This is a genomic window from Mycobacterium sp. SMC-14 (assembly GCF_046250075.1).
Taxonomy (GTDB): Bacteria; Actinomycetota; Actinomycetes; order Mycobacteriales; family Mycobacteriaceae; genus Mycobacterium.
Genome location: NZ_CP176429.1, coordinates 4,089,069 through 4,146,457, shown reverse-complemented (window position 1 = coordinate 4,146,457; position 57,389 = coordinate 4,089,069). Strand labels below are relative to the sequence as shown.

Below are 57,389 nucleotides of genomic sequence, written 5' to 3'. Positions count from 1 at the left end.
AACAGCTGGTGAAATTCGATGCTCGCCGCGCGCTGCGATTGATTCACAGGCAGAATATCGGGCATGCCTAATTCCAACCCGATCTCAGCGTGGAAAGCACTCAAAGAGGGTAACGAGCGCTTCGTCGCAGGCGAGCCCAGCCATCCCAGCCAGGACGTCGCGCGCCGCGCTGCCCTGGCCGCCGGCCAGAAGCCGACCGCGGTGGTGTTCGGCTGCGGTGACAGTCGGGTGGCCGCCGAGCTGATCTTCGACCAGGGGCTGGGCGACATGTTCGTGGTCCGCACCGCCGGCCACGTCGTCGACGCGGCGGTGCTGGGCTCGATCGAATTCGCGGTTGAGGTGCTCAACGTTCCGTTGATCGTCGTGCTCGGCCACGACAGCTGTGGGGCGATCTCGGCGACCCTGGGTGCGTTGGACGGCGGGGCCGTGCCGGGCGGTTATCTGCGGGACATCGTCGAGCGGGTTATGCCGTCGATCCTGCTGGGCCGCCGCGACGGGCTGAGCGCCGTCGACGAGTTCGAAGCCCGGCACGTCACCGAGACGGTGGCCCAGCTGGCAACGCGGTCCGCGGCGATCGCCGAACGGATCGTGGCCGGTTCGTTGGCGATCGTCGGCGCCACCTATCACCTGGCCGACGGACGGGTATCGGCGCGCAATCACCTGGGCGACATCGGCGATTACGGCGCCGAATAGTCGCCGAAGGTCACAACGCGGCTACGACACGCCGGGACGGGTCGAACAACTCTCGGTGAGGTCGTCCTACCGTGAGAACGTGCTCGATTTGGAACCGCAGGGTCCGCTGCCTTCGCAGATCTATTGGCGACGACGTGGCCTCGCGCTGGGCATTGCGCTCATCGTGATTGCAGTCGTGTCGGCCATCATCTTCGGTGTCGTTCATGGCAGCGCTGGTGCCGACAACGCCGACGGGAAGAAGTCTTCCGCCGCGCAGCACGCCAAGCCGCAGAACCCCTCGCCTGAAGAGGTCAAGACGCCAGTGGTGGCTCCCGCAGAGCAGGTGCCACCACAAGCGCCGACGCCTACCGCTGCGGTGACCCCGCCACCGGTGCTCAAGGAGGGTGACGACTGCCCCGACTCGACGCTGGCGGTCAAGGGTCTGACCGGTCCGCAGTACACGGTGGGTGAACAGCCCCAGTTCACCATGGTCGTCACCAACATCGGGTTGGTGGCCTGCAAGCGGGACGTGGGTGCCGCGGTACTGGCTGCCTACGTCTACTCGCTGGACAACCAGCGGCTGTGGTCGAACTTGGACTGCGCGCCGTCGAACGAAACCCTGGTGAAGACCTTCGATCCCGGCGAGCAGGTGACCACCACGGTGACCTGGACCGGAATGGGTTCGGCGCCGCAGTGCCCACTGCCGCGGCAGCCGATAGGTCCCGGTACCTACAACCTCGTCGTCCAACTGGGCAATCTGCGATCAGCGACGGTGCCGTTCATGCTTACCGAGCCTTCGCCGGACATGCCGCCGCCGGCGCAGGACGTGCCCCCGCCGGACGCTCCGCCACCGGGCAACTGATCGTCGGATTGGGTTTAGCTTCGGTCCAGTAGTTTCGGTGGGGCCAGCTGGCCCACGCGCCGGTCGGCGATCTCGACCAGGTGGTGTAGCGCGGCAACGATATTGGCGGCCGGCACCGTACGCAGGGCGCCCACGCTGGCCGGGGCGCCCGGGGGAGTCAGTGCGGTGGTGAATCCGAGCCGGGCCGCCTCAGCGAGCCTGCGGTCCATCCCGCTGACCGGACGCAGGTCACCGGCCAGACCTACTTCGCCCACCACGACGGTGGTCGCCGGTAGCGGCAGATCCGAATAGGCCGATGCCAGCGCGATGGCGACAGCCAGATCCGTGGACGGATCGGTCAACCGCATACCGCCCACCGTGGACAGGTAGATGTCGCCGGCCGCGATCGGAAGCTCGGCGTGCTTGTCCAGCACCGCGGTGATCATGGCCGCCCGGGCGTGGTCGATGCCGCTGACCGCGCGGCGCGGCGAGCCGCCCGCCGGCTTGGCCAGCAGCGCCTGCACTTCGCCGATCAGCGGCCGCTTGCCATCGAGTGCGATGGTGATCGCGGTGCCCGGCACCGGCTCGCTGCGCTGTTCCAGGAACAGGCCGGACGGGTCGGCGATCGGTTCGATGCCGTTGTCACGGAGCAGGAAACAGCCCACCTCGTCGGTGGCACCGAATCGATTCTTGACCGCTCGCACCATTCGCAGCACCGAGTTGCGGTCTCCCTCGAAGTGCAGCACCACGTCGACGAGGTGCTCCAGTGAACGCGGGCCGGCGATAGCACCGTCCTTGGTCACGTGTCCGACCAGGATCAGTGCCACATCGGCGGTCTTGGCGGCCGCGGTCAGGGCGGCCGTGACGGCCCGCACCTGGGTGACACCGCCGGCCACCCCGTCGGTGTCGGCAGCGGCCAGCGTCTGCACCGAATCCACCACCACCAGGGTGGGCCGCACCGCCTCGATGTGGCCCAGCACGGTCTGCAGGTCAGCCTCGGACGCCAGGTAGATCTCGTCGTGGCTGCATCCGGTGCGTTCGGCGCGCAGCCGGATCTGCCCCGCGGACTCCTCTCCGGACACGTACAGCGCCCGGCGCCCGGCTAGCGCCCAACGGTGAGCGACCTCGAGCAGCAGCGTCGATTTGCCGACCCCGGGATCGCCGGCCAACAGGGTGACCGAGCCGGGGACCACCCCGCCGCCCAACACCCGGTCGAGTTCGGTGACCCCGGTGGGCGCCGGCTGTGCGCGCCCCACCTCGATGGAGCTGATCGGGACCGCGGGCCGTGCCGGTGCCGCCGGCCGCAGCCCACCCGCCGGTGCAGCCGCTTCGCCTACCGGGTCGATACCACCCCAGCTGCCGCAATCCGGGCAACGGCCCAGCCACTTCGCGGTGGTGTTCCCGCATTCCGAACAGCGATAGAGCGAACGCGCTTTGGCCACTGGGCGACCGTATCGGGTAGGTCCGACAGTGACGGCGGCGACGGATGCGTCAGTGGTGCGAAAGCGGGCCGGCCGAGATCGGGACGTCCACGCGCACCTCGCCGGCCTTCTTGAAGTTGAAGGTGAAGTCGTAGGTGAGCCCGTTGCGGATCGCCTTGTCCAGGGTCACCGTCGCCGTGGCGGTGTTGGCGTTGGCGACCTCGGGCAGCGCCTTGGCCGCGGGAGCCGTCGGCAGGTCGGGGCCGGCCGGCGCGCTCACGACCAGGACACCGCCGACCGGCACGGTCTTGCTGCCGGTCGGTGACACCTTGCCGATGGAAGTCTTGATGTCGGTCAGCTCGTCGTCGGCGTCGGTCGACTGGTTGCTGACCACGAACACCAGGTCGACGGTCTGGCCGGGCTCCAACGCGTCGCCGGTCTGAGTCGCCTGGATGCGCACGTCGCGCAGTGCCAGGTCGCCGACGGTGGCCGAGGAGCCGTTGACCGCGGACGCCTGGTCCGCGGTCTGAGAGATCTGACCGGTACCGCAGCCGGCCAGCGCCGCTGCAGCAATCAGCGCGATCGCAGCCTTGTTGAAGGCCCTGCTGAACGAGTTCACGTATGGTCTCCTGCTCGGCCGTGGCGACTTGTGACTATGCACTGTAGTAGCAACCATCTGCTGGCGGTAGCGCAGGGTTACCGGTCGTCCACCACCCCCATCGACCAGCCCGGATCAGGCTCCAATCAGGATCGACCCAGCACGCTTCCGTCGTGGTGTCAACCCCCCTTCTGGGGTCGCGGTGCCCCTGACCTGCACCGTTGGTGGTCGCGTGTTGTGGCGGCGTGTTAGCATGGGGTAGCGAAAGGGGCTCAAATCAGATGATCTTTAAGGTCGGAGACACCGTCGTATATCCACACCACGGTGCAGCGTTGATCGAGGCGATTGAAACCCGGACCATCAAAGGCGAGCAAAAGGACTATCTGGTCCTTAAGGTGGCGCAGGGCGACCTCACCGTTCGAGTTCCCGCTGATAATGCCGAATATGTCGGTGTGCGTGACGTTGTCGGCCAGGAAGGCCTGGACAAGGTCTTCCAGGTGTTGCGTGCCCCGCACACCGAAGAACCGACCAACTGGTCGCGTCGTTACAAGGCCAACCTGGAGAAGCTCGCCTCCGGTGATGTGCACAAGGTAGCCGAGGTTGTTCGTGACCTGTGGCGGCGTGACCAGGAGCGCGGTCTGTCCGCCGGTGAGAAGCGCATGCTGGCCAAGGCACGTCAGATCCTGGTCGGTGAGCTGGCCCTGGCCGAGAACACCGATGACGCCAAGGCGGAGATCATCCTCGACGAGGTGCTGGCCGCGGCGTCCTGACCGCGACGTTCTCTGAGCGACCGGGGATCCGGTGCCAAGCACAGTAGCCGTGGTACCGGCTGCCGGTTCGGGTGTGCGGCTGGGCGCCGGCATACCGAAGGCGTTCTTTCTGCTGGGCGGCGTGACGCTTGTTGAGCGCGCCGTGGCCGGCCTGCGGGAGTCCGGGGTCGTCGACCAGGTCGTGGTCGCGGTGCCGCCGGACCGCACCGATGAGGCCAAATTGATCCTCGGTGGGGCCGCCACCATCGTCGCCGGCGGCGCCGACCGCGTCGATTCCGTTCGATTGGCGCTGGCCGGCGCTGGAGACCCCGATTTCGTGCTGGTCCACGACGCCGCACGACCGTTGACTCCGCCCGCACTGGTGGCCCGGGTGGTCGAGGCATTGCACGCCGGGTACCGCGCCGTCGTTCCGGTGCTTCCGGTGGCCGACACCATCAAGGCGGTCGACGCCAACGGCACGGTGCTGGGCACACCTGAGCGGGCCGGACTGCGGGCCGTACAGACACCGCAGGGCTTCGCCGCCGACCTGCTGTTGCGGGCCTACCAGCAGGCCGGTGCGGGCACGCAGTTCACCGACGACGCTTCGATGGTCGAGCATGTCGGCGGCCAGGTCCAGACCGTCGAAGGCGATCCGTTGGCCTTCAAGATCACCACCGCGCTGGATGCGGTACTCGCCGAGGCGGTGGTCAACCGGTGAGCGCACTGCCGCGGGTCGGACTGGGCACCGACGTGCACCCGATCGAGCCGGGGCGGCCCTGCTGGTTGTTGGGATTGCTGTTTCCCGACGCCGATGGCTGCGCCGGACACTCCGACGGCGATGTGGCCGCACACGCCCTGTGTGACGCGCTGTTGTCGGCGGCAGGGTTGGGGGACCTCGGGACGGTATTCGGCGTCGACGAGCCTCGCTGGGCACGAGTAACCGGTGCTGTGATGCTCGGCCACGTGCGTGAGCTGCTCGCCGAGAACGGGTTTGTGATCGGGAATGCCGCGGTGCAGGTCATCGGCAACCGGCCGAAGGTGGGGCCCCGCCGCGCCGAAGCGCAGCAGTTGCTGTCGGAATTGTTGGGCGCACCGGTCTCGGTGTCGGCGACAACCACCGACGGCCTAGGGCTCACCGGTCGTGGCGAGGGACTGGCCGCGGTGGCTACCGCGTTGGTAGTGCCGGGGTAGTTGCTTCGGCGGGATCTAGCAGCCGAAGCCGAAGATAGCCCCGACGATGCCGCACGGAACCTCGGTGGCCACCGCAGTGCCAATCTGCACGCCAGCGTCCGCGCCGGCGTCGGTGAGGCTCTGGGTGAGCGACTCGGTGAGGCCCTGGGTGACGGAGTCGGTGACGCCCTGGGTGACAGAGTCGCCGAGGCCCTGGGTCAGGGTGTCGCCGACGCCGCCTGCGGCGTCGGCCCCTACGCCGCTAACGAGGTCCGCGGTGCCACCCGTCAAAAGGTCAGGGGCGATGTCGAGGTTCGGGGTCAGGTCCGCACCCAGACCGAAGGGTAGCGATGCCGCGGCCGAACCGACGTCCGGTGCGCCCAAGTTCAACGCGTCGGTCGCCGCGGCCGAACCGGCGTCGCCAAGCGCGTTCGCGCCCGTGTTCGAGCCCGACTGGGCCAGACCGGTCAGCCCCGAGGTCAACAGGGGCGTCACCAGGGGCAAGCCCATCATTCCGACCATCGGCGCCATCATTGCCATCGACATACCGATCTGGGGACCCATCGCAGCCATACTGGCGCTGCTCGCGCCGGCGCCAGCACCAGCAGCGGCACCCGCCGCCTGGTCGGCCTGCGCCTCGGCCTGCTGCCGCTGCTGCTCGGCCTGGGCGTCTTGCATCGCCTCGTGCTGGGACTGCATGTCCGGATCGACCTGCTGCTGGGCCTGCTGGGCCTGGAGGTCTGGCGTCGGCTGGTGCTCGGCTGGCACCGGAGTAACCGCAGCGACAACTTCTGCGGGCTGGGGCTGCGGCTGGTTGTTGTTCGGCTCATCGGCGTAGGCGGTCGCGCTACCTGCGAATGCGACCGCAGCCAAGACTGCTCCCGAGACTGCCACCAGACGTTTACTCACTGCCGCAATATATGCCACGTCACACCCCCTGTCCACCGATACGGCAGGTGGTGGCCGTTCCTGGCAAGGCCCTGGTAGCGGCGGGCGTGGCGGTCGTGGGCTCGGCGCCCGGTAAGCTGGCCCGTCGTGACCGATCGCCCCAGCCTGCGGCTGCACGACACGGCAACCGGCGCCGTGCGTGAATTCATCCCGCTGCGGCCGGGTCATGCCTCTATCTATCTGTGCGGTGCCACCGTCCAGGCCGCGCCCCACATCGGCCACGTCCGCAGCGGCGTGGCGTTCGACGTATTACGCCGGTGGCTCACCGCCCGAGGCTACGACGTCGCCTTTGTGCGCAACGTGACGGACATCGACGACAAGATCCTCACCAAGGCCGCCGCGGCGGGCCGGCCGTGGTGGGAGTGGGCCGCCACCCATGAGCGTGAGTTCACCGCCGCCTACGAAGCGCTGGGCGTGCTGCCGCCGTCGGCCGAACCGCGCGCCACCGGACACATCACCCAGATGGTGGAGCTGATCGAGCGGTTGATCGAGCGGGGCCACGCCTATCCCGGCGGCGGCGATGTGTACTTCGACGTGCTCAGCTACCCCGACTACGGCCAGTTGTCCGGTCATCGGATCGACGATGTGCACCAGGGCGAGGGGGTCGCCACCGGTAAGCGCGATCCGCGCGACTTCACGCTGTGGAAAGGCGCCAAGCCCGGTGAGCCCAGCTGGCCCACGCCGTGGGGTCCGGGCCGTCCGGGCTGGCACCTGGAGTGTTCGGCGATGGCCCGCTCCTACCTCGGCGCCGAATTCGACATCCACTGCGGCGGGATGGACCTGGTCTTCCCGCACCATGAGAACGAGATCGCTCAGAGCCGCGCCGCCGGAGACGGATTCGCGAACTATTGGCTGCACAACGGCTGGGTCACCCTGGGCGGCGAGAAGATGAGCAAGTCGCTGGGCAATGTGCTCTCGATGTCGGCGGTGCTGCAGCGGGTCCGGCCCGCCGAACTGCGGTACTACCTGGGCAGCGCGCACTACCGGTCGATGCTCGAATTCTCCGAGACCGCGTTGCGCGACGCCGTCAACGCCTACGTCGGCATCGAGGACTTCCTGCACCGAGTGCGCAGTCGGGTGGGCGCGGTGGTTCCCAGCACCTGGACGGACCGTTTCGCCGCAGCGCTCGACGACGACCTGGCGGTGCCGATCGCGCTGGCCGAGGTGCACCGCACGCGCGCGGAGGGCAACCGGGCCCTGGACTCCGGTGACCACGAGGGTGCGCTGGCTGCCGCCGGTGCCATTCGGGCGATGATGGAAGTGCTGGGTTGTGACCCGCTCAACGAGCGCTGGGAATCGCGCGATGAGACCTCGGCGGCACTGGCCGCGGTCGACGTGCTGGTCCGAGCCGAACTGGAACGCAGGGAAACGGCTCGCGCGGAACGGGATTGGCAACTGGCCGATGAGATCCGCTGCAGGCTCAAGGATGCCGGTATCGACGTCACCGACACCGGAGACGGTCCGCAATGGTCACTACTGGTGGAGGGGTCTGAGTAGATGGCCGGAAATTCCAAGCGCAAGGGTGCGGTGCGCAAACCCGGCACCAAGAAGGGGCCCACCGTCGGCTCTGGAGGTCAGCGCCGCCGTGGGCTCGAAGGCCGCGGCGCCACCCCGCCGGCGCACCAGCGGGAATACCACCCGGCGGCCAAGGCGGCCAAGCGCGCGGCGAAGCAGCGCGCGTACCGGACCACCAAGCGCACCGACGAGAACGAGACCGTGCTGGGCCGCAACCCGGTCCTGGAGTGCCTGCGTGCCGGAATCCCGGCCAACGCGCTGTATGTGGCGCTGGGGGCCGAAGCCGATGAGCGCCTGACTGAATCAGTCACTCGGGCAGCCGATTCCGGATTGCCAATCCTGGAGGTCCCGCGGTCCGACCTGGACAAGATGACCACCAACGGTCTGCATCAGGGCATCGCGCTACAGGTCCCGCCCTACAACTACGCGCATCCCGACGACCTGATCGCCGCCGCGCGGCGCGATGTCGCACCGCCGTTGCTGGTCGCACTGGACAACATCTCCGATCCACGCAATCTCGGCGCCATTGTGCGCTCGGTCGCGGCGTTCGGCGGGCACGGCGTGGTCATTCCGCAGCGTCGGTCGGCGTCGGTGACCGCGGTGGCCTGGCGCACCAGTGCCGGTGCGGCAGCTCGGGTTCCCATTGCGCGTGCGCCCAACCTGAACCAAACGCTGAAAGCGTGGGCAGATCGCGGCCTGCAGATCGTCGGCTTGGACGCCGGCGGCGACACCGTGGTCGATGAGTTGGACGGCACCACGCCGATGGTGCTGGTCGTCGGTTCCGAGGGCAAGGGGCTGTCCCGGCTGGTCCGGCAGAACTGCGACGCCATCGTGTCGATTCCGATGTCCGGGCCCACCGAGTCGCTCAACGCATCGGTGGCTGCCGGGGTGGTGCTGGCCGAGATCGCCCGTCAGCGACGGTGATTCGCCGCGCGTTGATTGCTGCGGTGCTGATGGCTTCGGTGGTGAATCCTTCGTCAACGGCCGCCGCGCAACCACCGGCGTTCGATCTGCAGGCGCATCGCGGGGGCCGGGGCGAGACCACCGAGGAATCGCTGCGAGCCTTCGCCAAGTCGCTCGAGTTGGGGGTCAGCACGCTGGAGTTGGACATCGTGCTGACTCGTGATGGCCAGCCGCTGGTGTGGCATGACCCGGTCATCGAGCCGGCGAAGTGCGCCGACACCGGACCGGCCTTTGTCGGCGACCCCGATTACCCGTACGTCGGCAAGCGGGTAGCCGATCTCACCCTCGCCCAGATCAGAACCTTGGACTGTGGACAGCTGCTGCCGGAATTCCCCGACGCGGAAGTCGTGCAGCACAACGTGATCGCAACCCTGCCGGAGGTTTTCGCGCTCGCCGGCCACACGGGCGTCCGCTATAACATAGAGACCAAGGTCGACGCGGCCAACCAGCAGCAGCTCGTCGACGTGATCCTGGCGGCGGTGCGCGCCGCCGGCAAGCTGGATTCCGTCGAGATCCAGAGTTTCGACTGGCGCACTCTGCCGATGGTCCGCGCCGCCGAACCGGCCATTGCGCTGGTGGCGCTGGCCGAGCAGGGGCCCGACCCGATCTCCGGGGCGGTGGGGGTCGGTGCCGACGTCGTGTCCCCGGACTACTCGATGGTGGATCGAGCATTCACCGAACGCGCGCATGCCGCTGGGCTGCGGGTGATTCCGTGGACGGTCAACGACGCCGACGCCATGCGCGAGCAGATCGCTGCCGGCGTCGACGGGCTCATCACCGACTACCCGGCGCGCCTGCGTGCCGTCATGGCCGAACTCGGCATGCCCCTGCCGCCGTCGTTTCCCCGGTCCTAGACGCCCAGCAGTCGAGCGCCGGCCCACAGGGCCAGCACCGCCACTCCCAGCGTGGCCGGAACCGTGCACAGCCCCAGACGGGTGTATTCGCCGACCCCGGCCGCAACACGGTAGCGGCGCAATACCCGGCGCCACAGCAGATTCGACAACGAGCCGGTGTAGCTGAGGTTGGGCCCGATGTTGACCCCGATCAACACCGCCAGCACTGCCAGCGGGCCGCTCGGTGCCACCAACGGCACCAGTACCAGGGTCGCCGGCAGATTGTTGACCACGTTGGCCAGCACCGCGGCCACCGCCGCGATACCCAGCAGCGCCGGCAGACCCGACCCGGTCGGCAAGACCGTGGTCATCCGCTCGCCCAGCCCGTTGTCCACGACGGCACGCACCACCACGCCGAGCGCCAGCACGAACACCAGGAAGCCCGGGTGGGCGGCCCGCGCGATACCGGCGGGGGTGCTGCGCCGCTGTGCCAGACCACGGACGGCGAGTACGGCCGCACCGGCGACGGCCGCCCACGCCGCCGGCACGCCGAATGTCTCGGCGACCACGAAACCGGCCAAGGTCAGGCCCAGTACCACCAGCACGAACACCGGGACCGGGGGCGGCGGGCCGGCGTGCTGGTGCACCGGTGTGGCCCGCAGATCGGCGCGGAAAAACCAGCGGAAGATCAGATAGACAACGGCCGTGGTGGCCAGCCACGGCGCTGCCATCAGCGCGGTGAACTTCACGAACGACAGCCCAGCTTGGTTGAACGCCAACAGATTCGTCAGGTTGGACACCGGCAGCAGCAGGGACGCCGTGTTGGCCAGGTGCGCGGTGGCATAGGCGTGTGGACGGATCGGGGCGTGGCGGCGGCGGGCCATCATCAGTACCACCGGAGTCAGCAGCACCACCGTCGCGTCCAGGCTCAGCACCGCGGTCAGGCCGGCAGCGATGACGAAGACACGGCGCAGCAGATGTTGCGGCGGGCCGACATCGCCTCGTGCCATCGCCGCGCCGGCCGCTTCGAACAGGCCCTCATCGTCACAGAGCTGAGCCAGCACCAGTACCGCGCCCAGAAACGCGACGACGTGCAGCAGCGTGGCGGCTTCGGTGAGTGCGTCGTGCATCGAGATCGCGCCGGTGGCAACAAGGATGCCGGCGGCCGGCACCGCCGCGAACATCTCCGGCCAGCCCCGCGGGCGAACCACCGCGAAGCCCAGCACCGCGGCAAGCAGCAGCAGCGCAAGAGCCAGGTTCAGGCCCACGGATCCTCACGACGCCACACGGTGGGCAGGTGTAGTCCGACTCCATCGGATTCGGCCAACTCGGACAGCACCCGCATCGTGACGTCGAGGTCATCGCCGGCGTAGGGCAAGGCACGCAACGGTTTCGACAGGGGTTGGAAGAAGTCGTCCCAGTGGGTCAACACCACCGTCGAGGCTCCGACGGCGCGGACCGTCTCGTTCCAGTAGTCGACCAGATATTGCCGCGGCTGAACGCCGAGCTGGCCGATGCCCAGGTAGACCACGTCGGCGCTGCGGCCGGCCAACGCCCCCGGGATGAACCCCGCGCTGCCCATGATCAGCAGGCTGCGCCCCGAGCAGCGGTGGGCCACCAACGCCGACCATGCCTCACCGCATTTGTACGCAGACGCCCGCACCGGCGGAACCACCGCGGTGGTGATGGTGCCGGGGAAGCGGTCCGGCGGGCAATGCCGCGACTCGATCAGGGTGACGTCGTAGCCGCCCAACGTAAGGGACGCTCCGGTGGTGGCCACGATCAGGCGGTTGTCCGAGAGTCCATGGCCCCGGCCGACATTGGCTGTCGACTCACCGCCCACCAGCGCCGCACCGGTACGTTCGGCCACCACAGCCGAGTCCAGCGCGTGGTCGATGTGTGAGTGCAGGGGAATCACCGCAGCCAGCTCATGCACGCCGGCCCGGGCCAGGCAGCCGTCGATGCGGGCGGCCGACGGCGACACCTTGCGCAGTGCCACCCGCGCCAGACTGGGCCGGGAGAAATAACCGTCGGTCATCAGCGCCGACGACCCGTCGTCGATCAGCATGCTGGTCACGCCGAGCCACGTCACCGTCAATGGTGCACCCGGCGCCGCGGGTGTGACGTCGAACCGGTCGGCGTACCGGCCGATGTCGGGGCGGCCGAGCTTGAGGCGCATCCGCTTAGGCTAACGGGGGTGCGGTGGCGCCGCTGAGTCTGGCCGTTTCGGGCATCGCGGTCAGGTAGAGCATGAAGCCCGCGCCGGCCACCGCGGCCAGGGTGATGAACGCCGCGTTGTAGCCCGCGGCCGAGACGATGTGGCCGGCGACGAAGTTCGACAATGCGGCGCCGACGCCGCAGGCCGCGGTGATGGCCCCCAGGCTGACGTTGAAGCGGCCGGTGCCGTGCGTGACGTCCTGGACCACCAGCGGGAACAGCGCCCCGAAGATCCCCGCTCCCACCCCGTCGAGCAGCTGCACTCCGACCAGCCAGTAGGAGTTGTCCCAGACCGGGTAGAGCAGTCCGCGGATGGTCAGCACCGCGAACCCCACCAGGAAGATCGGCTTGCGACCCCAGACATCGGCTTTGGAGCCGGTCAGATAGGCCACCGGCACCATCACCAGTTGGGCGGCCACGATGCACGCCGCCATCAGAGCCGTGCCGACCTCGGTGTTGACCAGTGCCAGCTCCTGGCCGACCAACGGCAGCATCGCCGCGTTGGCGAAGTGGAACATCACCACGGTCGCGGCGAACACCAGCAGTCGCCGGTTGCGCAGCAGCACCGCGTATCCCGACGGCTGCGGATGGGGCTGGCCGGCCAGATGGTCCATGCCCCGGGCCACGTCGTGATCGATCGCGGACTCGGGGACCCGCAGCGTGGCCACGACGCTCAGCGCGGCCATAGCGGCCAGCATCCAGAACACCACGATCGGGCCGTAGAAGTAGGCCAGGGCCCCGGTGGCGGCCGCGGTCGCGGCATTGCCGGCATGGTTGAACGATTCGTTGCGGCCGAGCCGTTTTGCGAACATGCGGGGGCCGACCACGCCGAGGGTGATCGCGGCCAGCGCCGGCGCGAACACCGAACCCGCGATTCCGGTGAGCAACTGCAACGCGGCGACGCTGTAGAAGCCGGGGAACAGTGGCATCGCCAACGCCGCCGCCGTGACCGCCAGCGCACCGACGACCAGCAGCGCGCGCTTGGCGGTGGTTCGATCGACCAGCGCTCCCACCGGGGTCTGCGCCACGACCGCGGCGATCCCGCCGATCGCCATCACGAGGCCGATCGACGCCTGGTCCCAATGGTGGGTCACCAACAGGTAGACCGACAGATAGGGGCCCAGCCCGTCCCGTACGTCGGCCAGGGTGAAGTTCAACAGATCCAGCGCGTGCGCCAGCCGGCGTGAACTTGGATCCGTCACCGGTTCTGAATCTCGCAAACCGGTCCGCATCTTCTGGAGAAGCGGGGTTAGACCTTGGGGCTGTCGTCGTCGCCGATCAGCAACCGGACCGCCAAGTCCAGTCGGGTGCTGAAATCGGTGGCCGACGCCCGCCGGGTCAGCCAGGCGAGCAGGTTCGACAGCCACACATCCGAGATCACCCGGGAGATGTGGTACTGCTCCTCGGTCGGCTCGCCGTCGCTCATGGCCCCGGCGAACATCGAGTCGATCAGCTTCTGCACGTGGTCGACTTCGCCGGCCGCCGAGGCGTCGGCGAAGACATAGGCCCGGGTCATCGCCTCGGTGAGCAGCGGGTTGCGCTGCATGGCGCGGTTGAGCTTGTTGACCACCAGGTTGAGTCGCTGGTGCCGGGTGGTTGCGGCGAACGTTGCCGGGTCGGTCTTGGTGTCCACCCGCGCGATCTCGCGGCCCATCGCCGAGACCAGTAGGTGAACCTTCGACGGGAAGTAGCGGTACAGGGTCCCGACGGCCACATCCGCACGATCGGCTACCGCACGCATCTGCACGGCGTCGTAGCCGCCCTTGGAGGCGATCGCCAGCGTCGCGTCGAGGATGCGCTTTCGCCGCTCGCGCTGCGCTTCGGAGCCCAGGTCGGATTCGGTCAGCACGGCGACGCTGACCACCTCGCGCGGTTGGCTCGACGATCCGCGGCCTGCGGTGCCCCCAGCTGGTGACGACATGTGCTGCGCGGCTCCCTCCGTCGATCTATTGGCCCATAACGATACGCACCGCGTAGTTGAATTTCGCACTCCCGACATCGGCCGGACCCAACGTGTCCAGCCATTACGGTTCGACTTGACGCTCGGACGCTGGCACTATTAGAACACGTTCTAGTGGTTGGTGGGGGCGTTCGTGACCCGCCTCTCTCAAGCCCATCTCGACCCCGAGGAGCCCAGCGTGTCCGTGACCATCAACGACGAACAGCTCGCTGCCCGCGAGCTGGTCCGCGACTGGGCCGCCGCCGCGGGCACCGCCGAGGCGATTCGTGCCGCGGAGTTGGGTGAAACCGATTCCTGGCGAGCCGTTTTCGCGCGCCTGGCCGATTTGGGCCTGTTCGGAGTGGCTGTGCCCGAGGAGTCCGGCGGAGCCGGTGGGCGACTCGAAGACCTGTGCGCGATGGTCGATGAGGCCGCCAAGGCTCTGGTCCCCGGGCCGGTGGCGACCACCGCGCTGGCCACCTTGGTAGTCACCGATCCGACGCTGGTCGAAGCTCTGGCAGCCGGCGAACGGGTGGCCGGCGTGGTCACCGACCCTTCCTCGGCGGCGGTGAGCTTCGACGCCGCGGCTGGACAGGCCTCCGGCACCGCTGAGCGGGTGCTCGGTGCCACCGCCGACGGTCTGCTGCTGCTGCCGGCCGGTCAAGAAGGTCAGGCCTGGGTGCTCGTGGACGCCCGAGCGGACGGCGTGGAGGTCGAACCGCTGGCCGCCACCGACTTCTCCCGGCCGCTGGCCAAGGTGACGCTCTCGGGCGCGCCGGCGGTGCTGGTGGATGCGGGCAACCGGGTGGAGAACCTGGTGGTCACGGTGCTGGCCGCCGAGGCCGCCGGGGTCGCCCGCTGGGCGTTGGACACCGCCGTCGAATACGCCAAGGTGCGTGAACAGTTCGGCAAGCCGATCGGTAGCTTCCAGGCCATCAAGCACCTGTGTGCGGAGATGCTGTGCCGGGCAGACCAGGCCGCGGTGGCGGCCAGCGACGTGGCGAGTGCCGCGTCGGACCCCGATGACCAGCAGTTCACGATCGCGGCCGCGGTCGCCGCCGCGATCTGCATCGATGCTGCCAAGTCCAACGCCAAGGACTGCATCCAGGTGCTCGGCGGCATCGGCATCACCTGGGAGCACGACGCGCACCTGTACCTGCGCCGGGCCTACGGCATCGGGCAGGCACTGGGCGGTCCCGAGCGTTGGCTGCGCCGTACCGCCGCACTGACCCGCGACGGCCTGCGACGTCGACTGGAGGTCGACCTGGGTGAAGCCACCGAGGTCCGGCCCGAGATCGCCGCGGAGGTGGCCCGCATCGCGGCGTTGCCGACCGACCAGCGCCAGGTGGCGCTGGCCGAATCCGGGCTGCTGGCGCCGCACTGGCCGGTTCCCTACGGGCGCGCGGCCGGCCCCGCCGAACAGCTGGTGATCGACCAGGAACTGGCCGCGGCCGGTGTCGGACGTCCTGACCTGGTGGTCGGCTGGTGGGCGGCGCCGACGATTCTCGAGCACGGCACCCCCGAGCAGATCGAGCGCTTCATCCCGGCCACCCTGACCGGCGAGGTGTTCTGGTGCCAGTTGTTCTCCGAGCCCGGCGCCGGCTCGGACCTGGCGGCACTGCGCACCAAGGCCGTGAAGGTCGACGGCGGCTGGCGGCTGACCGGTCAAAAGGTCTGGACGTCGCGGGCCCATGACTCGCAGTGGGGCGTCTGCCTGGCCCGAACCGATGCCGAGGCGCCGAAACACAAGGGCATCACCTACTTCCTGGTCGACATGGCCGCAGAGGGCATCGACATCCGGCCACTGCGGGAGATCACCGGCGAGGCCTTGTTCAACGAGGTCTTCCTCGATGACGTATTCGTCCCCGACGAGCACGTGGTCGGCGGCGTCAACGACGGCTGGCGGCTGGCCCGTACCACGCTGGCCAACGAGCGCGTTGCGATCGCCGGGGGAACCGCGCTGGGCAACCCGATGGAGGAGCTGCTGAAGACCCTGGCGGATCGGGAACCCGACACCGCCACCGCCGAGCGGTTGGCCCGGCTGATCATCGCCGCGCAGGCGGGCTCACTGCTGGATCAACGCATCGCCCAGCTTGCCGTCGGTGGACAAGACCCCGGCTCGGAGTCCTCGGTACGCAAGCTCATCGGCGTGCGCTATCGCCAAGAGCTGGCCGAGTTCCGGATGGACGTGGCCGATGGCGCCGGTGCGGTGGCCGGGCGCGAGGTGCACGACTTCCTCAACACCCGGTGCCTGTCGATCGCCGGGGGCACCGAGCAGATCCTGTTGACGCTCGCCGCCGAACGGCTGTTGGGGCTGCCGCGCGGGTAGACCCGCCGTTCGCATAGCTTCGGCCAGCCGCGGGTATCCCAGTCGGAAAGACGCAAGTCGATCCGACGAACAGGGAGCTCGGTGCTGAACCGAATCGAGATCGACCGGCTGTTGTCCGGTGCCCATCACGATCCACACGCGATCCTCGGCGCCCACGACAACGGTGAATGCACGGTGATCCGCGCCCTGCGCCCGGGGGCGGCAGCCGTGACGATCCTGGTGGGTGACGACCGGGTGCCCATGGATTACCTGGGTGAGGGGTTGTTCGCCGCGACGCTGCCGTTCGCCGACCTGATCGACTATCGGCTGCAGATCGACTATCCCGGCGCCGCGGAACCGCAGATTGTGGCCGACGGGTATCGCTTCCTGCCGACACTGGGCGAGATCGACTTGCATCTGTTCGGCGAGGGGCGACACGAACGGCTGTGGGAGGTCCTTGGGGCCCATCCACGCACGTTCACCACCCCGGACGGGTCGGTGACGGGTGTGTCGTTCGCGGTGTGGGCGCCCAACGCCAAGGGAATCGGGTTGATCAGTGACAGCACCGGCTGGGACGGTATCGGAGCGCCCATGCGGGTACTCGGCTCTTCCGGTGTGTGGGAGCTGTTCTGGCCAGGATTTCCGATCGACGGCCTGTACAAGTTTCGGGTCCACGGCGTAGACGACGTCGTCACCGAGCGGGCTGACCCGATGGCGTTCGCCGCTGAAACTGCGCCGCACACCGCTTCGCGCGTCACCACCAGTCGCTACACCTGGGGTGACGGCGACTGGATGAGACGGCGGGCCAACGCAGATCCCGCATTCGAAGCGATGAGCATCTACGAGGTGCACCTCGGCTCCTGGCGGCCGGGGTTGAACTACCGTCAGCTTGCCACCGAATTGACGGACTACGTTGTGGAGCAAGGGTTCACCCATGTCGAACTGCTGCCGGTCGCCGAGCACCCGTTCGGCGGATCGTGGGGCTATCAGGTCACCTCGTACTACGCGCCGACCGCGCGCTTCGGCACGCCCGACGACTTCCGTGCCTTGGTCGACGCGCTGCACCGTGCCGGCATCGGAGTCATTGTGGACTGGGTGCCGGCGCATTTCCCGAAAGATGCCTGGGCATTGGGCCGGTTCGACGGCACCGCGCTGTATGAGCACGCCGATCCGCGACGCGGCGAGCAACTCGACTGGGGAACCTATGTTTTCGACTTCGGCCGCCCTGAAGTACGCAATTTCTTGGTGGCCAATGCGCTGTACTGGCTGCTCGAGTTCCACATCGACGGACTGCGAGTGGACGCCGTGGCATCGATGCTCTACCTGGACTATTCGCGACCCCAGGGCGGCTGGACGCCCAACGTCCACGGCGGTCGAGAGAACCTCGAGGCGGTGCAGTTCCTGCAGGAGATGAACGCCACCGCACACAAGTCGGTGCCCGGCATCGTCACCATCGCCGAAGAATCGACTTCGTGGCCCGGGGTGTCGAGGTCGACCGGCCTTGGCGGGCTGGGCTTCTCGATGAAGTGGAACATGGGCTGGATGCACGACACCCTCGCCTTTCTCGGTCACGATCCAGTGCACCGCTCCTACCATCACCACGAGATGACCTTCTCGATGCTCTACGCCTACAGCGAGAACTTCGTGCTGCCGATCAGCCATGACGAAGTGGTGCACGGCAAGGGCACGCTGTGGAGCCGCATGCCCGGCGACGACCATGCCAAGGCGGCCGGCGTGCGCAGCCTGCTGGCCTATCAGTGGGCACACCCCGGCAAGCAGCTGCTGTTCATGGGCCAGGAGTTCGGTCAGCGCGCCGAGTGGTCGCAGGAGCGTGGGTTGGACTGGTTCCAGCTCGACCCGCAATGTGCGGAGTCCGGATTCTCCGCCGGAATACAGCGCTTGGCACGCGATCTCAACTCCGTTTACCGCAGTCATCCCGCGCTGTGGAGCGAAGACTTCAACCCGAACGGCTATTCCTGGATCGACGCCAACGACTCCGCCAACAATGTGCTGAGCTTCTTGCGGTACGCGTCGGACGGGTCAGTGCTGGCGGCGGTGTTCAACTTCTCCGGTGTGGCGCACACCGACTACCATCTGGGCCTGCCGTTCTCGGGCCGGTGGCGCGAGATACTCAACACCGATGCCGTCGACTACAACGGCGGCGGCGCGGGCAATTTCGGTGGCGTGGACGCCGTCGACGAGCCCCGTCACGGCCGCCCGGCCTCTGCGGTGCTGGTACTGCCCCCGCTGTCGGCGCTGTGGCTGGAGCCCCAAGAGGCTGTTGTCACGCCGGACTGATGAGTCGATTCAGCGCGCGCAGCGGAATGGGCAGCCAGGCGGGGCGGTGCCGGGCCTCGTAGCCGGCCTCATAGACCGCCTTGTCCACTTCGTAGGCGGCCAGCAGTGCGGCGCAGTCGCGCGGATCGGTGCCCGATTCCGCGCCATAGCCGTCACAGAATGCGCTGCGACAACGGTCCAGCCACTCGCGCGCCCGAGTGGCCAGTTGCCGGTCTTGGCCATCACGCGCCACGTCGGCCAGCTTCCCGTACGCGGCGTACTCGTAGGACCGCAGCACGCCGGCGACGTCTCGCAGCGGCGAGTCCGGCCTCCGGCGCTCCGACAACGGCGCGCCGGGCTCGCCTTCGAAGTCGATCAGCAGCCATCCGTTCGGGGTGCGAAGCACCTGGCCCAGATGCAAGTCGCCGTGGATTCGCTGGACCGTGATGGTCTCACCGGCCAGCGCCGCAAACCGTTGTTCGATAGCGGCCATGTGGGGGCGTACCTCGGGCACCGTCGCCGCCGTCGCCGACAACCGTGACAGCAGCGCCTCAGCGGGGAAGACCGACTGCGACGTCCCCAAGCTGTCGGCAAGTGCCCGATGTACCGATGCGACAGCCTCGCCGAGACGGTAGGACTCACCGGCAAAGTCGCCGCCCACTTCATAGGCGTACAGATCGGCTTCGGCGAACAGGTCGCGCACACTGGCGGTCGCCATCGCCCAACCCTCGGCCGAGTTCATCGCGTATTCGCTGACCATGCCCAACGCGTAGGGCAGCGTGCCAGAGTCGCTCGGCAACTCGATCTGGTAGGAGCCCAGCAGGCGCGGCACGTGTGGGTTGGCGGCCCGACCCAGCGCCGCGTTGAGCTCGATATCCGGATTGATGCCAGCCCTGATCCGCCGGAAAACCTTGAGGACCACCTTTTCCTCAACGATGACGCTGGTGTTGCTCTGCTCGGCTTCCGATACGCGAGAATCGGCCCGGACCGGCAGCGGCACTCCCGGCTCCGGTGTGAACGTGACCCCGCCGCGTCGGGCCGAAGAATCGATCAGCGACAACAAGACTCGGGTTGCCGCAGCGTCATACAGCGCGTCGTAGGCGGTATGCCCGTCGTGGGTTCCGATCGTCGCGATCTGGGCGTACTCCGGTGCCATGTCCACGTCCCAGCTGACGAGCACCTGGTAGCGATCGGCGGTTCCGTCGGCGTAGCCGGCATCGATCAGCACCAGCTGCAGCCCGCCACCCAGCTGCACCACCAGGGCGGGATCTGCGCTCGCCAGTTGCCGATTGCGTCCCGCGTACCAGCGTCGGGTCAGTAGCCATTCCGCCCACGGCAGGCCCGCTGGTTCGCCGATGCCACCGGTCATGACATGTCCTCCCTCGGCTCGCATGGCTCGCTCAGCTGAAACCAGTAGAAGCCGTGGCCGGGCAGCGTGAGTAGGTAGGGGAGCTTTCCGATTCGCGGAAACTCCACGGACCCGGTGAGTTCCACCGGCGTGTGGCCGTCCCAGTGCTGCAGATTCAATTCGATCGGCTGCGGAAACCGGGACAGGTTGTTGACGCACAAGACGGTGTGACCCTGGAGGCGCCCATCGCCGCCGGAGGTCTCCCGCACCATCTCCCGCACAAAGGCCAGCACCGACGGATTGGACCCGCCCAATTCACGGAATCCGCCGAGGGCGAAAGCCTCGTATCGGCGTCGAATGGCGAGCATGGTGCGGGTCCAGTTGAGCAGCGACGTGGAGGTGTCGCGTTGCGATTCGACATTGACCGACTGATGGCCGTACACCGCGTCTTGAATGGGCGGCAGGTAAAGACGGCCGGGGTTCGCAGTGGAGAAGCCCGCATTGCGGTCGGGTGTCCACTGCATCGGGGTACGTACCGCGTCGCGGTCACCCAGCCAGATGATATCGCCCATTCCTATCTCGTCACCGTAGTAGAGGATCGGGGATCCGGGTAACGACAGCAGCAGTGCGGTGAACAGTTCGATCTGGTTTCGGTCTTTGTCCAGCAGCGGGGCCAACCGGCGCCGGATCCCCACATTCGCCTTCATCCGCGGATCTTTCGCGTATTCGGCGTACATGTAGTCGCGCTCGTCGTCGGTGACCATCTCCAAGGTCAATTCGTCGTGGTTGCGCAGGAAGATTCCCCATTGCGCCAGGTGAGGGATCGGTGGCGTCTGCGCCATGATCTCGGAAATCGGGAAGCGCGACTCGCGACGCACCGCCATGAAAATACGTGGCATCAAAGGGAAGTGGAATGCCATGTGGCATTCATCGCCGCCGGTGTCGGGGTTGCCGAAATATTCGACTACATCTGTGGGCCATTGATTGGCCTCGGCCAGCAGAACCCTGCCGGGGAACTCGTCGTCGACCACCTTGCGGCAGCGCTTCAGGAAATCATGTGTCTCGGGCAGGTTTTCGCAATTGGTTCCCTCCCTCTCGAACAGGTACGGCACCGCGTCCAAACGAAAACCGTCGATACCCAGGTTCAGCCAGAACCGCAGCACGTCGATCATGGCCTCCTGCACCGCGGGGTTGTCATAGTTCAGGTCGGGCTGGTGGGAGAAGAACCGGTGCCAATAGAACTGCTTGCGCACCGCGTCGAACGTCCAGTTGGATTCCTCGGTGTCGACGAAGATGATCCGGGCATCGGCATACCGTTCGCTGGTGTCGCTCCACACGTAGTAGTCGCCATGCGGGCCGTCCGGGTCTTGCCGCGACTGCTGAAACCAGGGGTGGCTGTCGGAGGTGTGGTTCATCACCAGGTCGGTGATGACCCGAATGCCGCGACGGTGCGCAGCGTCGAGCAGTTCGACGAAATCGTCGACCGTGCCGAACTCCGGCAGAACCTTGTAGAAGTCCCGGATGTCGTAGCCACCGTCGCGCAACGGCGAGTCGTAGAACGGCGGCAGCCACAGGCAGTCGACGCCGAGCCACTGCAGGTAGTCCAGTCGCTCGGTCAGGCCCCGCAGGTCGCCGATGCCGTCCCCGTTGGAGTCGTAGAACGCCCGGACCAGCACCTCGTAGAACACCGCTCGCTTGAACCAGACGGGATCCGCCGGCAGGGCCGCGGCATCGCCGAAGTCGTCCGCGCTCGGGTGCTCGACGATGCCGTCCTCGACATGGCTACCCGCCATGGGGTCCGCTAGGTCCTGACCAAATTCGTCGTCAGCGTCTGTGGCCATATCTCGACATGTACCCCATTCCGGAACTGATTACCTGGCGGAGGTTTGGTGACCGTGATCGTGCGAGAACAACGCGGCAGTGCGGGCGATCCTCGGATCGGTCTGCAACAGCTCAAGAGGCTCGGACAGCGGCAGGCGCCAGTTCGGATACTGATCGACGGTGCCGGGCAGGTTGGGCTGACGGGGCTCGGCCAGCACGTCGTAAGGGGAGATGAGTTTCAGCCGGCTCGGCGTGGCTGCCAAGAAGCGGTGCATGGCGTCGATGATCCGTGGCTCATCCGGGGCCATGTCGTCATGCTCGAGGAACCCTTCGGAACGCAGCAGCGCGAGCCATTCGGCGCGTTCTTTCTCGGCGGCGTCCTGCGCGGCCGCCACGTCGTCAAGCAGACCCCGCTCGGCGCGTGCCCGCACATGCTCGGCGCGGAAGAATCCGGCCGCGGTGGGCAGGTCGTGGGTGGAGATGCTGGCGGCCACCCGCGAGGGCCACTTCGCCGGCGGAAGCAACGGCTGACCGGGGGACGATTCGTCGCGGGTGAACCAGGAGACCGCGCACCCCAGCATTCCATTGTCGGCCAGTGCACGGGTGACTTCGGGTTCGACGGTTCCCAGGTCCTCGCCGACGACGACAGCGCTGGCGCGATGCGCCTCCAGTGCCAGCACCGCGATCATGACGTCGGCGTCGTAGTGGACGTAGGTGCCGCGATCGGGGCTTTCGCCAGGCGGGATCCACCACAGCCGCCACAAGCCGGCGACGTGATCGATGCGCACACCGTCCGCGTGGGCCAGGACGGCCCGCAGCATGTCGCGCACCGCGCGGTAGCCGGTGGCCGCCAAGCGGTCCGGCCGCCAGGGCGGTAGACACCAGTCCTGTCCGCGGGGGCTGAACGTATCCGGGGGCGCGCCGACACTGGCCTCAACGGCCAGTACGTCGGCCAGGGCCCACGCATCGGCGCCATCGCCGTCGACGCCGACGGCCAGGTCGTGCAGCACGCCCACGGCCATGCCCGAGTCCCTGGCGGCGCGCTGCGCCGCCAGCAGCTGCTCGGTGCAGCGCTGCTGCACCCACGCATGAAACGCGACCCTCGGCGCGAGCTCCCGCCGCGCGGCTGCCACCGCGGCGCCGGTTACGTCCTGCAGCGGCGCAGGCCAACCGGACCACCGACCGCCATGGCGTTCGGCCAGCGCGCAGTAGGTGGCCCAGTCACGCAGCGCCCGGGATTCCGACGACTCGTCAAGCCCGCCGGGACGCCCTTCAGCACGCCAGAGCAACTCCAGGGCCGCGCGTTTGGCCGCCCAGACCAGGTCGTAGTCGATTCGTGCGGTGTCCGCAGCGACCCGCAGCGCGTCGACCTCCGCCCGGGTGTCCGGGTCGGCGCGGCGGTAGGCGGCCAGGTCAACGACGCACAGTGCCAACGGGTTGGCGAACCGCCGGCTCGACGGCGTATACGGTGACGGCTGCACCGGATGCGTCGGTCCCGGCGCGTGCAGCGGATTGAGCAGCACCGCCCCGGCGCCGTGGTCGGCGGCGGTCCAGGCCACCCAATCCCGCAGGTCTGACAGGTCGCCGATTCCCCAGGAGCGCGCGGACCGCAACGCGTACAGCTGCAGCATCCATCCCCACGCATCCGGCGCCTGCGGCACCCGCGTCGGAGCCGCCACCAGCGTCACCTCTTGGCCGTTGCGCAGCTCAACCTGATACCAGCCCGGCGACAGCTCGGCGGGCAGTTCATCGCGCACCACCGTGCGCTCGCCGTGCTCGCTCACCAGTGCGGCGGCCCCGGGAAACGGTAGGGCAGTGCCGGTCACCCGCACGGCGGCCGTCGGAGGCGAACCGCCGGCCCGCTCGCGTTCGTCCAGCCTGATCAGCTCATGACGACGGGCGGCTTGGTTGCCGGCCTCGACTTCCATCAGCCGAAGAACCCGGACAACGACGTCGGCATCCACCTGCACCAACTCGCGCCGTTCGTTGCGATAGGCGGTGGCTACGCCGTGCGCCGCCGCCAGCCGGCGTAGGTCATCGGGTGCCACGAACAACGCCTATACCCACCCGGGGTGCATTTCAACAGTCTGCACCGTGAACCGGACCGTGGTGTCCTAGCAGGCGATAGTTTGACCGCCTGGCGGGCGGGTAGCCCCCGTCGGCAAAGGCGGGTGGAATCGAAAGTGCTGACGAAATTGGGTGAGGACGGGCATCGCCCGAGGTCCGGCGGGGTGGTTGACCCGTTCCCGCTGTGCTTCAATGCGCACGAGGGGACGGGCGAGTTCGCTGTTCCCGGCAAGGATTACGCCCCAGAATGGACCGTCGAATTGGACACCGCAGAGCCGGCATCGCGCGCTGAGCAGGCCGTGCGCCCCGGGGGCGCGCTGCGCGTTTCGGGGCGTTCGCTGCTCGTCTTGAGGAAAGTGCGCTAACGCATGGCCCGCCCAGTGCTGTCCACCTACCGGTTACAGCTGCGGGGCGCGGAAAGCGGCTTCGCGTTCACCTTCGCCGACGTCGAGAAACTTCTCGACTATTTCGATGCGCTGGGGATTTCGCACCTCTACCTCTCGCCAATCATGACCGCGGTGCGCGGATCGAGCCATGGTTACGACGTCGTCGATCCGACCACGGTCTCCGCCGAGCTGGGCGGCGCGCAGGGTTTGGCACAGCTCTCGGCGGCCGCGCATGCCCGCGGGATCGGGCTGATCATCGACATCGTGCCCAATCATGTCGGCGTGCAAAGACCCGAGCAGAACCCGTGGTGGTGGGACGTGCTCAAGCACGGCCGATCCTCGCGGTATGCCGCGTTCTTCGACATCGATTGGGACCTTGGTGACGGACGAATCATTCTGCCGGTACTGGGCTCCGACGACGACGTCGCGGACCTGGCCGTCGACGGCGAGTCGCTACGTCTGGGTGATCTGGTGTTTCCGATCGCGCCCGGAACCGGCGCCGGCAGCGGAGCTCGAGTCCACGATCGCCAGCACTATCGGCTGGTCGGCTGGCGCAGCGGCGGCTGTGGATACCGCCGCTTCTTCTCGATCACGTCGCTGGCCGGCCTGCGTCAAGAGGACCGGGCGGTCTTCGACGCCTGGCACGCCGAGCTGGCGCGCTGGTTCGACACGGGCCTTGTCGATGGCGTGCGGGTCGACCACCCGGATGGGCTGGCGGATCCGCAGGGGTATCTGCGATGGCTGCGGGCGCTGGTCGGACCTGACGCCTGGATCGTCGTGGAAAAGATTCTGGCCGTTGACGAGTCGCTCGACGTCAACCTGCCGGTGGCCGGGTCCACCGGTTACGACGTCCTACGGGAGATCGGCGGGGTGTTCATCGACCCCAACGGTGAACCGGCGCTGACCGAGTTGTGTGAAACCGCCGGCGTTGACTATCGCGCGATGCCGATCCTGCTGGCCGAGCAGAAGGAGATCGCGGCTGCCGAGACGCTGGGCAGCGAGCTGGCGCGGCTGTGTCGTTGTGTGGTGAGTGCCACCGGCGCCGATCATCCGCGGTTGGCCGACGCCATCGTGGCGGTGCTCGGTCAGATAGGCGTCTATCGCAGCGATTATCCCGGGTTGACGGCGATATTGCCGGTGGCGCTGGCACACACGCATGCGCGGCGGCCCGAACTCGACGATCCGCTTGCACTCCTCGCAGCTGCGATCGCCGGCGGTGGGGAAGCAGCGGTGCGGCTGCAACAGCTGTGCGGAGCGGTGACCGCCAAGGCAACCGAAGACTGCCTGTTCTACCGGGATGCCAGGCTGGTGTCGCTCAACGAAGTCGGCGGGAACCCGCAGTATTTCGGTGTGGGCTCGGCCGAGTTTCATCACCGGGCCGCCACCAGGGCCCAGCATTGGCCGCAGACCATGACGACGCTGTCCACCCACGACACCAAACGCGGCGAGGATGTACGGGCGCGCATCGGCGTGCTGTCGCAGGTGCCGTCGTTATGGGCGGAGTTCGTCGCTCGTTGGGAATCCAGGACGCCCTCACCCGATCCGTCTACCGGACTTTTCCTGTGGCAGAACATTTTCGGTGTGTGGCCAGCCGACGGCCGGGTGACCACCGCACTGCGCGAGCGGCTGCACGCCTATGCCGAAAAGGCGGTTCGCGAGGCGGACTGCCGGACATCGTGGCACGACCCCGACACAGAGTTCGAGGGTGCGCTGCACCGATGGCTCGACGACATACTGCACGGCCCCATCGCTCAGGAGCTGACGGAGTTCGTCGCCGAACTCGCTCCGCATATCGACAGTGACATCCTCGGCCAGAAGCTCTTGGCCCTGACCGTCCCCGGCATCCCGGACGTCTATCAGGGCACCGAACTCTGCGATGACAGTTTGGTCGACCCGGACAACCGACGACCGGTCGACTACGTGGCGTGCCGCGAAGCGCTGGAGTCTTCGCAGCACCGGAAGATGCGGGTGGTCGCCGCCGCGCTGCAGATGAGACGAGCACGTCCCGACACCTTCCTGCACGGCGGCTATCGGCCCCTGCCGGCGTCGGGCGCGGCTGGAGAACAGGTCGTGGCTTTTCGCCGGGGCGATGACGTGGTGGTGGCGGTCAGCCGTTGGACGGTGCGCCTGCAGGGCGCTGGGTGGGGCGATACGGTGGTCGCGCTGCCTCCCGGCACGTGGTCCGACGCGCTCTCCGGCATCAGACACCGCGGGTCGGTGCGGGCCGTCGAGTTGTTCGCCGATCTACCGGTTGTTCTGCTGGAGCGTGTCGATGACTGAGTTCGCCGTCTGGGCACCAACTTCGGCAGTCGTCGGCCTCGATGTCGATGGGGTGCCGCACCCGATGGTCCGTTCGGATGACGGGTGGTGGCGGACGACGCTCGACGTCGCGCCGGACGCGCGCTACGGCTACCTGCTCGATGACGACCCGCAGGTGCTCCCGGATCCGCGGTCGGCCCGCCAGCCCGACGGAGTGCACGCGCGCTCGGCCTTGTGGGATGAGTCCAGCCCGAAATGGACCGATGACGACTGGACGGGAAGGCCAGTCGAAGGTGTGCTGATCTACGAACTGCACATCGGAACATTCACGCCTGTCGGCACATTCGATTCCGCGATCGCCAAGCTGGATCACCTGGTCGATCTGGGCGTCGACTTCGTGGAACTGATGCCGGTCAACGCCTTCTCCGGTGAGCACGGCTGGGGATACGACGGTGTGCTGTGGTACGCCGTGCATGAGCCCTACGGCGGCCCGGATGGGTTGGCGCGCTTTGTCGACGCCTGCCACAGCCGTGGCCTGGGGGTACTGATCGATGCCGTCTTCAATCACCTTGGGCCGTCCGGGAATTTCCTTCCCCGTTTCGGGCCGTACCTGTCGCAAGCACGTAACCCGTGGGGCAATGCCATCAACATCGACGGCGCCGACTCCGACGAAGTGCGCCGCTACATCATCGACTGCGCGCTGCGCTGGATGCGCGTCTTCCACGTCGACGGCCTCCGGCTGGACGCCGTGCACGCGTTGGTGGACACCACAGCGATCAATATTCTTGAGGAGCTGGCTGCCGAAACCGACGCGCTTGCCGCACAGCTGGGGCGGCCGCTGTCACTGGTCGCGGAAAGCGATCGCAACGATCCACGGACCATCACCCGGCGCGATGACGGTGGTTACGGGATCACCGCGCAATGGGATGACGACATCCACCACGCCATCCACACCGCGGTATCCGGCGAGCGGCAAGGCTATTACGCCGACTTCGGCAGCATGGCCACCCTGGCGACCACGTTGCGCAACGGCTTCTTCCATGCGGCCACCTACTCGTCGTTTCGCCGCCGGCGCCATGGCCGGCCGCTGCCGATCTCGCAGATCCCGGCTACCCGTCTCTTGGCCTACACGTGCACCCACGACCAGATCGGCAACCGAGCGCTCGGTGACCGCCCATCGCAGAACCTGACCGCCGGGCAACTGGCGATAAAAGCCGCATTGGTACTGCTGTCGCCCTACACCGCAATGCTTTTCATGGGAGAGGAATGGGGTGCGCTCACCCCGTTTCAATTCTTCAGTTCGCATGAGGACCCACAGGTGGCGCGTGCCACCGCCGAAGGCCGCAAGGCCGAGTTCGCCGAGCACGGCTGGAACGCCGACGAGATCCCCGACCCGCAGGATCCCGAAACCTTTCACCGGTCCAAGCTGGCGTGGGGCGAGCTCGAAGATCAACGCCACGTGCAGCTGCTCCGCCTCTACAAGGCGCTGATCGGGCTGCGCGCGGAGATCGATCCGGCCGGCCCCTGGTTGAGCCAGCTCGTGATCGACTACGACGAGGACAGGCGATGGATCGCCATGCGCCGCGGTCCGCTGCTGCTCGTCTGCAATCTCGGCGAGGACACGGTGAGTGCGCCGGTCTGTGGCGATCTGGTACTGGCCTGGGGGGCGCCAGAGTGTGAGACCGACGCCACACGGTTGCCGGGTCATTCGTTCGCGGTACTGCGTCTGACCCAGAAGCCCTTGGCCCCGGAGTGATTCACGCAACATTCCTCCCGCGATGACGTGGGCATCACCCCCGGTCGGCAACTCTGCAGGAATATCGCAACGCGTGGTAATGGTCCCGAAATGATCTTGAAACCTGGGCGCGGCAGGGTGGCGGCAAGGCCCGCAACCGCAGGAGGTGAGCTTCCGTGCCCACGTCAGACGACTCCCAGCGCGCACAGGCCGTCTCCAGTCTCTGCGCCTACTGCGGGGTCGGCTGCGGCATGGTGCTGCAGGTCGAAACAGATCCCGCCACCGGGCGCCGCCGGGTGGCCAAATCCACCGGCGACCAATCCCACCCGACCAACTTCGGCCGACTGTGTACCAAGGGCGCCACAACCGCCGACCTGCTCGCCGCACCCGGCCGCATGGAGTCGGCCTACCTGCGGCCCGAACGCGACGAGCCCGTCGAGCCGACCGACATCGATGCCGCCATCACCCACTGCGCCGGCCGGCTGCGGGCGATCATCGACCAGCACGGGCCCGATGCGGTAGCTCTCTACGTCTCCGGCCAGATGTCCACCGAGGCCCAATACCTGGCGAACAAACTCGCCAAAGGTTTCATCGGCACCAATCAGATCGAGTCCAACTCGCGGCTGTGTATGGCCAGCGCGGGCAGCGGCTACAAGCAGTCACTCGGCGCCGACGGTCCGCCCGGGTCCTATCAGGACTTCGATCACGCCGACGTGTTCTTCGTGATCGGCGCGAATATGGCCGACTGCCACCCGATTCTGTTCCTGCGGATGATGGATCGCGTCAAGGCCGGCGCCAAGCTGATCGTCGTCGACCCGCGCCGCACCGCCACCGCGCAGAAGGCCGACCTGTTCTTGCAGATCGCTCCCGGAACCGATCTGGCGCTGCTCAACGGGCTGCTGCACCTGATCGTCGCGAATGGCCACACCGATGACGAATTCATCGCCGAGTACACGCAGGGCTGGGAGGTCATGCCCAGCTTCCTCGAACAGTTCACGCCGGAGGTGGTGGCCGAGCTCACCGGAATCCCCGAGGCCGACATCCGCACCGCCGCAGCGTGGATCGGCGAAGCGGGCAACTGGATGAGCTGCTGGACGATGGGACTCAACCAGAGCACCCACGGAACCTGGAACACCAACGCCATCTGCAATCTGCACCTGGCCACCGGAGCCATCTGCAAGACCGGCAGCGGGCCTTTCTCCCTGACCGGTCAGCCCAATGCGATGGGTGGCCGGGAGATGGGTTACATGGGCCCGGGCCTGCCCGGTCAGCGCAGCGTCGTCTGCGCCGACGATCGCGAATTCGTCGAGGACATCTGGAGTATCCCGCGCGGCTCGCTGCGCACCGAGGTGGGCGCCGGCACCATCGACATGTTCTCGCGGATGGCCGATGGCCAGATCAAGGCGTGCTGGATCATCTGCACCAATCCGGTTGCCACAGTGGCCAATCGCAAGACGGTGCTGGAAGGACTGGAACGGGCCGAGCTGGTGATCGCCCAGGACGCGTTCGCCGAGACCGAGACCAACTCCTACGCCGACGTGCTGCTACCGGCGGCACTGTGGAGCGAGTGCGACGGGGTGATGGTCAACTCCGAGCGCAATCTCACACTCTTTCAGCAGGCGGTGGACCCGGTCGGGCAATCGCTGCCGGACTGGCAGATCATCGCCCGCGTCGCAGCAGAAATGGGCTACGCCAAGGCGTTCGACTACTCGAGCGCCGAGGACGTGTTCGAAGAGATCAAGCGATTCGCCAATCCCAAGACCGGCTACGACCTACGCGGCATCAGTTACGAGCGATTGCGTCAGAAGCCGATCCAGTGGCCCTGCCCGCCGGACAGCGCGCAAGACCGCCACCCGATCCGTTACCTCAACGACGGGGTCAGTCAGGCACAGCTGGTACGCGAGGACGGCGGCGTGCCGCGGTTGGCGTTCGCGACCGAGTCCGGCCGAGCGGTCTTCTACCCCCGCCCGCACCTGCTGCCCGACGAGATGCCCGATGACGACTATCCGTTCCTGCTCAACACCGGACGGCTGCCGCATCAGTGGCACACCATGACCAAGACCGGAAAGGTTGCCAAGCTCAACAAGCTCAACCCCGGCCCGTTCGTGGAGATCCACCCCGACGACGCCGTCCGGCTGGGCATCGTCGACGACGATGCGGTGGAGATCGCCTCGCGCCGGGGCCGGGCCGTGCTGCCGGCGGTGGTCACCGATCGGGTGCGGCAGGGGAACTGTTTCGCCCCGTTCCACTGGAACGACGCGTTCGGTGAATACCTGTCGATCAACGCCGTCACCAATGACGCCGTCGACCCGACGTCGCAACAGCCGGAGTACAAGGCGTGTGCGGTCACCTTGGCCAAGGTTCTGGTCGATTCGCCGCCCATACTGGAAACGCCCGAGACGCCGAAGGCCGGCCAGGTCAGCTTGGACCGGGTGGACACCCTCATCGAATTATTCGGGCTCAGTGGAGAATCCGTGACCACGGTGCCCTCATTCGCTCCCATGGAGCGCATCTATCTGAGTGGATTGCTGGCCGCGCTCCGCACCGAGGCGGGACGCAGCGCCGGCGGTGTGCCGACGGTACCGGCCAATGCGCCGCTGGAGCCGGCCACCCGGATGTGGGTAGACGGCCTGCTGGCCGGGTTGTTCTCCCGGTGCCCAACGCCGGCGGCGTCCCCACCCCAGGAAGTCGGGTCTCGGCATGAGTCGATCGTGGTGTTGTGGGCCTCGCAGACCGGCAATGCCGAAGAGGTGGCCGCCCGTTGCGCGGCACACCTCGGCGAGGCCGGACTTCCGGTCGCGTTGCACACGATGAACGACTTCCCGGTGACCGACCTGTCCGCAACCCGACAGTTGATCCTGGTCTCCAGCACCACCGGCGACGGTGAGCCGCCCGACAACGGCGCTGTCCTATGGGACGAGTTATCCGCCGAGGGGACACTACAACTCACCGACACGCGCTACGCCGTGCTGGCGCTGGGCGACTCCAACTACGACGACTTCTGTGGCTACGGGCGCAAACTCGACACCCGGCTGGCAGAACTCGGCGCCACCCGCATGCTGGACCGTGTCGACTGCGAGCCCGATTACGACGACGCCGTGGACGAGTGGTTCAGTACGCTCCGCGGGGCACTGGGCGCCGCACCGCCTGCAGCCGCGACGGTTGTTGCGGCTCCCGTCGCTGCCCGCTCGTCGCGGGAACCGGGGCGGTACAGCAGGAAGAACCCGCTGCTCACCAGGCTGATGCGTAACACCGTGCTGAGCGGACCGGGTTCGACGAAAGAGGTGCGGCAGCTGGTGTTCGCGCTCCCGGAAAAGTCTCTGAGCTATCAGGCCGGTGATGCACTCGGGGTGTGGCCACGCAACTGCGCCGCACTGGTAGACGAATGGCTGACGGTGACCGGCCTCGATGGTGGGCACGTCGTCGACCTCGCCGACTACGGATCGATGTCATTGCGACAAGCCCTGGTCGAGCGATTCGAGATCGCCCGTGTCACCGGTGAGTTACTACGGTTCGTGGCGCAGCGCAGTCAAGACCGCGAGCTGCTCGAGTTGTTGCGGCCGGAGAACAAGGCCGCGCTGACGGACTGGATGTGGGGTCGCCAGTCGGTGGATGTGCTGGCCGCAACCCCGGTCCATGCCACCGTCGACGACTGGCTTGCCGTGCTCAAACCGCTGACGCCGCGGATGTATTCGATCTCGTCGGCATGCGTGGATAACCCCGGCGAGGTGCACGTGACGGTCGGCGCGGTGCGCTATGAATGTCAGGGGATGCCGCGCGGAGGCGTGTGCTCAACGTATCTGGCTGATCGAAGCGACGACGCCGAGGTCGGGATATTCGTGCAGCCCACCAATCATTTCCGGCCGCCGGCGGATCCCAACGCCCCGATGATCATGATTGGGCCGGGGACCGGCGTCGCACCGTTCCGTGGTTTCCTGCAGCAGCGCCGTGCGCTCGGGCACCGAGGCCGGAACTGGTTGTTCTTCGGCGAACGCAATGCCGCTACCGATTTCTATTACCGCGACGAGCTCAAGGACATGCACGCCAGCGGTTTCCTCACCGAACTCGATCTGGCGTTCTCCCGCGATCAGCCGGAGAAGGTCTACGTACAAGACCTGCTTCGCGCGCGCGGCGCCCAAGTGTGGGAGTGGTTGCAGGACGGCGCACACCTCTACGTGTGCGGCGATGCCAGCCAGATGGCCAAGGAGGTCGACCGCGCGATCTGCGATATCGCCGCGCGCCATGGGCTGCTCGCCCGCGACGCCGCCAAGGCCCATGTGCGGGCGCTGTCGTCCGCCGGTCGCTACCAGCGCGACGTGTACTGAGTGCGCCGCTAAAAAACCGTCTGGGCGCAGGTGGACGGCGTGGTCAGGTTGACTCCGGCGTAGACCACCTGCACGTGGGTGCAGACGATCACGTTGGCGTCGGTCTTGGGCCGGCCGGTGGAGTATTCCAGGACGTCGATGCTGCCGTTGGTCTGGTATTTCTCCGGTGGACCCTCGCCGTAGTACATCGATTGGATCACCGCGCCGGTGCCGTCCTTGAACACCTTGGTTCCCGGGCCGCCGCGGTCCTTGAACCAGCCCTCACCGCCGTCGGTGTGCACGTCCAGATAGGCGGTGCGCTTGGACGAGCGGATCTCGGTGCTTTGGCGGGCCCACAGGTCCGGCGGGAACCCGGCCATCCCCGCGGGCGTCTGCAGTTGCACCCCGACGGTGAATCGGCACAGCGGCGGTGCGCTGCAGTCGACCCAGCTGTGAGTCTGCAGCTGATCGGCGTCGTTCACCGGGAACAACGTGGTCTTGGTGTCACTGGCCGCCGACGCGATCGCGGACGGGATCAGCGCCGCCAACAGCGTCAAGGCCGCTGGGATCATCAGCAACCGCTTCATGTCGCACCAACCTAGACCGGACATCACTCGTCGTAGGTCACTTCCACCGAATCGGTCTCGGGATGGGCTTGGCAGGCCAGGATCAGCCCTTCGGCAAGGTCCTGGGGTTCGAGCACGTCGTTGATCTCCATGGAGACCTTGCCCTTCTTCAGCTCGCAGGCGCACGCACCGCAGTGGCCCTCCCGGCAGGAGAACGGGGCGTCGAGGCCCTTGTCGAGCAGCAGATCGAGCAGTTTGACGTGCCGGGGCCACACCAATTCGTGCTTCTCGCCGTCCAGCTCGACGATGACGGTGGCCGGCGCCGCGGCCTGCTCGCCTTCGGGAGCTTCGGTGATCTTGACCGCGGCGAACGGGTCGCTGTCCAGCGACTTGAACACCTCCAGATGGACCTGCTCGGCCGGGACGTTGCAGGCATCCAGGGCCTCGCGAGCGGCCTGCATGAACGGGCCCGGACCGCAGATGAAGACCTGGCGATCGGTGTACGGGGCGGCCAGCTGCGCCAACGCCGCGCGACTCGGCAGGCCCTGGACCGACTCCAGCCAGTGCAGGACCGTCAGCCGGTCGGGGTACTTGTCGGCCAGCTCGCGCAGCGCGGCACCGAAGATCACGGACCGCTCGTCACGGTTGGCGTAGACCAGCACCACCTTGCCGCTGCCCTGCGACAGCGCCGACTTGCAGATCGCCATCATCGGGGTGATCCCGCTGCCGGCGGCCAGCAGCAGAAAGTCGCTGTCCAGTGACTTGGGCACGAAGGTTCCCGAGGGTGCCAGCACATGAACGCGCATCCCGGGCCGGGCGTTGTCGCACAGCCAGTTCGATGCGTAGCCGTCGGCGGTCCGCTTGACGGTGACCGCCAGCGAGTCGTCGGTGAAGGGCGAGCTGCACAGCGAGTAGCAGCGGGCCACCGAGCCGGTCTGATCGCTGGGGATTCGCAGCGTCAGGAACTGGCCCGGCGAGTACTTCAAGCGCTGCTCAGGGATCTCCGGGTCGTCTGGCCCGTCCGGCACGCCGAATACCAGCGACCGCGCATCGTCGGTCTCGGTGACGACTTGCGTGATCTGCAGTTCCAGCACGTGAGCACCGAGTGGTTCGTCCGGAATGGTCTCCGTCACGGGCCGCCCTTCATCTTCGGTCATAACTAGAACAGGTTACAGAAAAGTGGTCCGGTATTGCTACCAGCTGCAGGAACACCCCGCTCGACACAAATCGGAACGTGTTCTAATCTCACTCTAGGCCGGTTGGAAAACGCCGCCGATGAACCTGTTCACTTCTGGGAGGCAATCTAGTGACGTCCATTCAACAGCGTGACGCGCAGTCGGTGTTGGCCGCCATCGACGACCTTCTGCCGCAGTTGCGTGAGCGCGCCCAGGAGACCGAAGACCTGCGCAAGCTGCCCGACGCCAACGTCAAGGCGCTCGAGGACGCCGGTTTCTTCCGGCTGCTGCAGCCCGAGCAGTGGGGCGGCTTGCAGTGCGACCCGACCCTCTTCTACGAGGCGGTACGCCGGCTGGCCAGTGCCTGCGGCTCCACCGGTTGGGTCGCCGGAATCATCGGCGTGCACAACTGGCACCTGGCGCTGTTCGACCAGCAGGCGCAGGAAGACGTCTGGGGCGAGGACACCAATGTCCGGATCTCGTCGTCGTACGCGCCGATGGGCGCCGGTGTGGTCACCGAGACCGCCGACGGCTACATCGTCAACGGTTCGTGGAACTGGTCGTCGGGCTGTGACCACGCCACCTGGGCGTTCCTGGGCGGCCCGGTGATCAAGGACGGCAAGCCGGTGGACTTCGGCAGCTTCCTGATCCCGATCTCCGACTACCGCATCGACGACGTGTGGCACGTGGTCGGCCTGCGCGGCACCGGCAGCAACACCGTCGTGGTCAAGGACGCGTTCGTGCCGCGGCACCGCTTCCTGTCCTACCGGGCCATGAACGACGGCACCGCCGGCGGCTACCAGACCAACACCGCGCCGGTCTACAAGATGCCGTGGGGCACCATCCACCCGACCACCATCTCGACGCCGATCATGGGCATGGCCTTCGGCGCCTACGACGCTCACGTCGAGCACCAGGGCAAGCGGGTGCGCGCGGCGTTCGCCGGCGAGAAGGCCAAGGACGACCCGTTCGCCAAGGTCCGGATCGCCGAGGCAGCCAGTGACATCGACGCCGGCTGGCGTCAGCTGATCGGCAACGTCGGCGACGAGTACGCGCTGCTGTCCGCCGGCCAGGAGATCCCGTTCGAGCTGCGGGCCCGGGCCCGGCGCGACCAGGTCCGTGCCACCGGCCGGGCCATCGCCTCCATCGACCGGCTCTTCGAGGCGGCCGGCGCCACCGCGCTGTCCAACGACGCTCCGGTGCAGCGGTTCTGGCGCGACGCGCATGCGGGTCGGGTGCACGCGGCCAATGACCCGGAGCGCGCATACATGATCTTCGGCAACCACGAGTTCGGGTTGCCGCCCGGCGACACCATGGTCTGATCGAACTGGACCTGGCTGGGACATAGAAGAGCTTGCTGGAGGTATCACCGATGAGTATCCGTTCGCTGGGCTACCTGAGGATCCAGGCCACCGACATGGCGGCCTGGCGGGACTTCGGACTGAAGGTCCTCGGCATGGTCGAAGGATCCGGTACCACCGAGGGTGCGCTGTACCTGCGGATGGACGAGTTCCCCGCCCGCCTGGTGATCGTGCCGGGGGACACCGACCGGTTGCTGGTGTCCGGGTGGGAATGCGCCAACGCCGCTGGGCTGGCCGAGATTCGGCAGCGCCTGGACGCCGAGGGCACGCCCTACAAGGAAGCCACCGCCGCGGAGCTGGCCGAGCGCAGCGTCCAGGAGATGATCGCGTTCGACGACCCGTCGGGCAATCACCTGGAGGTCTTCCACGGGGTAGCGCTGCAGCACCGCCGCGTGGTCAGCCCCTACGGGCACCGGTTCGTCACCGAAGAGCAGGGCCTGGGCCACGTGGTGCTGTCGACCACCGATGACGCCGAGGCGCTGCACTTCTACCGCGACGTGCTCGGTTTCCGGCTCCGTGACTCGATGCGGCTGCCCCCGCAGATGGTCGGCCGCCCCGCTGACGGCGACCCGGCCTGGCTGCGGTTCTTCGGCTGCAACCCGCGCCACCACAGCCTGGCCTTCCTGCCGATGCCGACTCCGACCGGAATCGTGCACCTGATGGTCGAAGTGGAGAGCGCCGACGACGTCGGGCTCTGCCTGGACCGCGCCTACCGCCGCAAGGTGCCGATGGCCGCCACCCTGGGACGGCACGTCAACGACAAGATGCTGTCGTTCTACATGAAGGCGCCCAGCGGTTTTCAGATCGAGTTCGGCTGCGAAGGCCTGGAGGTCGACGACGATGACTGGGTGGCTCGGGAGAGCACCGCGGTCAGCCTGTGGGGGCATGACTTCACTGTGGGTATGCAGTAGCAGTGACTGACGACCTCTCGATCGACCCGCGTGCGTTCCGCAACGTACTGGGCCAGTTCTGCACGGGCATCACCATCATCACCACGGTGGATGATGAGGTGCCGGTCGGTTTCGCCTGCCAGTCGTTCGCCGCGCTGTCGCTGGACCCGCCGCTGGTGCTGTTCTGCCCGACCAAGCAGTCGCGGTCCTGGCTGGCCATCGAGTCCAGCGGAAAGTTCTGCGTCAACATCCTGGCCGAGGAGCAGAAGGACGTCTGCGCCCGCTTCGGCTCCCGTGAACCGGACAAATTCGCCGGCGTGGACTGGAGTCCGTCCCCGTTGGGGTCGCCGATCCTGGCCGGATCGCTGGCCCACATCGACTGCACGGTGGCGTCGGTGCACGACGGTGGCGACCACTTCGTGGTGTTCGGCGCGGTGCAGTCGCTGTCGGATATCCCGGAGGTGAAGCCGCGGCCGCTGCTGTTCTACCGCGGCGACTACACCGGCATCGAGCCGGACAAGACCACTCCGGCGCACTGGCGCGACGACCTGGAGGCGTTCCTCACCGCCACCACCGACGACACCTGGCTGTAATTTCTGCGCTCGAGTGTGAATCCGGCGACGCCGACGCGGCGTGTCGCGTCGTGAGATTCACACTCGCGGGGAGGGCTGGCGCCTAGCATGCACCGGGTGAAGCGACTTGGCTGGTCGGCGGTGGCGACTCTCGCCTACGCCGCGGTGATGCTGGTGCCAGAGCGCGGGATGCGCAAGACGGGTGGCCCCGGCATCATTCCGTTTGAGCTGGCCGGCAATGCCGAACGAGTTCAGGAGATCTTGACCGCCTGGGGATCCGAGGGCCGTCGGTGGGCGCGCTGGTCGCTGTGGCTCGACTTCGGCTACATGCTCACCTACGGGACCTTGGCTCTGTTGCTCATCGAGCGGGCCCGCAGTCGCCACGGTCATCCGATCGCGCTGCGGCTGTTGCCGATCGGCGCGGTGGCCGGCGATGCGATCGAGGGGGTGGCATTGCTCAAAGCACTCGACGGCGTCGAGGTCGACGCAAACGCCCGGCTTGCCCGTAGCGCGGCACTGGCCAAGTTCGCGTTGTTGGCGGTGGGGCTGGTCTACACCGTCATCGGGGGAGCACGCCGGCGGTCATGAGCCGTGCCAGCAGCGCTGGTGCTCGGCGTGGGTGCGCAGATACGCCCCGGGGGAGTAGAACTCGTCGTAGAAATCGGTGTCCAGATGCTGGGCCTGCAGGTACATCAGCACGTGCACGGTCGGGACGGTGCCCGGCAGTTTGCCGAAGGTGTCGTAGATGTAGGACGCCTCGCAGGTGACCAGTTCGGCGATGCCGTCGGGTGGCAGGGCCGAACCGCGCACGGCCCGACTGTCCGACCATGGACCCGGGGTTTCGGGATTCGACGGCCCACCCGGTCCGAACTTGCGGGCCACCAACTTGCGCACACCCTCGGCGACCGAGGTGACATGCGGGGGGCTGAGTGTCTCGAAGTAGCCGGGTAGCCCGGTGACATTCGGGAACGGCCAGCGCGGATCGGTGTCGGCGACGAAGCCCAATCCGGGCGCACGCGGGTCACCGGAGCCGCCCAGCACCGACAGCCGATCCAGGCCGTCGAAGATCCAGCCGCCCAAGCCCATCGCCTGCAATCCCAGCGCACCGTTGTGGGCCGCGATGGACAACTCGGCGCTGGCCTCGGTCAGGGTGTACTGCTCCACGAACGACAGCGGTATCGGGTCGTCGGCATGCGTCAGGCCGGAAAACGCTTGCACGCCTGGGATGCCGCGGCCAGTGATGTCATCGGTGATCGGATAACCATTGGCCGCGAAGAACCACAGATTCTCCAGCAGGTGTTCGGCCAGGTCGGCCACGTTGAATGCCAGCAGGCTGCCCGGGTGGTTGCCGATCCAGGTGTTGTGGCCCTCCATATAGGGCTCTTCGCGGGGCAGTTCGAGGCGGGAATCCGAGAGACGCACATACGAATCGGCGGTATGGCCGATCCACGCTTCGATGGTGTCGAACTCCCGTGGCGTCTGGTCGCGAGTGGGCAGCAGGTAGCAGCCGGTGTCGTCGGTGAAGAACAGCTGGCTGGTGTGAAAACCCGCAGCCGACGGGATGGCCCGTCCGGTGGCGCTGCCGGGGTAGTTCGGCAGCGCCGGGGCGTACCCGGGATGGTGCGCGATGCCGTCGTGCCATCCGGTGGTGCCGGCCATCAGCGACAGCAGCAGCGCCCGTTCGACCGCCGACAACGGCTGTACCGGACGGCTGCTGGTGTAGGCCAGCGCACCGGCGGGAATGGCGCCGCCCACGGGGAACCGCCGCGACCGGCGTCCGGTGATTGCGGCGAACAGCCCGAAACCGGCCGCCTGCGCCAGCGCGGCCCGTTCACGATCATTGATCACCAGGGCCATGGCCCGGACCTACTTGCTGACGGTCTCCAGCAGCATGGCCAGCTGGGTCGGGGAGACTGCGATCCCGCACTGGCTCTTGAGGTCGGTGAGCGGCTGGGCGATCCCCTGCAGGGTCGCCAGCTGGTCGAGGTGGCCGATGAAGTAGCCCTGCACCGAGGACTTGGCCTGATCCGCCGGCATGGTGGCCGCGGCGGTCAGCACGTCGTTGGTCTCGGGGTGGTCGTTGAGGAATCCACCGGCCTGGCCCAAGACGCCGCTGGCAGTGGTGGACAGCCCGGCAGCCGTGCAGGCACCGGGTGCGGCATCGGCCGGGTTGCTGGTCGTCAGCGTGGATGCGGCCACCGCCCCGAGGATGCCGACGGCTGCGGCGCCGAGCGCCAGGCGGTTCAGCGAGCCTCGACGGAGGAGAGGCGAAGCTGGGACCGCCGCGAGAGCAGGGCCAGAAGTCGTGGTGATGCGCATAGCAGTGGTCCCTTCGATCAGGTATTTCCAGCTCGGAAGGTAAACCTACCGGAGCGGCAGCCAACCGCGGAGTCGGCGCAGGGCTTCGTCGATGTCGGCGGTGGGGCCGGCGAACGACAGACGGACGAAGGTGTTGCCGCGCTCGGTGTCGAAGTCGACTCCCGGCGTCAGCGCAAGACCGGTGTCGGCCAGCAGGCGCGCGCAGAACCCCAGTGAATCGTCGGTGTGCTCTGCGAGGTCGGCATAGACGTAGAACGCCCCGTCGGTGGGCGCCAACTTCTCGATGCCCATGCTCCGCAGGCCGCCCAGCAGCAGCTCCCGGTTGGCCGCATAGTGCCGCAGGTGCCCATCGGATTCGGCGATGGCTTCCGGGGTGAACGCGGCGACCGCCGCGTACTGGGCCAGTACCGGGGGGCAGATGGTGAAGTTGCCGGTCAGACAGTCCACCGCCCGGCGCAGTGCCGGCGGCACCAACAACCAGCCCAATCGCCAGCCGGTCATCGCAAAGTACTTCGAGAAGCTGTTGGCCACCACCGCGTTTCGGGAGGTCTCCCACGCACAGCTGGTCTGCGGAGCGCCCTCGTAGACCAGGCCGTGGTACACCTCATCGCTGATCAGTCGCACGCCGGCGGCGTCGCACCAGGCGGCGATCGCGGCCAGCTCCGCCGGTTCCATGACGGTCCCGGTCGGATTGGCGGGGCTGGCGACGATCACCCCGGCCAACGGCCCTTCGATCTCGGCGAGCATGGCTGCGGTGGGCTGGAAGCGGGTCTCGGGCCCGCAGGGGATCTCGACCACCTCGCAGCCCAGCGCGGTCAGGATGTTGCGGTAGCAGGGATAGCCGGGGCTGGCGATCGCCACCCGGTCGCCGGCGTCGAAACAGGCCAGAAACGCCAGCAGGAATCCGCCCGACGAGCCGGTGGTCACCACCACGTCGTCGGGGTCGACGTCCAGGCCGTAGCGGTCGGCGTACGAGCCGGCGATGGCCGAGCGCAGCTCCGGGATGCCCAGTGCGACGGTGTAGCCCAGTTCGTTGGTCTGCAGGGCCGCCGCGGCGGCAGCGCGCACAGGCTCGGGTGCGCCCACGCTGGGCTGGCCGGCCGACAGGTTCACCAAATCGCCATGGCTGCGCTGGCGTTCGGCGGCGGCCAGCCATACGTCCATCACGTGGAACGGTGGAATGCCGGCGCGCAGCGCCGTGCGGTCGAGATGGTTGGTCATGCGATTCACCCTGTCATCAGTTGCTGGAGGAACCGGGTGGAGTCCGGCATCGAGGCGAGCACCGTGCCCGAATGGTCCTGGTCGGGATAGATGTGCAGCTCGACATTCTGGTGGTTGTCGATCAGCTGCTGATACAGCGTCTGACTGGACCGGGGCGGCACGTCGGTGTCGCGCAGGCCGTGTCCGAGAAAAATCGGCCGGTCATACCCGTCGGTCGGGGTGCCCATGAAGCGATCGAGCGCGGCGCCGATGCCGTCCAGCGAACCCACCGGTGCGCTGAACAGCTCGTTCAGTGTCGTTCCCGCCACCTGTTGATCCAGCTCCGGTTTGCACACCGTTTCCGCCCGGTCTGCCAGCTCGCGCCCGCGCGAAGTCAGCACGCTGTCGATGGGAATCTCGGGATGCGCTTCGCGCAGGGCAGCCACGATGTACGAGGTGTAGCTGATCGCCGCCGGCGGCACCGACTGCGGCGGCAGATCGGGGCCGGCCTCCATGACCAGCCGTTCGATGTTGGCCGGGGTCCCGGTGGCCACCACTCCGCGATAGTCCAGGCCGGTGCCGGCGGTGAGCCGGGTGGCCCACCAGGCGCTGTTGATCGCCGCACCGCCGCCCTGGGACTGCCCGACGATCGCCCACTTGGGGGACAGCGGCAGGTCCAGCTGGTGGACGGCTCGCACGGAGTCGATCACCGAGTGCGCTTCGGTGGCGCTGTTGAGATAGCTCATCAGTCCTGGCGTACCGAGCCCGACGTAGTCGGTGCCGACCACCACATAGCCCTGGTCGAGCCAGTGCGACAGGTATTGGTTATCACGGGGGCTGCGTGGCCGGGCCGACGGGGTGCAGTCGTCGCCGAGACCGACGGTGCCGTGCGCCCACGCGATCACCGGCCATCCCCCCGCCGGGGCCGCGCCGCGCGGCACGAAGACCGCGGCGGTGCTCACCGCGGGGCGATCGTGTTGGTCGGGCGTGGTGTACAGGATCCGGAATGCTTGGGCGGCGCCGGTCACCGACAACGCCGGGTCGAGTGGTGCCGAGGTGATCAGCTCCCCGTCGGCGGGAATGGCACCGGCGTACGCGCGCGCGTCCAGTCCCGACCACTGCGGCCCCGGTTCGGCGGTGGCCGATGAGGCCAGCACCAGGGCGACCAGCCCAATCGACAGCGAGGCGGTGGCCAGACGGCGAGCCGCGCTCACGTGTTCAGGGCCAGGAACGTGAACGGTTCGGCGACTTCGAAGTTCGCCGATGTCTCACCGGCGAAGACGTTGCTGTCGTCGGAGCCGAGGTCGAGCTTGCGCACCGCGGCGCCGTCGGTGAAGTCGAGCTTGGTCAGGTCCACCCAGAACACGTTGGGCGTCAGCGCCGACTCGAAGCAGTACAGCTTGCGGGTGTGGTGGGCGACGGTGCGCCAGCGGGTCGAGGAGATATTCGGCTCGCCCGGTGTGGAGATGCCGAACGGCACCGACACGTTGCGCACCACGCTGAGCACCGAAGCGAGTGCGATCTTCATGTCGTCGGCCTTCGGAATCGCGTTGACGTAGAACGAAGCCCGCGCGAACCGGTCCGCGGCCCGATTGGTGCCCGGCAGCATGACGGTGCCGCCGAGCTGCTCCCAATAGGCGTTCACGGCGAGCTGCTGGTCGAAGATCGGCGAGTTCGTCATCACCTGGTACTGGCGCCCGTGGTGGATGACCTGCTTGCCGTCAACGTATTCCACGATCGCACTGTCACCAGTCGCGTCCGACAGCGACAGGTGCAGAGTGGCCAGGCGGTCCTCACCGGGCACGCCGTCGGTGACCACCTCGAACGCTTCGGTGCTCAGCGCTGCGACGGCTTCGGCGACCGTGGCGAAGTTGTCCAGGGCGTACTGCGCCCAGACCGAGATGCACAGGCCGGGCCGGCTGCCGTCGTATTTCGGATACACCGACTCCGCCAGCCAGAGCAGGTTGGCGGACAACCCGGCTTCGTTCAACCCGTCGGTGGTGCAGATGTCGTAGCCGGTGGCCACCACACTGCCGTACTTTGCGGTCCACGTGGCGGAGTTCGCTCCGGCCCGGCCGTCGCGCTTCATGCCTCGCGGCAACGACCACAGATTGGTCGCCAGATCCAGCTTCCAGTCCATGGACCGTCCGGTGATGATGTTGCCGTTCGGGCCGAGATAAACCAGTCGGGTGCACATGCGGCTACCGTACGGGGCTGCTACAGCACCTCGGCCTGCAACCGGAGAAGATGCTGTGCCGGCAGGCCGAACAACTGTGAACTGCCGTGCGCGCGTTTGAAGTACAGCTGGATGTCGCTTTCCCAGGTGATCGCGATACCGCCGTGCAGCTGCACGGCTTCGCCGGCCACCTTGGAGAATGCCTCGCTGGCGATCACGCGCGCCAGCGCGGCCGAAGTCGCCGATGGCTCGGCGATGGCGTCGTCGACGACGGCGCGGGCGGCCGACACGGCCACGTACAGGTCGGCCATCCGGTGCTTGAGCGCCTGGAAGCTGCCGATCGGCCGGCCGAACTGCACCCGGCTCTTGGTGTACTCCACTGTCAGGTCCAGGCAGCGGGTTGCGGCGCCGATTTGCTCGGCCGCCAACAGGATCGCCGCGTAGTCCGCGATGCCCGGGTCGTCACCGATGGTTGCGGTCGCGGTGGGGGTGATCCGGCCCAGGCGCCGGGTCGGGTCCATGGTGGCTACCGGCTCGGTGCCGAATTCGGTCCAGCGCTGCAATTGCCCGTCCTGGGCGCCCACGACGATGTCCGCGATATCGCCGTTGGCTGCGTAGTTGTCGCCGAAGACGACCGCTCCGATAGCGCCGCCTTCCGCCAGCTGTTCCAGCGCTTGGGCGTCGGGCTCGGGCGCGGCCAGCAGCGCCAGTTCGGCCAGAATGGTGCCCAGCAGCGGGGTGGGCACCAGTGCCTTGCCCAGTTCCTCGAGAACGACTGCGGCATCACCCAGCTCGCCACCGGCGCCGCCGAGCTCCTCGGGCACCACCAGGGCGGCGGCCCCGACCTGCTCGCACAGCAGCTGCCACAGGGATTCGTCGTAGCCGCGCTCGGACTCCATCGCCACGCGCACGGCTTCGGGTGTGGCGTGCTTGTCGACCAGTGCGGCCACGGTCTGGCGCAGCAGGTCGCGTTCGTCGTTGCGGGCCACTTAGATCGCCTCCAACACTCGCCGCCGGTGTGCGGTCGCATCCCCCCACGCGGGACGCAGGGCCTGCACCCGCAGTAGCCACAGCGACAGATCGCACTCGCTGGTGAAGCCGATGGCGCCGTGGGTCTGCAGCGCCGAATGCGCGGCCAGCAGAGCGGCATCGGATGCGGCCACCTTGGCGGCGCTGACGTCGCGGGCAGTGTCGGCGTGGAGCGGTCCGGCCGCGGAATCAGCCAGAGTCAGGGCTGCCCCGTACACCAGCGGTCGGGCCAACTCGAGCGCGATGTGCACGTCGGCCAGCTTGTGCTTGATCGCTTGGTAGCCGCCGATCACCCGGCCGAACTGGGTGCGCTGCTTGGCGTAGTCGACCGCGGTGTTCAGCATCGCCTGCCCGGCCCCGATCAGCTGCGCGGCGGTGGCCAGGGCGCCCATCTCGTAGGCGCGGGCGGTGTCGGCGTCCCAGGCCGCTCCGTTGGCGGTGACATCGAATAGCGCCCGGCTGGGATCCACCGAGGCGTGGCGGGCGCCGGCCTGGGCGATCGATGCCGTCCCGTTCTCAGCCAGCAGAACAAGATCGGCGGCTTGAGCATCCAGGGCCCGCGGGGTGTGCGGCGGCAGTGCCGCGGTCGCGATCAGCTCACCGGCGGCGAGGGCGGCCAGCTGTGATCCAGCATCGGGCGAGCCGGTCAGCAGGATGGGCGCCACCGCAATGGACTCCACCACCGGGCCGGGCACGCACCAGCGGCCGAGCGCCTCGATGGCCAGCACCAGGTCGACGGGATGGGCGCCGATGCCGTCGAACTCCTCCGGAACCGCCAGCGCGGTCACGCCCAGCTCGGCCAGCTGATTCCACACCTGACGGCCCCGCTCGGTGTCGCCTTGCGACCAGGCGCGCACCGCGCCGGGCACATCGGCGGCACCCAGGGCGGCGTCGATGCTGGCCGCAAAGTCGCGCTGCTCTTGGTCTAGATCGAATTTCATTTCTTCTCCCGGGGCAGGCCCAGCAGCCGCTCGGCGATGATATTGCGCTGAATCTCGTTGGTGCCGGCATAGATCGGGCCGCCGAGCGAGAACAGGTAGCCGTGGGTCCAGGCGTCGGCGAGTTCGCCGTCGGCGCCGCGGATGTCCAGACCGGTTTGGTGCAGGGCGACGTCGAGGTCGGACCAGAACACCTTGGTCACCGAGGACTCCGCGCCCAGTTCGCCGCCGGCAGCCAGCCGGGTCACGGTGCCGAACGTCTGCAACCGGTAGGCCTGCGCCCTGATCCAGGCGTCGGCGACGCGGTCGGTGAACGCCGGATCGCTGCCGTGTTGCTTCCACATCGCGGCCAATTTCTCGGCGCCCACCACGAATCGGGCCGGGCTGCGCAGGCTCATGCCGCGCTCGTTGCTCGACGTGCTCATCGCGGCGCGCCAGCCTTCGTTCGGCACACCGATCACGTCGTTGTCCGGCACGAAGACATCGTCGAGGAAGATCTCACCGAAGCCGGTCTCGCCGCCGAGTTGTTCGATGGCACGAACGGTGATCCCGTCGGCCTTCAGGTCGAACATGAAGTAGGTCAGGCCGTGGTGGCGCTGGGCTTCGGGGTCGGAGCGGAACAGCCCGAAGCCGCGCTCGCCGAACGGGGCGCGCGAGCTCCAGATCTTCTGCCCGTTGAGTTTCCAGCCGCCGTCGACCTTGGTCGCCGTCGAGCGCAGCGACGCCAGGTCACTGCCGGACTCCGGCTCAGACCATGCCTGCGCCCAGATCTCCTCGCCGCTGGCCATCTTCGGCAGGATGCGGTCCAGCTGCTCTTGCGTGCCATGCGCGAACAGCGTCGGCGCCAGCATCGAGGTGCCGTTGGCACTGGCCCGGCCGGGCGCGCCGGCGCGGAAGTACTCCTCCTCGTAGACCACCCACTGCAGCATGGTGGCGTCGCGCCCGCCGTACTTCTTCGGCCAGGCGATCACCGACAGGCCGGCATCGAAGAGCACCTTGTCCCAACGGCGGTGCTGCTCGAAACCCTCGGCGGTGTCGTAGGACAGGAGAGGGAACTTGTCCCGATTGTCGTGCAGGAACGCTCGCACTTCGGCCCGGAAGGCCTCGGTCTCGTCGTCGTAATTCAGGTCCATCAGGCCCACTCTCTCAATTCAGGCTTGACCACCTTGCCGCCGGGATTGCGCGGTAGGGAGTCGGTGAAGGTCACCGATCGCGGTGCCTTGAAGTTCGCCAAATGTTCACGGGCGTAAGCGATCACCGCTTGCTCGTCCAGGGTCGACCCGGCCCGGCGCACGATGAAGGCGCGGCCCACTTCGCCCATCCGTTCATCGGGCACGCCGATCACCGCCACGTCGGCCACGCCGTCGAGGCGGGCCAGGACCTGCTCGATCTCGGCCGGATAGACATTGAAGCCGCCGGAGATGTACATGTCCTTGAGCCGGTCGGTGATTCGCAGGTTCCCGGCGGCATCCACGGTCCCGATGTCGCCGGTGTGCAGCCAGCCCTGCTCGTCGATCGCCGCGGCGGTGGCCTCCGGGTCATCGAGGTAGCCGAGCATGATGTTGGCGCTGCGCAGCAGTACTTCGCCGGAATCCGAAGCGCCGCCGGTGCTTTCCAGCCGCAGCTCGAAGTCGCCGATCGGACGCCCGCAGGTGGTGGCGACGGTGACGGCGTCGTCATCGGCGCGGCACATGGTGCCGAATCCGCCGGATTCGGTCAGCCCGTAAGCGGTGAGCACGATGTCGATGTCCAGTTCGGTCTGCATCCGCTCGATCAGCACCACCGGGACGGTGGCCGCTCCGGTGACCGCGAACCGCAGCGAGCTCAGATCGTGTTGGTCACGCTCGGGGTGATCCAGCAGGGTCTGGTAGATGGTGGGCGGCCCGGGCAGCACGGTGATCCGGTGGGATTCGATGGCGCGCAGCGCCCCGGCCGGGTCGAAGGTGAGCTGCGGGATCAGCGTGGCCCCGGTCTGCAGGCAGGCCAGAATGCCGGCCTTGTAGCCGAAGTTGTGAAAGAACGGATTGATGCACAGGTAGCGGTCCTGCTCGGTCATCTGACCGCACTGGGCCCAAGCCGCCGGGCCGGCCAGCGACTGGCGGTGGGCGCAGAGCACGCCCTTGCTGCGGCCGGTGGTCCCGGAGGTGAACAGGATGTCGGAGAGATCGTCAGGTCCGACGGCGGCGGCACGGGCGTCGACGTCGGCTGCCGGAACAGCGGCCCCGGCGGCGATGAACTCGTCCCAGGTTCCGTCGGCGATATCTACCGGAATCCGGATGACGTGCTGCAGATCGGGCAGTTGGTCTCGATCCAGTTCGGTGAGCCGGTCGGTCTTGAGGAACCGGCCCATGCCGATCAGCACCTTGGCTTTACTGCGGGCGAGGATGTCGGTGGCTTCCGCTGCGGTGTAGCGGGTGTTCAGCGGCACCAGCACGCCGCCGGCGTAATGGGTGCCCAGGCAGGTGATCACCCAGTGCCAGGTGTTGGGCGACCACAGCGCAACCCGGTCGCCGGGCTGCACGCCCAGGGCGATCAGGGCCGCGGCGGCCCGGCGCACTTCATCGCGCAGACCGGCGTAGGTGAAGCGTTTGTCCTCGGTGACCAGGGCGTCATGGTCGGGAAGCGCGCGTGCGATGTGGTCCAGGGCCGCAGGTGTGGTCTGCGGTTCTGTACTCATAGGCGCTGCTCCTCCCCGTCGCTGAACTCTGCATCGCCGTCAGCGCGGGCTCCCGGGGCTCGACGGCTCGTAGCCGAGCAAGTGCTTGGTAGGTTAGCCTACAAGGGTGCAAGCAGTCGAGGAGTTCCGGGCTGAGGTCCGTGCATGGCTGGCCGACAATCTGGTCGGGGAGTTCGCCGAGCTCAAGGGCCTCGGCGGCCCGGGGCGGGAGCATGAGGCGTTCGAGGAGCGGATGGCGTGGAACCGCCATCTGGCCGACGCCGGCCTGACCTGCCTGGGCTGGCCGGTGGAACACGGCGGGCGCGGCCTGTCGGTGGCGCACCGGGTGGCGTTCTATGAGGAGTACGCCAAAGCCGACGCGCCCGACAAGGTCAATCACCTGGGCGAAGAGCTCCTGGGCCCGACCCTGATCGCCTTCGGTACGCCCGAGCAGCAGCACCGGTTCCTGCCCGGCATCCGCAATGTCACCGAGCTGTGGTGCCAGGGCTACTCCGAGCCCGGTGCCGGCAGTGACCTGGCCAATGTGGCCACCACCGCGGTGCTCGACGGCGATGCGTGGGTCATCAATGGCCAGAAGGTCTGGACGTCCCTGGCGCACCTGTCACAGTGGTGCTTCGTGGTGGCCCGCACCGAGAAGGGCTCCAAGCGGCACAACGGGCTGTCGTACCTGTTGGTGCCGCTGGACCAGCCCGGCGTCGAGATCCGGCCGATCGTGCAGCTCACCGGCACCTCGGAGTTCAACGAGGTGTTCTTCGACGACGCTCGCACCGACGCGGACCTGGTGGTCGGTGAGCCCGGTGACGGCTGGAAGGTCGCGATGGGCACGCTTACCTTCGAGCGTGGCGTGTCGACACTGGGCCAGCAGATCCGTTACGCCCGTGAGCTGTCCGCGCTCGCCGAGCTCGCGCAGCGCAACGGGGCCGCCGAAGACCCGCTGATCCGTGAGCGGCTGACCCGGTCCTGGGTGGGCCTGCGGGCGATGCGGTCCTACGCGATGGCCACCATGGATGTGGAGCAGCCTGGCCAAGACAACGTATCGAAACTGTTGTGGGCCAACTGGCACCGTGACCTGGGCGAGCTGGCGATGGACGTGATCGGGCGCGACTCGATGGTGCTGGCGGACGGCGAATTCGACGAGTGGCAGCGGCTCTACCTGTTCACCCGCAGCGACACCATCTACGGCGGGTCGAACGAGATTCAGCGCAACATCATCGCCGAGCGGGTTCTCGGCCTACCCCGGGAGGCAAAGGGATGAGCTCGACGTCCAAGGATCTGTCCAAGACGCCGGAAGAGATCGCCGGGCACGGCCTACTGGCGGGCAAGACGGTCCTGGTGACCGCTGCCGCCGGCACCGGGATCGGCTCCACCACCGCGCGGCGTGCGCTGCTCGAAGGCGCCGACGTGGTGGTCTCCGACTACCACGAACGCCGCCTCGGCGAGACCCGCGACGAACTGGCCGGCCTCGGGCTGGGCCGGGTGGAGGCGGTGGTCTGCGACGTCACCTCCACCGCAGCGGTCGACGCGCTGTTCGACGAGGCCGTGGCGAAGATGGGCCGGCTTGACGTGCTGGTCAACAACGCCGGACTCGGCGGGCAGACCCCGGTCATCGACATGACCGACGACGAGTGGGACCGCGTGCTCAACGTGACGCTCACCTCGGTGATGCGGGCGACGCGGGCGGCGCTGCGCTACTTCCGCGACGCCCCGCACGGCGGGGTGATCGTCAACAATGCCAGCGTATTGGGTTGGCGTGCACAGCATTCGCAGTCGCATTACGCCGCGGCCAAGGCCGGCGTGATGGCCCTAACCCGGTGCAGCGCGATCGAGGCCGTCGAGTACGGGGTGCGGATCAACGCCGTCTCGCCGTCGATCGCCCGGCACAAGTTCCTGGAGAAGACCAGCTCGTCCGAACTGCTGGACCGGCTTGCCGACGACGAGGCGTTCGGCCGGGCCGCCGAGCCGTGGGAGATCGCCACCACCATCGCGTTCTTGGCGAGTGACTACTCCAGCTACCTGACCGGCGAGGTCATCTCGGTTTCCAGCCAGCGCGCCTGATGCCATGACGCGCCGTGACGAACTCCTGAACCTGGCGGCGGCGATGATCGCCGAGCGTGGCCTGCGCGCCACGACTGTGCGCGACATCGCCGACGCCGCTGGGATCTTGTCCGGCAGTCTGTACCACCATTTCTCCTCCAAAGAGGAGATGGTCGACGAGGTGCTGCGCGACTTCCTGGACTGGTTGTTCGCCCGCTATCAGCAGATCGTCGACAGCGAAACGGATCCGCTTGCGCGCCTCAAGGGACTGTTTTTGGCCTCGTTCGACGCGATCGAGCATCGACACGCCCAAGTCGTCATCTACCAGGACGAGGCCAAGCGGCTGTCGTCTCACGAGCGGTTCTCCTACGTCGAGGAACGCAACCGGCAGCAACGTAAGATGTGGCTTGACGTGCTGCAGCAGGGCATTGAAGCGGGAATCTTCCGCCCCGACCTCGACGTCGACCTGGTCTATCGCTTCATCCGCGACACCACCTGGGTATCGGTGCGTTGGTACCAACCCGGTGGTCCACTGACCGCCGAACAAGTCGGCAGACAATACCTCGCCATCGTGCTGGGTGGTATCACCAAAGAAGGAGTCTGAAATGGCCGCACAAGTTTCCGAGGCGTATGTCATCGACGCCGTTCGCACCGCCGTCGGCAAGCGCAACGGGTCGCTGGCCGGTATCCACCCGATCGACCTGGGCGCCTTGGCCTTTCGCGGCCTGCTGGACCGAGTCGGCGTAGACCCGGCCGCCGTCGACGATGTGATCGCCGGCTGCGTGGACGCTGTCGGCGGCCAGGCCGGCAACATCGGCCGGCTCGCGTGGCTGGCAGCCGGCTTCCCTGAAGGAGTGCCCGGCGTCACCGTTGACCGGCAGTGCGGTTCGTCCCAGCAGGCCATCTCGTTCGGTGCACAGGCCATCATGTCCCGCACCGCGGACCTCATTGTGGCCGGTGGGATGCAGAACATGAGCTGGATCCCGATTTCGTCGGCGATGGTCGTCGGTGAGCAGTTCGGCTTCACCTCGCCGACCAACGAGTCGAAGAAGTGGCTGGAACGCTACGGCGACGAGGAGGTCTCGCAGTTCCGCGGCGCCGAGATGATCGCCGAGCGCTGGGACATCTCCCGCGAGGACATGGAGCGCTTCGCGCTGCAGAGCCACCAGCGGGCGTTCACCGCTATCGCCGAGGGCCGGTTCGACAACGAGATCATCGACGTCGACGGTTTCCGGGTGGACGAGTGCCCGCGTGAGTCCACGCTGGAGAAGATGGCCGGTCTCAAGACGCTGGTCGAGGGCGGCCGGCTGACCGCCGCGCTCTCCAGCCAGATCTGCGACGGGTCGGCTGCGGTATTGCTCGCCTCGGAAAGCGCAGTGCAGGCGCACGGTCTCAAGCCGCGCGCCCGCATCCACCACATCAGCGCCCGTGGCGACGACCCGGTGATCATGCTGACCGGCCCGATTCCGGCCACCCGCTACGCGCTGGAGAAGACCGGCCTGAGCATCGACGACATCGACGTCGTGGAGATCAACGAGGCGTTTGCGCCGGTGGTGCAGGCCTGGATGAAGGAGTTTCCGATCGACCCGGCCAAGGTCAACCCCAACGGCGGGGCGATCGCGCTGGGCCACCCGCTCGGGGCGACCGGGGCCAAATTGTTCACCACCATGCTCAACGAACTGGAGCGCACCGGCGGCCGGTACGGTTTGCAGACGATGTGCGAAGGCGGGGGCACCGCTAACGTCACGATCATCGAGCGCCTTGGCAGCTAAAATCGGGCCTTATGGAAACACCGACTCCGACGGCACCAGGGGGGCGCCGGATTCGCGGGCTTGACGCTGATCAGCGTCGAGCTCAGCGCCGCGAGCAACTCTTGACCGCAGCGTTCGAATTGTTTGCCCGAGACGGCTACGTCAACACCTCGATCGAGCAGATCTGCCAAACCGCCTACGTGGGCAACAAGGCGTTCTACGAGCTGTTCGACAGCAAAGAAGACTGTTACCTGGCGCTGATGAACGAGATCGGCGACCGCATCGAGGCGCGGGTCTCGGAGGAGTTGCTCCACGGTGCTCCCGACGAGACCGAAGAGGCGACGGTGCGCCGTGTCCTGACGGTGTTCGCCCATGAGCTGGTCGTCGACCCCCGAGTGGCCGTCGTTGCGTTCCGGGAAAGCACCGGAATCTCGCCGCGGGTCGAGGCGCAACGGCGGGCGAACCGCAAGTGGGCCGCGAACTTCATCGAGTCGTTCTGGCGCAGCAAGGCCCAACCCGGCCAGACCGTCGACTACCGGGCGATGGCGGTAGCCACCGTCGGGGGACTGTTCGAGATCATCGTTGATTTCTTGCACCAGACCGACCCGCCGCGATCGATCGACGACCTCACGCGCGACCTCACCACATTCCTGATCACGGTCAGTAACGGGATCCATCTTCCCGCCCAAGCCAGCTGAACCCGCGCGGTCGGGGCCTCACCTCACCAGCCCGGCGATGATGTCGTCGACCGTTCGCCCTGCCAGCGCATCCAGGTCGGGGCGGGGGGCGCCGCGCAGCGGCCCGCGCAGGGCCAGTTCGGCGAATCCGTGCACGGCTGACCAGCACGGCCACTCCGCGCCCGCACGCCGGTTCGCGTGCAGCACACCGGCCTCCGTCATCGCATCGAGTGCGGTGACCAGTGCGCGAAACGGTGGTGGGACTCCGTCGTCGTCGACCGAGGTGACACCGGAACCGAAGAAGGCCACGGTGAACCATCCCGGCTCGTCCAACGCGAATCCGATGTAGCCGAGTCCGACCGCGCGAAGCTGATTGCGCGCCCGGTTCGCCGGGGTGCCGCGTCGGCCCACCGATGGCAGCATGCGTGCGGCCATGCGGTCTCCGATGGCGATCGCGACGGCTCTCAACAGCGCCTCGCGGTCGGCGAAGTGGCGGTATGCGGCGTTGGGGGAGACCCCGACCCGCCGGGTCGCCTCCCGGACGGTCAGAGCCTCTGGGCCGCCGAGACGGGTCAGCTGTAGTCCGGCGTCGATCAGTGCCGCGCCCAGGTCGCCATGGTGATAACCGGTCTTCGTCGCAGTCACCTCTTGACAGCCCCCTCGGGTTCAAGTGTACGGTGTGAACATAGCCAATGTAGACGCCGTACACATGCCAATGGGGGTTTTCAGCGATGACGGGTTTCAAGGCGCCGCCGGTCGTGGATCACCAGACCTGGCAACGAGAACTCGATGCGTTGCGTGCCCGCGAGAAGGCGGCCACCCGCGAACTCGACGCGATCGCCGCGCAGCGCCGGCGCCTGCCGATGGTCGCGATGGACGACTATGTGCTCGAAGGCGAGAGCGGACCGGTGCGCCTGCCCGAGGTGTTCGAGGGTAAGAGTCAATTGATCGTCTATCACCACATGTGGTCGCCGGGCCAGGAATGGCAGTGCCCGGGGTGTACCGGCTACACCGCACAGTTCACCCGGCTCGACTTCCTCGACGCCTATGACGCGCGGTTCGTCATCGTCACGCAGGGGCCCATCGACGAAGCGATCGCCTACAAGCGGCGGGTCGGCAATCAGATGCCCTGGTACAGCACCGCCAACAGCCCGTTCGGGACTGATGTCGGGGTGCCTCCAGGTGGCCAGTTCGGGGTGAATGTCTTTCTGCGCCAAGGTGATGCGGTCTACCGAACCTGGCACACGAACCATCGCGGCGTAGAGCAGCTCAGCCACGTCTTTCCGTTGATCGACGTGCTGCCCTATGGGCGTCAGGAGCAGTGGCAGGACTCGCCCGACGGCTGGCCGCAGGGTCCCACCTACGGTCGCTGGGCAAGCTCGCCGGAGATCGCCCAGTTATACGGCGTCAATTCGTAGTGTCCCCAACCCATCCCAACCCCGAAGGAGCATGATGAGCACTGCCAAGATCGGCTTGAAGACGATCAACCTCGTGTGCGTGCCGACGCCCGAGCAGGACAAGGCGGTTGCGTTCTACGAGTCCCTGGGCTTCGAGAAACGTACCGATATCGACATGGGTGATGGCTACCGCTGGGTGGAGGTCTACCCGCCCGAGGGCAACACCGGGATCGCGCTGGCTCCGCCCCCGCCGGAGAGCGGGCCGGTCGAGCCGACCGACACCGGCATCGCGCTCACCACCGACGACATCGACGCCACGCATGCCGCGATCCGTGAGCTCGGGGTCGACGTGGACGACCAGGTAGCACGGATGGGCGACCCGGTTCCGCCGATGTTCTGGCTTCGCGACCCGACCGGGCACACCCTGATGGTGGTCGAGGCCTAGCCTGGCCTCACCGCCGAGTGTGAATCTCACGACGTCTTCCCAGCGTGTCGCGTCGTGAGATTCACGCTCGGCAGGCTGTGGATGGGCGTCCGCACGTTTCCGTCGGTGGCCGCACGCTTCGACCATGGCGGAAGTGGACTGGCCGTTTCTGGGTACTGAGGCGTTGGCCGACAAGGCGATCCCCGAGCGGGCGATGCGGAGGCTCTACGAACCGGTATATCCCGGAGTCTTCGCGCCGTGGGGTATCGAGCTGGATGCGTCGCAACGGGCACTGGCCGCCTGGCTGTGGTCGCGGCGCAAGGGGGTGGTAGCCGGCAACTCGGCCGCGGCGCTGCTGGGCGCGAAGTGGGTGAGTCCCAGGCTCGCGGCCGAGTTGGTGCACATCAACCGCAGGCCGCCGGCCAATCTCGTGGTGCATACCGACACGCTGAAGGCGGGCGAGGTGGCGAACGTCGCCGGGATCGCGGTCACCGCCCCGGCGCGTACCGCTTTCGATATCGGACGGCGAACGTCGTCCAGGCTGCTGGCTTTGCAGCGGCTCGACGCGTTGGCCAACGCCACCGGCCTCGGAATCGACGAAGTCGAATCCGTTGTCGCCGACCACCCCGGTGCGCGCGGGCTCAACAGGCTGCGACGGGTCTTGCCGGTGGTGGACGGCGGGGCGGAATCGCCGCAAGAGAGCCGCACCCGGTTGGCGTTGATCGACGCCGGTCTGCCGCGCCCGGAGACCCAGATGATGGTGTATGACGAGTGCGGCGGATTCGTGGCGCGGATCGATATGGGATACCGGCAATTGAAGGTCGGTATCGAATACGACGGCGAGCAACACTGGACGGACCCGGCTCAGCGGCAGCGCGATATCGACCGACACTGGGCGCTGGCCGCCCTGGGCTGGGTGATCATCCGGGTAAGCGCCGAGCTGCTGCGATACCGTCGCGCCACGCTCATCGGCCGGGTTGAAGGCGCCATGCTCGCCGCGGGATGGGCGAGGACCGGCGCGAGTGTGAATCTCGCGACGACGCCTCGGCGAGTCGCGTCGTGAGATTCACACTCGGGGTCAAACGATGTGGGACGAGGCAGCCTTCAGGTGCTCGACGGCTTCGTCGACGATCGAGGTGATCAGCTCGGCGCAGGACGGCAGGGTGTCCAGGATGCCCGCCACCTGACCTGAGGCCAGCACGCCGGCTTCGGTGTTGCCTTCCACCAGACCGGCTTTGAGCAGCATCGGGGTGTTGCCGGCCATGAGCACCTGCGACCAGGTCAGCTCCTTGCCGTGCCGCATCGCCAGCCCGTCGCGGACCATTGCCGGCCAGCTCATGCCTGACATCTTCTTGAACTTGGCCGCATTGACGATCGCCGCACTGAAACCGCGCGCCCGCGAGCCGCTTTCGAGCTTCTCCACCAGCTCGGTGCGCAGCACGCGGTGCGGCATGCCGTCCACTCGGGTGGAGACCACAGTGCCACTCAGGTCCGCGGCCAGGTAGCGCTGCTTGACCGCGTCCGGAACGGTGGAGTCGCTGGTCAACAGGAAGCGGGTGCCCATCGCGACACCGGTCGCGCCGTAGGACAGCGCGGCGGCCAGGCCGCGGCCGTCGAAGAAGCCGCCGGCAGCGATCACCTGCACATCGGTACCGGCGACGGCGTCGAGCACCGACGGCAGCAGCAGCGTGGTAGCGACCGGGCCGGTGTGTCCACCGCCCTCGCCGCCCTGCACGATCACTGCGTCGGCGCCCCAGGAGGCCACCTTCTTGGCGTGCTTGGCCGCACCGACCGACGGGATCACCACGGAGCCGGCCTCTTTGAGCTTGGCGATCAACTCGGCCTTGGGGGCCAGCGCGAACGACGCGACCTTGACGCCCTCACGGATCATCAGATCCACCCGGTCGCCGGCGTCGGCACCGTCGGCGCGGATGTTGACGCCGAACGGCTTGTCGGTGGCGGACTTCACCTTGGAGATCGCGGCGGCCAGCTCGTCAATCGTCATGGTCGCCGACGCCAGGATGCCCAGTCCGCCGGCGTTGGCGGTGGCCGAGACCAGTCGAGCGCCGGCCACCCAGCCCATCCCGGTCTGCACCACGGGGTGTTCGATGCCGACCAGTTCGGTCAGCGGGGTTTTGAGGCGGCTCATTGGCCACCGCCGACGATGCAGAGCGGAGCGATGAGGTGGGGGTACCTCCCGCTTGCGGGGGAGAGGCGGATCATCATGCTCGTACTTCTTTGTCCCGCAGCGACTTCGGGTCGATAACCTCGCGGATCAGTCGCAGCTCCTCGACCTCGGGCAGTCGGGTCGTTGCCGCGTCGGCCAGGCCGTGTACCTCGAAGGAGGTGTTCTCGGTGACCTCGTCGGCGGTCACGCCGGGGTGCAGCGAGACCGCACGCATCTGGTGGTCCGGGCCGCCGAAGTCGAACACTCCGAGGTTGGTCACCACCCCGCCGAGGTTGAAGAACCGGAACGCCGGGTTGGCCGGATCGACCTTGTCATAGCCGATGCCCGAGACGATGTCGACGGCCTCGCAGAACACCCGTGACGAGTGGGCGCCCACCCAGTAGCTGGTGGTGTGGTTGATGGTGTTGCCGGGTGCGCCGCGGACCCCGAACATCTGCCGGGTGGGCTGCTGCAGCGGACCGAATGCCGACAGGTTCTGGTTGCCGTACCGGTCGATCTGGTTGGCGCCCATGATCACGTGCCGCCGGCCCCACGACAGGGTTTCGAAGACCCGGTTGAACGGCATCCAGCCCTCCAGCGGCCCGACCTTGCCGATCGCCGGGGTGTCGGCCAGGATGCGGGCCTCACCGTCGGTGAGCACCAGGTCGGGGGAGAAGGTGAGGCGGGCCAACCGGGCACCGACCGAGGGCACCGTGGCCATGGGTGAGGCCATGATCTCGCCGGCGTCGCGGAACAGCTCGGCGCAGGCGACGGCGCAGATCTCGGCGCGTGTGGGTGAGTCGGTCATGTGAGTGCCTCCGCTCCGAATGCCTTAACTGCCGCTTGGTAGTCGTCTTCGCTGCCGGACAGGTAGGTGGCCTTGAACTCCGCCCAGGTCTCGTCGGACTTGGCGGCTTCGGCGTAGTGCCGCTGGAACTTCTCGTCGCGGCCGTAATCCGCTGCGCCAATGGTGAAGTGGGCGCCACCCGGGGCTTCCACCACCTTGTCGACCATCATCCGGTTGATCACCTGGGTCTGCGGCGACGTGGTGGTGATCAGCTCGTCGGTGGGCACGATCTTCTCCACCGACAGGAACCGGCGCTGCGCCGACATCAAGAACAGGTCGTCGAAGTACGGGTCGATCCCGGTGTAGGCGGCGTTGCCGCGCTCATCGCCGATGTTCATGTGCACGAACGCGGCGTCCAGGTTCAGCGCCGGCATCGCGACCAGCGTCTCGTGTCCGCCCCCTTCTGCAGCCGAGACCGGGTACGGGGAGGAGACGGTCTTGAGCTCACCCTCCCAGAAGTCGATCACCGAGCTGCCCAGGCCGGCGCGGATCGGCAGGAACGGCAGCCGCTGGGCGGCGGCCTGCAGACCGCAGCGCAGCATGCCCTCGTCCATCTCGCGGGCCTGTATGGCACCGGTGGTGCGAGCCTTGGCGAACCACGGGTCGTAGAACGGTGCGGAGTCCAGCGAGACGAAGCCGTAGTAGGCCCGGCGCACCTTGCCCGCCGAGCACAGCAGCCCAAGGTCCGGTCCGCCGTAGGTGACCACCGTCAGGTCCTTGACGTCGGTGCGCAGGATGGCGCGAACGAACGCCATCGGCTTACGGCGCGAGCCCCAGCCGCCGATACCGATCGTCATGCCGTCGCGCAGTTCGGCGAC

The 57,389-nt window shown here is 67.6% G+C and carries 51 protein-coding genes (2 of these 51 cut by a window edge); 25 read left to right on the top strand and 26 right to left on the bottom strand.

Annotation, left to right across the window (positions count from 1 at the left end; genetic code table 11):
* Positions 1-65, bottom strand: partial view of an A/G-specific adenine glycosylase gene (locus tag ACKY0W_RS19705; RefSeq protein WP_409435457.1) — the 5' portion only. 874 nt of this gene lie to the left of the window's left edge; the window shows 65 of its 939 coding nt (coding positions 1-65); the start codon lies at positions 63-65; the stop codon falls past the left edge of the window.
* On the opposite strand from ACKY0W_RS19705, the gene ACKY0W_RS19700 reads away from it, so the two are divergent.
* Together ACKY0W_RS19700 and ACKY0W_RS19695 are read left to right on the top strand one after the other, a co-directional pair.
* Positions 64-693: a carbonic anhydrase gene (locus ACKY0W_RS19700; protein ID WP_406759696.1), complete on the top strand. Its 630-nt coding sequence runs from the start codon at positions 64-66 to the stop codon at positions 691-693. The two genes, ACKY0W_RS19705 and ACKY0W_RS19700, sit on opposite strands and share 2 nt — an antisense overlap.
* A 79-nt stretch (positions 694-772) precedes the next feature.
* On the top strand, positions 773-1,534 hold the full coding sequence (locus tag ACKY0W_RS19695; protein WP_409435456.1) for a hypothetical protein: 762 nt from the start codon (positions 773-775) through the stop codon (positions 1,532-1,534).
* 14 nt (positions 1,535-1,548) lie between these two features.
* Here the strand turns inward: ACKY0W_RS19695 and radA are convergent, their stop codons facing one another.
* A complete protein-coding gene (gene radA / locus ACKY0W_RS19690; RefSeq protein ID WP_409435455.1) occupies positions 1,549-2,955 on the bottom strand; it encodes a DNA repair protein RadA in 1,407 nt (468 codons plus the stop codon).
* A 49-nt stretch (positions 2,956-3,004) separates the two neighbouring features.
* Entirely contained in the window at positions 3,005-3,553 is a 549-nt protein-coding gene (locus tag ACKY0W_RS19685) for a hypothetical protein (RefSeq protein ID WP_409435454.1), read from the bottom strand.
* 260 nt (positions 3,554-3,813) lie between these two features.
* Here ACKY0W_RS19685 and carD point away from each other — a divergent pair, with 260 nt between their 5' ends.
* The 3 genes from carD to ispF are packed head-to-tail and all read left to right on the top strand — an operon-like array spanning position 3,814 to position 5,472.
* A complete protein-coding gene (carD, locus tag ACKY0W_RS19680) occupies positions 3,814-4,302 on the top strand; it encodes an RNA polymerase-binding transcription factor CarD (RefSeq protein ID WP_046190573.1) in 489 nt (162 codons plus the stop codon).
* 31 nt (positions 4,303-4,333) lie between these two features.
* The gene (gene ispD / locus ACKY0W_RS19675; RefSeq protein WP_409435453.1) at positions 4,334-4,999 is read left to right on the top strand and encodes a 2-C-methyl-D-erythritol 4-phosphate cytidylyltransferase; all 666 of its coding nucleotides are present in this window, start codon (positions 4,334-4,336) and stop codon (positions 4,997-4,999) included.
* Positions 4,996-5,472 carry a 2-C-methyl-D-erythritol 2,4-cyclodiphosphate synthase gene (gene ispF, locus ACKY0W_RS19670; protein ID WP_409435452.1) on the top strand — a complete coding sequence of 159 codons (477 nt, stop codon included), beginning with the start codon at positions 4,996-4,998 and terminating at the stop codon, positions 5,470-5,472. Before ispD ends, ispF begins: the two co-directional genes overlap by 4 nt.
* Positions 5,473-5,487: 15 nt before the next feature.
* On the opposite strand, the gene ACKY0W_RS19665 is transcribed toward ispF, so the two are convergent.
* Positions 5,488-6,360 carry a hypothetical protein gene (locus ACKY0W_RS19665; RefSeq protein ID WP_409435451.1) on the bottom strand — a complete coding sequence of 291 codons (873 nt, stop codon included), beginning with the start codon at positions 6,358-6,360 and terminating at the stop codon, positions 5,488-5,490.
* Positions 6,361-6,486: 126 nt separating this feature from the next.
* Here ACKY0W_RS19665 and cysS point away from each other — a divergent pair, with 126 nt between their 5' ends.
* The 3 genes from cysS to ACKY0W_RS19650 are packed head-to-tail and all read left to right on the top strand — an operon-like array spanning position 6,487 to position 9,731.
* Entirely contained in the window at positions 6,487-7,896 is a 1,410-nt protein-coding gene (cysS, locus tag ACKY0W_RS19660; protein WP_409435450.1) for a cysteine--tRNA ligase, read from the top strand.
* Positions 7,897-8,838, top strand: a complete 942-nt coding sequence (gene rlmB, locus ACKY0W_RS19655; protein ID WP_409435449.1) for a 23S rRNA (guanosine(2251)-2'-O)-methyltransferase RlmB — start codon at positions 7,897-7,899, stop codon at positions 8,836-8,838. It abuts the gene before it with no gap.
* A 29-nt stretch (positions 8,839-8,867) separates the two neighbouring features.
* The gene (locus tag ACKY0W_RS19650) at positions 8,868-9,731 is read left to right on the top strand and encodes a glycerophosphodiester phosphodiesterase family protein (RefSeq protein WP_409435448.1); all 864 of its coding nucleotides are present in this window, start codon (positions 8,868-8,870) and stop codon (positions 9,729-9,731) included.
* On the opposite strand, the gene ACKY0W_RS19645 is transcribed toward ACKY0W_RS19650, so the two are convergent.
* The 4 genes from ACKY0W_RS19645 to kstR are packed head-to-tail and all read right to left on the bottom strand — an operon-like array spanning position 9,728 to position 13,848.
* On the bottom strand, positions 9,728-10,972 hold the full coding sequence (locus ACKY0W_RS19645; protein ID WP_409437861.1) for an SLC13 family permease: 1,245 nt from the start codon (positions 10,970-10,972) through the stop codon (positions 9,728-9,730). The genes ACKY0W_RS19650 and ACKY0W_RS19645 overlap by 4 nt on opposite strands.
* Positions 10,969-11,889, bottom strand: a complete 921-nt coding sequence (locus ACKY0W_RS19640) for an MBL fold metallo-hydrolase (protein ID WP_409435447.1) — start codon at positions 11,887-11,889, stop codon at positions 10,969-10,971. The genes ACKY0W_RS19645 and ACKY0W_RS19640 overlap by 4 nt, the downstream gene beginning before the upstream one ends.
* A 4-nt stretch (positions 11,890-11,893) precedes the next feature.
* Entirely contained in the window at positions 11,894-13,129 is a 1,236-nt protein-coding gene (locus ACKY0W_RS19635) for an MFS transporter (protein WP_409435446.1), read from the bottom strand.
* Positions 13,130-13,176: 47 nt separating this feature from the next.
* On the bottom strand, positions 13,177-13,848 hold the full coding sequence (gene kstR / locus ACKY0W_RS19630; RefSeq protein ID WP_406759707.1) for a cholesterol catabolism transcriptional regulator KstR: 672 nt from the start codon (positions 13,846-13,848) through the stop codon (positions 13,177-13,179).
* Between the two features lie 217 nt (positions 13,849-14,065).
* On the opposite strand from kstR, the gene ACKY0W_RS19625 reads away from it, so the two are divergent.
* The gene (locus ACKY0W_RS19625) at positions 14,066-16,195 is read left to right on the top strand and encodes an acyl-CoA dehydrogenase (RefSeq protein ID WP_409435445.1); all 2,130 of its coding nucleotides are present in this window, start codon (positions 14,066-14,068) and stop codon (positions 16,193-16,195) included.
* An 81-nt stretch (positions 16,196-16,276) separates the two neighbouring features.
* Complete coding sequence (gene glgB / locus ACKY0W_RS19620) at positions 16,277-18,472, top strand: 1,4-alpha-glucan branching protein GlgB (protein ID WP_409435444.1); 2,196 nt, start codon at positions 16,277-16,279, stop codon at positions 18,470-18,472.
* Here the strand turns inward: glgB and ACKY0W_RS19615 are convergent.
* The 3 genes from ACKY0W_RS19615 to malQ are packed head-to-tail and all read right to left on the bottom strand — an operon-like array spanning position 18,459 to position 23,668.
* Complete coding sequence (locus tag ACKY0W_RS19615) at positions 18,459-19,820, bottom strand: maltokinase N-terminal cap-like domain-containing protein (protein WP_409435443.1); 1,362 nt, start codon at positions 19,818-19,820, stop codon at positions 18,459-18,461. The two genes, glgB and ACKY0W_RS19615, sit on opposite strands and share 14 nt — an antisense overlap.
* Positions 19,817-21,640: a maltose alpha-D-glucosyltransferase gene (treS, locus tag ACKY0W_RS19610; RefSeq protein ID WP_409435442.1), complete on the bottom strand. Its 1,824-nt coding sequence runs from the start codon at positions 21,638-21,640 to the stop codon at positions 19,817-19,819. The genes ACKY0W_RS19615 and treS overlap by 4 nt, the downstream gene beginning before the upstream one ends.
* A gap of 30 nt (positions 21,641-21,670) precedes the next feature.
* Positions 21,671-23,668: a 4-alpha-glucanotransferase gene (malQ, locus tag ACKY0W_RS19605; RefSeq protein ID WP_409435441.1), complete on the bottom strand. Its 1,998-nt coding sequence runs from the start codon at positions 23,666-23,668 to the stop codon at positions 21,671-21,673.
* A gap of 387 nt (positions 23,669-24,055) precedes the next feature.
* Between malQ and treY the strand changes: the two genes are divergently transcribed.
* The 3 genes from treY (at position 24,056) to ACKY0W_RS19590 (ending at position 32,392) form a co-directional block, all read left to right on the top strand.
* Positions 24,056-26,353 carry a malto-oligosyltrehalose synthase gene (gene treY, locus ACKY0W_RS19600; protein WP_409435440.1) on the top strand — a complete coding sequence of 766 codons (2,298 nt, stop codon included), beginning with the start codon at positions 24,056-24,058 and terminating at the stop codon, positions 26,351-26,353.
* Complete coding sequence (gene treZ / locus ACKY0W_RS19595; protein ID WP_409435439.1) at positions 26,346-28,088, top strand: malto-oligosyltrehalose trehalohydrolase; 1,743 nt, start codon at positions 26,346-26,348, stop codon at positions 28,086-28,088. Before treY ends, treZ begins: the two co-directional genes overlap by 8 nt.
* Positions 28,089-28,318: 230 nt before the next feature.
* A complete protein-coding gene (locus ACKY0W_RS19590) occupies positions 28,319-32,392 on the top strand; it encodes a molybdopterin-dependent oxidoreductase (protein ID WP_409437860.1) in 4,074 nt (1,357 codons plus the stop codon).
* An 8-nt stretch (positions 32,393-32,400) separates the two neighbouring features.
* Here ACKY0W_RS19590 and ACKY0W_RS19585 read toward each other — a convergent pair whose 3' ends face one another.
* Positions 32,401-32,958 carry a hypothetical protein gene (locus ACKY0W_RS19585; protein ID WP_406759717.1) on the bottom strand — a complete coding sequence of 186 codons (558 nt, stop codon included), beginning with the start codon at positions 32,956-32,958 and terminating at the stop codon, positions 32,401-32,403.
* Positions 32,959-32,981: 23 nt separating this feature from the next.
* Entirely contained in the window at positions 32,982-34,070 is a 1,089-nt protein-coding gene (locus tag ACKY0W_RS19580; protein WP_409437859.1) for a 2Fe-2S iron-sulfur cluster-binding protein, read from the bottom strand.
* Positions 34,071-34,243: 173 nt separating this feature from the next.
* Here ACKY0W_RS19580 and hsaA point away from each other — a divergent pair, with 173 nt between their 5' ends.
* From hsaA to ACKY0W_RS19560, 4 genes are all read left to right on the top strand, one after another.
* Positions 34,244-35,434, top strand: coding sequence for a 3-hydroxy-9,10-secoandrosta-1,3,5(10)-triene-9,17-dione monooxygenase oxygenase subunit (gene hsaA / locus ACKY0W_RS19575; protein ID WP_409435438.1), 1,191 nt, complete (start codon positions 34,244-34,246; stop codon positions 35,432-35,434).
* A 50-nt stretch (positions 35,435-35,484) separates the two neighbouring features.
* Entirely contained in the window at positions 35,485-36,384 is a 900-nt protein-coding gene (hsaC, locus tag ACKY0W_RS19570; RefSeq protein ID WP_409435437.1) for an iron-dependent extradiol dioxygenase HsaC, read from the top strand.
* Positions 36,385-36,404: 20 nt separating this feature from the next.
* The gene (gene hsaB, locus ACKY0W_RS19565) at positions 36,405-36,956 is read left to right on the top strand and encodes a 3-hydroxy-9,10-secoandrosta-1,3,5(10)-triene-9,17-dione monooxygenase reductase subunit (RefSeq protein ID WP_406759785.1); all 552 of its coding nucleotides are present in this window, start codon (positions 36,405-36,407) and stop codon (positions 36,954-36,956) included.
* Between the two features lie 96 nt (positions 36,957-37,052).
* Positions 37,053-37,523, top strand: a complete 471-nt coding sequence (locus ACKY0W_RS19560) for a hypothetical protein (RefSeq protein WP_409435436.1) — start codon at positions 37,053-37,055, stop codon at positions 37,521-37,523.
* Here ACKY0W_RS19560 and ACKY0W_RS19555 read toward each other — a convergent pair.
* The 9 genes from ACKY0W_RS19555 to fadD3 all read right to left on the bottom strand — a co-directional run bounded on the left by ACKY0W_RS19555 (position 37,518) and on the right by fadD3 (position 47,274).
* Positions 37,518-38,792, bottom strand: a complete 1,275-nt coding sequence (locus ACKY0W_RS19555) for a hypothetical protein (RefSeq protein ID WP_409435435.1) — start codon at positions 38,790-38,792, stop codon at positions 37,518-37,520. The genes ACKY0W_RS19560 and ACKY0W_RS19555 overlap by 6 nt on opposite strands.
* 9 nt (positions 38,793-38,801) lie before the next feature.
* Positions 38,802-39,134 (bottom strand): heme-binding protein, encoded by a 333-nt coding sequence (locus tag ACKY0W_RS19550; RefSeq protein ID WP_406759722.1) that lies wholly within the window; start codon positions 39,132-39,134, stop codon positions 38,802-38,804.
* A 165-nt stretch (positions 39,135-39,299) separates the two neighbouring features.
* Positions 39,300-40,475, bottom strand: coding sequence for a pyridoxal phosphate-dependent aminotransferase (locus tag ACKY0W_RS19545; protein ID WP_409435434.1), 1,176 nt, complete (start codon positions 40,473-40,475; stop codon positions 39,300-39,302).
* Positions 40,476-40,480: 5 nt separating this feature from the next.
* Complete coding sequence (locus ACKY0W_RS19540; protein WP_409435433.1) at positions 40,481-41,668, bottom strand: alpha/beta hydrolase family protein; 1,188 nt, start codon at positions 41,666-41,668, stop codon at positions 40,481-40,483.
* The gene (locus tag ACKY0W_RS19535; protein WP_409435432.1) at positions 41,665-42,651 is read right to left on the bottom strand and encodes a linear amide C-N hydrolase; all 987 of its coding nucleotides are present in this window, start codon (positions 42,649-42,651) and stop codon (positions 41,665-41,667) included. The genes ACKY0W_RS19540 and ACKY0W_RS19535 overlap by 4 nt, the downstream gene beginning before the upstream one ends.
* Before the next feature lie 20 nt (positions 42,652-42,671).
* Positions 42,672-43,619: an acyl-CoA dehydrogenase family protein gene (locus ACKY0W_RS19530; protein WP_409435431.1), complete on the bottom strand. Its 948-nt coding sequence runs from the start codon at positions 43,617-43,619 to the stop codon at positions 42,672-42,674.
* The gene (locus tag ACKY0W_RS19525; RefSeq protein WP_409435430.1) at positions 43,620-44,600 is read right to left on the bottom strand and encodes an acyl-CoA dehydrogenase family protein; all 981 of its coding nucleotides are present in this window, start codon (positions 44,598-44,600) and stop codon (positions 43,620-43,622) included. It lies immediately after the preceding gene.
* Positions 44,597-45,730 (bottom strand): acyl-CoA dehydrogenase family protein, encoded by a 1,134-nt coding sequence (locus tag ACKY0W_RS19520; RefSeq protein ID WP_409435429.1) that lies wholly within the window; start codon positions 45,728-45,730, stop codon positions 44,597-44,599. The genes ACKY0W_RS19525 and ACKY0W_RS19520 overlap by 4 nt, the downstream gene beginning before the upstream one ends.
* Positions 45,730-47,274: a 3-((3aS,4S,7aS)-7a-methyl-1,5-dioxo-octahydro-1H-inden-4-yl)propanoate--CoA ligase FadD3 gene (gene fadD3, locus ACKY0W_RS19515; protein ID WP_409435428.1), complete on the bottom strand. Its 1,545-nt coding sequence runs from the start codon at positions 47,272-47,274 to the stop codon at positions 45,730-45,732. Before fadD3 ends, ACKY0W_RS19520 begins: the two co-directional genes overlap by 1 nt.
* A 106-nt stretch (positions 47,275-47,380) precedes the next feature.
* Here fadD3 and ipdE1 point away from each other — a divergent pair, with 106 nt between their 5' ends.
* The 5 genes from ipdE1 to ACKY0W_RS19490 are packed head-to-tail and all read left to right on the top strand — an operon-like array spanning position 47,381 to position 51,757.
* Positions 47,381-48,529: an acyl-CoA dehydrogenase IpdE1 gene (gene ipdE1, locus ACKY0W_RS19510; RefSeq protein ID WP_409435427.1), complete on the top strand. Its 1,149-nt coding sequence runs from the start codon at positions 47,381-47,383 to the stop codon at positions 48,527-48,529.
* Entirely contained in the window at positions 48,526-49,329 is an 804-nt protein-coding gene (gene ipdF, locus ACKY0W_RS19505; RefSeq protein WP_406759731.1) for a (5R,7aS)-5-hydroxy-7a-methyl-1-oxo-2,3,5,6,7,7a-hexahydro-1H-indene-carboxyl-CoA reductase, read from the top strand. The genes ipdE1 and ipdF overlap by 4 nt, the downstream gene beginning before the upstream one ends.
* A gap of 4 nt (positions 49,330-49,333) precedes the next feature.
* Positions 49,334-49,912 (top strand): TetR family transcriptional regulator KstR2, encoded by a 579-nt coding sequence (gene kstR2 / locus ACKY0W_RS19500; protein ID WP_406759732.1) that lies wholly within the window; start codon positions 49,334-49,336, stop codon positions 49,910-49,912.
* A gap of 1 nt (position 49,913) precedes the next feature.
* A complete protein-coding gene (gene fadA6 / locus ACKY0W_RS19495; protein ID WP_409435426.1) occupies positions 49,914-51,080 on the top strand; it encodes a steroid 3-ketoacyl-CoA thiolase FadA6 in 1,167 nt (388 codons plus the stop codon).
* Between the two features lie 11 nt (positions 51,081-51,091).
* Positions 51,092-51,757, top strand: coding sequence for a TetR/AcrR family transcriptional regulator (locus ACKY0W_RS19490; RefSeq protein ID WP_409435425.1), 666 nt, complete (start codon positions 51,092-51,094; stop codon positions 51,755-51,757).
* An 18-nt stretch (positions 51,758-51,775) separates the two neighbouring features.
* Here the strand turns inward: ACKY0W_RS19490 and ACKY0W_RS19485 are convergent, their stop codons facing one another.
* Positions 51,776-52,381, bottom strand: coding sequence for a TetR/AcrR family transcriptional regulator (locus tag ACKY0W_RS19485; protein ID WP_409435424.1), 606 nt, complete (start codon positions 52,379-52,381; stop codon positions 51,776-51,778).
* An 86-nt stretch (positions 52,382-52,467) separates the two neighbouring features.
* On the opposite strand from ACKY0W_RS19485, the gene ACKY0W_RS19480 reads away from it, so the two are divergent.
* The 3 genes from ACKY0W_RS19480 (at position 52,468) to ACKY0W_RS19470 (ending at position 54,620) form a co-directional block, all read left to right on the top strand.
* Positions 52,468-53,154, top strand: coding sequence for a DUF899 domain-containing protein (locus ACKY0W_RS19480; protein ID WP_409435423.1), 687 nt, complete (start codon positions 52,468-52,470; stop codon positions 53,152-53,154).
* Between the two features lie 34 nt (positions 53,155-53,188).
* Positions 53,189-53,578 (top strand): VOC family protein, encoded by a 390-nt coding sequence (locus tag ACKY0W_RS19475; RefSeq protein WP_406759737.1) that lies wholly within the window; start codon positions 53,189-53,191, stop codon positions 53,576-53,578.
* A 124-nt stretch (positions 53,579-53,702) separates the two neighbouring features.
* Positions 53,703-54,620: a hypothetical protein gene (locus ACKY0W_RS19470; protein ID WP_409435422.1), complete on the top strand. Its 918-nt coding sequence runs from the start codon at positions 53,703-53,705 to the stop codon at positions 54,618-54,620.
* A 15-nt stretch (positions 54,621-54,635) separates the two neighbouring features.
* Here the strand turns inward: ACKY0W_RS19470 and ipdC are convergent, their stop codons facing one another.
* From ipdC to ipdA, 3 genes are all read right to left on the bottom strand, one after another.
* Positions 54,636-55,706 carry a (3aS,4S,5R,7aS)-5-hydroxy-7a-methyl-1-oxo-octahydro-1H-indene-4-carboxyl-CoA dehydrogenase gene (ipdC, locus tag ACKY0W_RS19465; protein WP_409435421.1) on the bottom strand — a complete coding sequence of 357 codons (1,071 nt, stop codon included), beginning with the start codon at positions 55,704-55,706 and terminating at the stop codon, positions 54,636-54,638.
* Between the two features lie 73 nt (positions 55,707-55,779).
* A complete protein-coding gene (ipdB, locus tag ACKY0W_RS19460) occupies positions 55,780-56,532 on the bottom strand; it encodes a cholesterol ring-cleaving hydrolase subunit IpdB (protein ID WP_406782589.1) in 753 nt (250 codons plus the stop codon).
* Positions 56,529-57,389, bottom strand: partial view of a cholesterol ring-cleaving hydrolase subunit IpdA gene (gene ipdA / locus ACKY0W_RS19455; protein WP_409435420.1) — the 3' portion only. It continues 30 nt past the right edge of the window; only the last 861 of its 891 coding nucleotides appear in the window; its start codon lies off the right edge, out of view; the stop codon is at positions 56,529-56,531. The genes ipdB and ipdA overlap by 4 nt, the downstream gene beginning before the upstream one ends.

Coding starts and splice junctions, on each gene's coding strand:
- ACKY0W_RS19590 (WP_409437860.1), top strand. CDS start 28,319: ATGGTGCTGCAGGTCGAAACAGATCCCGCCACCGGGCGCCGCCGGGTG.
- ipdF (WP_406759731.1), top strand. CDS start 48,526: ATGAGCTCGACGTCCAAGGATCTGTCCAAGACGCCGGAAGAGATCGCC.
- ACKY0W_RS19545 (WP_409435434.1), bottom strand. CDS start 40,475: ATGACCAACCATCTCGACCGCACGGCGCTGCGCGCCGGCATTCCACCG.
- kstR2 (WP_406759732.1), top strand. CDS start 49,334: ATGACGCGCCGTGACGAACTCCTGAACCTGGCGGCGGCGATGATCGCC.
- ACKY0W_RS19475 (WP_406759737.1), top strand. CDS start 53,189: ATGAGCACTGCCAAGATCGGCTTGAAGACGATCAACCTCGTGTGCGTG.
- ACKY0W_RS19700 (WP_406759696.1), top strand. CDS start 64: ATGCCTAATTCCAACCCGATCTCAGCGTGGAAAGCACTCAAAGAGGGT.
- rlmB (WP_409435449.1), top strand. CDS start 7,897: ATGGCCGGAAATTCCAAGCGCAAGGGTGCGGTGCGCAAACCCGGCACC.
- treZ (WP_409435439.1), top strand. CDS start 26,346: ATGACTGAGTTCGCCGTCTGGGCACCAACTTCGGCAGTCGTCGGCCTC.
- ipdC (WP_409435421.1), bottom strand. CDS start 55,706: ATGAGCCGCCTCAAAACCCCGCTGACCGAACTGGTCGGCATCGAACAC.
- fadA6 (WP_409435426.1), top strand. CDS start 49,914: ATGGCCGCACAAGTTTCCGAGGCGTATGTCATCGACGCCGTTCGCACC.
- ACKY0W_RS19480 (WP_409435423.1), top strand. CDS start 52,468: ATGACGGGTTTCAAGGCGCCGCCGGTCGTGGATCACCAGACCTGGCAA.
- ACKY0W_RS19615 (WP_409435443.1), bottom strand. CDS start 19,820: ATGACCGGTGGCATCGGCGAACCAGCGGGCCTGCCGTGGGCGGAATGG.
- ACKY0W_RS19520 (WP_409435429.1), bottom strand. CDS start 45,730: ATGGACCTGAATTACGACGACGAGACCGAGGCCTTCCGGGCCGAAGTG.
- ACKY0W_RS19535 (WP_409435432.1), bottom strand. CDS start 42,651: ATGTGCACCCGACTGGTTTATCTCGGCCCGAACGGCAACATCATCACC.
- ACKY0W_RS19650 (WP_409435448.1), top strand. CDS start 8,868: ATGGCTTCGGTGGTGAATCCTTCGTCAACGGCCGCCGCGCAACCACCG.
- treY (WP_409435440.1), top strand. CDS start 24,056: ATGGCCCGCCCAGTGCTGTCCACCTACCGGTTACAGCTGCGGGGCGCG.
- ACKY0W_RS19555 (WP_409435435.1), bottom strand. CDS start 38,792: ATGGCCCTGGTGATCAATGATCGTGAACGGGCCGCGCTGGCGCAGGCG.
- ACKY0W_RS19490 (WP_409435425.1), top strand. CDS start 51,092: ATGGAAACACCGACTCCGACGGCACCAGGGGGGCGCCGGATTCGCGGG.
- hsaC (WP_409435437.1), top strand. CDS start 35,485: ATGAGTATCCGTTCGCTGGGCTACCTGAGGATCCAGGCCACCGACATG.
- ACKY0W_RS19640 (WP_409435447.1), bottom strand. CDS start 11,889: ATGCGCCTCAAGCTCGGCCGCCCCGACATCGGCCGGTACGCCGACCGG.
- fadD3 (WP_409435428.1), bottom strand. CDS start 47,274: ATGAGTACAGAACCGCAGACCACACCTGCGGCCCTGGACCACATCGCA.
- carD (WP_046190573.1), top strand. CDS start 3,814: ATGATCTTTAAGGTCGGAGACACCGTCGTATATCCACACCACGGTGCA.
- ACKY0W_RS19525 (WP_409435430.1), bottom strand. CDS start 44,600: ATGAAATTCGATCTAGACCAAGAGCAGCGCGACTTTGCGGCCAGCATC.
- treS (WP_409435442.1), bottom strand. CDS start 21,640: ATGGCCACAGACGCTGACGACGAATTTGGTCAGGACCTAGCGGACCCC.
- ACKY0W_RS19470 (WP_409435422.1), top strand. CDS start 53,703: ATGGCGGAAGTGGACTGGCCGTTTCTGGGTACTGAGGCGTTGGCCGAC.
- ACKY0W_RS19585 (WP_406759717.1), bottom strand. CDS start 32,958: ATGAAGCGGTTGCTGATGATCCCAGCGGCCTTGACGCTGTTGGCGGCG.
- kstR (WP_406759707.1), bottom strand. CDS start 13,848: ATGTCGTCACCAGCTGGGGGCACCGCAGGCCGCGGATCGTCGAGCCAA.
- ipdB (WP_406782589.1), bottom strand. CDS start 56,532: ATGACCGACTCACCCACACGCGCCGAGATCTGCGCCGTCGCCTGCGCC.